Raw genomic sequence first — 49,105 nt, forward strand, 5'->3', positions numbered from 1 at the left:
AACTTCACGGAGCGGCGAGATCATGGTGAACGGACGTGGACGCAGGGCGACCCAGCACATTTCAGGTGAGATGGTGATGATGACCGGCAGGACCGCGCGTGCCGAACGCGTCGAAGTGACCCGAGACCACATCCTGACGGCGGCGGAGCGGCTCTTCGCCGAGCACGGCGTCTTCTCCGTGTCCAACCGGCAGATCAGCGAGGCCGCCGGGCAGGGCAACACCGCCGCGGTCGGCTACCACTTCGGCACCAAGACCCACCTGGTCCAGGCCATCGTGCGCAAGCACAGCAAGTCGATCGAACGGCACCGCACCGAGATGCTGGCCGCCGTCGAAGGCTCCGACGACGTCCGCGACTGGGTGTCCTGCATGGTGCGGCCCGTCACCGAGCACCTCGCCCGGCTCGGCTCCCCCACCTGGTACGCCCGCTTCCTCGCGCAGGTGGGCACCGACCCCGCGCTCAACGCGATCGCCGCCGAGGAGAACCGCGCCTCACCGTCGCTGCAACGCAACATCGAGGGCTTCAACCGCTGCCTGCCCGCGCTGCCGCCCGCCGTGCGCACCGAGCGGGGCGAGATGATGCGCCAGCTCGTCCTGCACGCCTGCGCCGTCCGTGAACGGGCACTCGCGGAGGGCGCCCCCACGCCGCGTGAGAGCTGGCAGGGCACCGCGACCGGGCTGATCGACGCCCTGGTCGGGCTGTGGCTCGCACCCGTCACGAGCGTCGGGACGACCGGCCGCCCCGAGCTCGGTGAGCCCGGGGCGGCCGGCCAGCGGGTGTCCTGACGGCGTCAGTTGCCCACCCCGAGGTCGGCCATGAACACGGCCGGGTAGCGGTCACCGCGCGCCGCCCCCGACGGCACCGCCTTCTCGATCTCGGCCAGGTCGTCCGCCGTGATGACCAGGTCGAGCGCGGGCAGCGCCTCAGCCAGCCGCTCGCGGGTGCGGGCGCCGACCAGCGGCACGATGTGCTCGCCCTGCGCGGCCACCCAGGCGATGGCGAGCTGGGCGACGGTGCAGCCCTTCGCCTCCGCGACCCGGCGCAGCGCGTCCACCAGGGCGAGGTTGTGCTCCACGTTGCCGCTGGAGAAGCGGGGGCTGAGGCCGCGCATGTCGCCGGGGCCCGCGGTGCGGCCGGCGGTCCAGTGACCGGAGATCAGGCCGCGGCCGAGGATGCCGTAGGCGGTCAGGCCGATGCCGAGCTCCTGGAGGGTGGGCAGGACGTCCGCCTCCACCGCCCGCGAGAGCAGCGAGTACTCGATCTGCAGGTCGGCGATGGGGTGCACGGCGTGCGCCCGGCGGATCGTCTCCGCGTCGACCTCCGAGAGCCCGATGTGCCGGACGTGCCCGGCCTCCACCATCTCCTTGATCGCGCCCACCGTCTCCTCGATCGGCACCGACCGGTCCAGCCGGGCGGGCCGGTAGACGTCGATGTGGTCGGTGCCCAGCCTGGTCAGCGAGTAGGCCAGGAAGTTCTTCACCGCTTCCGGACGGCCGTCCTGCCCGCCGAACTCGTGGCCGGGCCCCCGCATCTGGCCGAACTTGACGCTCAGCCGATAGCTGTCGCGGTCCCGGCCGCGCAGCGCCTCGGCCAGCAGCAGCTCGTTGTGGCCCATGGCGTAGAAGTCGCCGGTGTCGATCAGCGTGACGCCGGCGTCCAGGGCCGCGTGCACGGTGGCGATGCTCTCCGCGCGGTCGCTCTCGCCGTACCCGCCCGACATGCCCATCGCGCCCAGGCCCAGCGCGGAGACGGCCGGTCCTGTGCGGCCCAGGGTTCGTGTCTGCATGATGCTCTCCCTATCCGACTATCCGAGGTCGTTTCTCACTCTGGGCCGCGTGCCGGAGGGGACGTAAGCGGAGCGTTCATCATGGGAGAGCCGCTCCCTGGCTCGGCTCGCCGGCCGCGCGGCACTATGAACTCATGGAACGTGAGCAGCTCGCCGACTTCCTGCGCCGCCGCCGCGAGGCGATCCGCCCGGCGGAGGTGGGCCTGACCGGCAGCCCGCGCCGCCGCACCAGCGGCCTGCGCAGGGAGGAGGTGGCGATGCTCGCCGGCATGTCGGTCGACTACGTCGTACGGCTGGAGCAGGGCCGCAGCAGTCAGCCGTCCACGCAGTTGCTCGGCGCGCTGGCGCGGGCGCTGCGCCTGTCCGACGACGAGCGCGACCACCTCTTCCACCTGGCCGGTCACCGCCCGCCGCCCGCCGACGGGGTGGCCCGGCTGGCCCGCGCCGGCCTGATCCGCATGCTCGACCTGCTCGGCGACACGCCGGCCGTGGTGCTGTCCGACCTGGGCGAGGTGCTGGCCCAGAACCGGACGGCGCTGCTGCTGACGGGCGACCCGGCCCAGTTCACCGGCGAGCGGCGCTACATCGCCTACCGGTGGTTCACCGACCCCGCCGCCCGCGCCTTCCACCCGCCGGAGGAGCAGGAGCATCAGGCCCGCCAGATCGTCGCAGACCTGCGGGCGGTCGCCGGCCGCCGGGCCGGTGACCCGACCGTCGCCGGGCTCGTCGAGCGGCTGCTGGCCGAGAGCGCCGACTTCCGGCGGCTGTGGGCGGAGCACGAGGTGGCGGTGCGGCGCGCCAACCGCAAGACGCTGCTGCATCCGCGGGTGGGGCGGCTGGTGATGGACTGCGAGACCCTGTTCACGCCCGATCAGGGGCAGCAACTGCTGGTGTTCACGCCGGCGGACGACGAGACGCGGGAGCGGCTGGAGCTGCTGCGGGTGCTGGGCATCGAGGAGTTCCCCACCGGAGACGCACAAGGGAGCGGCGGCCAGGTGATCGCCACGGGGAGCCGGGAGGAGCCCCGCGAGCGCGAGTGACGAGGCGCGAAAACAGAAGGAGCCCCGCGAGCACGAATGACCCCTTTGTTCCGCCTTTACGCCCTGCGGAGCGTCCCCGATTCGAGCGCCGGGTAGGCCCCTGGCCATACGGGTCGTGCCGGGGCAAAGGGGGAATCGGCTGCGATGTCGCTGGCTGTCCGAGGCGTCTTCTGGACGGGAGCCTACGTGGCCGTGTCCGTGGCCCCGCTGGTGTTCGCGCTGCTCGGCGACAGCCCGCCCGGTCGCGGGTTCCTCGTGGACTTCTCGGTGGCCCTGGGCTTCGTCGGGTTGTCGATGATGGGGCTGCAGTTCGCGCTGGTGGCCCGGTTCCAGGCGGCCAATGCGCCGTTCGGCGAGGACGCGGTGGTGCAGTTCCACCGGCAGATCAGCTTCGTCGCGACCCTGTTCATCCTGGCCCATCCGGTGCTGCTGCTGGTGCGGGACCTCGACCTGATCGCGCTGTTCAACCCGGTGACGGCGCCCTGGCGGGCCCGCTTCGCGGTCGTCTCGACGCTCTGCCTGCTGGCCGTCATGGCCACCTCCATGTGGCGGCGGCGCTTCCGCCTGCGGTACGAGGTGTGGCAGGGCCTGCACGCGGGGCTGTCCGTCGTGGCCGTGCTGTTCGCCCTCGTGCACGTCGAACTGGTCGGCTACTACGTGGACACGCTGTGGAAGCAGGTGCTGTGGGTGGTGATGACGGCCGCCTTCCTCAGCCTGATCGGCTGGGTGCGCCTGGTCCGCCCGCTGCGCAGGCTCCGGCAGCCGTGGAACGTTCCCCGTTCGCCCTCACCCAGCATCCCTTCTCGTTCTCCTCCAGCGCGGAGTCCGACGGCGGGGTGCAGCTCAGCATCAAGGCGCTCGGCGACTTCACCCGTGGCGTGGCGGGCCTGCGCCCCGGCACCCGGGCCTACCTGGACGGCCCGCACGGCGTCTTCACCCCTGACAGGAACGAGGGGCCCGGCTTCGTCCTGATCGCGGGCGGGGTCGGCATCGGGCCGCTGATGAGCATGCTGCGTACCTTCGCCGACCGCGACGACCGGCGGCCCTGCCTGCTGATCTACGCCAGCCGCACGCTCGACGACGCCACGTTCCTGGAGGAGATCGGGCAGCTTCGCGGGCGGCTCGACCTCACCACGGTGCTCGTTCCCGAGGTCCCTCCGGAGGGCTGGACGGAGGAGAGCGGCCGGATCGACCAGGCCCTGATCCGCAGGCACCTGCCGCCGCGCTTCGAGCGGATGCAGTACTTCGTCTGCGGGCCGCCGCCCATGCTCGACGCCGTGGAGGCCACCCTCGCCGAGCTGGGCGTGCCGGCGGCGCGCGTCCACACCGAGCGATTCGTCTTCGTCTGACGGAACTGATCGGAGGTAGGCCGATGCGCCACATCTACACCACGCGGGCTGTCGTCCTCATCGGCATCCTGCTCGCCGTCGCCTCAGCGGCGTTCGCTGTCGCGAAGAACGCCTGACCGCCGTAGGAGGAACCCGGCATGCTCGATCCCGATCCACCGTTCCGCCCGGTCCGCAGGCACGACGGCTACCTGCCGCTGGAGGATCACGGGCTGATCGGTGACGGCGCCACCGCGGCCCTGGTGGGCCTCGACGGCTCGATCCCATGGCTGTGCCTGCCGCGCTTCGACAGCGATCCGCTGCTGTGCGGGCTGCTGGACCACGCGCGGGGCGGGCACTTCACGCTGACGATCGAGGATCTGGCCGAGGCGCGCCACTACTACGAGCCCGACACGGCGGTGCTGGTCACCGAGCTGCGCGGCCCGACCGGCGTGGTCAGGATCACCGACGCGCTGGCCCTGCGGGCCGGCGCCGACCTCAGCGACGACGCGGGCGCGAGCCGGGGCGAGCTGGTGCGGTGCGCGGTGGTGCTGGACGGGACGGTCCGTCTGCGCGCGGAGCTGTCGCCGCGTGGTGGCGGGCATGGCCAGGTCAGGGCCAGCGGTCTGGAGGTGCGGGCGTCCCGGCGGCCGGACCTGCGGCTGCATCTGCGGGCCGGCCGTCCGCTGGACGGACTGGAGACCGTGCACGAGCTGCGGCAGGGTGACCGGCTCGACCTGGTGCTGTCCTGGGGACGCATCCACCGCCACCACCGGTTCGACCCCGAGGCGATGCTGCGGGACACCGCCGAGGCGTGGCGCCGCTGGATGCGGCACTGCGGGTACGACGGCCCCCAGGAGCCGCTGGTCCGGCGCTCCGCGATCACGTTGAAGCTGTGCGACGACTGGGTCAACGGCTCGCTGGTCGCCGCCCCCACCTCGTCCCTGCCCGCGCCGATCGGCGGCGTCCGCAACTGGGACTACCGCTACGCGTGGATCAGGGACGCGGCCTACGCCGTGTTCGCGCTGCGCCGCATCGGCTTCGACGGCGAGGCCGACGCCTTCCTCGGCTGGGTGCTCGACGCGTTCGAGAACAGCCGCGTGCCCCGCATCATGTACACGCTGCACGGCGAGGCCGTACCCGATGAGGTGCGGGACGCCGAGTTGGCGGGCTACCGGGGCTCGGCGCCGGTGCGTTGGGGCAACGGCGCGGCCGACCAGCGCCAGCACGACGTCTACGGCGAGGTGCTGGACTGCGCCGCGCAGTGGCTGCGCTCGGGCCGCGAGATCCAGCCACCGCTGTGGGCGGGCCTCGCGGAGCTGGCGGACAGCGCCGCCACCGCGTGGCGGGAGCCCGACCAGGGCATCTGGGAGGTGCGCAGCGAGGGCAGGGTCTTCACCTACTCGACCGCGATGTGCCAGGTGGCACTGGAGCGGGCCGCCACGATGGGCGAGCGGCTCGGCCTGCCGGGGCCGGTCGAGCGGTGGCGCGCCACCGCCGACGAGCTGCGCCGGCTCATCCTGGAGCAGTCCTGGAACGAGGACGCCCAGTGCCTGAGCGAGCACCTGGACGGTGACGGCGACCTGGACGCCAGCCTGCTCCAGCTGCCGCTGCGGCAGGTCGTCCCCGCCGGCCATCCGCGGATGGTGGCCACCACGAAGGCCGTCGCCGAGCGGCTGTCCGCCGGGGACGGGCTGCTCTACCGCTACCTGCACGACCGCTCCCCGGACGGGCTGCCCGGCGACGAGGGGGCGTTCCTGCTGTGCAGCTTCTGGCTGGTCGACAACCTCGCCTTGCAGGGCCGGGTGGAGCAGGCGGAGGAGCTGTACGAGTCGTTGTGCTCCCGGGCCGGCACGCTCGGGCTGCTCCCCGAGCAGATCGATCCGGCGACGGGGGCGTTCATGGGCAACTTCCCGCAGGCGTTCAGCCACATCGGGGTGATCGCCAGCGGCGTCACCCTGGCGCGGGCCGGGCGCGGAGGCGGCTGATGTCGGGTACGGAACCGCGCAGCCAGGCGTGGGTGTTCGGGCTGCTGTCGTTCGGCGCCATCGCCCCAGCTCATCGCCGGACGCGCGCAGGCGTTCGGCGTGACGCACCACACCTTGGACCGGGCGGCGCTGCGCAGGATGAAGCCGACGGCCGTCCTGGTCAACACCGCCCGCGGGCCGATCGTCGAGGACGCGGCGCTGCACGAGGCGCTCACGGAGGGGTGGATCGCCGGCGCGGCGCTGGACGACCTGGAGGAGGAGCCCGCCAAGCAGCGCGACTGGCGGCCCGGCAACCCGCTCTTCGCGTTGCCGAACGTGATCGTCACCCCGCACGCCGCCTACCACTCCGAGCAGGCCGTCGAGACGGTGCGGCGGGTCGCCGCCGAGGAGGCCGTGCGGGTGCTGACCGGGCAGGGCGCCCGGTACCCGGTCAACGAGGTGGGCAAGCCCGGCTGAACGCGCCGTCGGGCATGTCATACTTACGCACCGAATGAGCGGTCTCGCTGGCAGGAGGTGTCTGTGGAGCTGCGCGACATCGAGATCTTCCTGACCCTCGCCGAGGAGCTGCACTTCGGCCGCGCCGCCGAGCGGCTGCACGTCTCCGTGGCGGCCGTCAGCAAGGCGCTCAAGAAGCAGGAACGGGCCGTCGGCGTCGAGCTGTTCGCCCGCGACAGCCGCAACGTCCGCCTCACCCCGGTGGGCGAGCAGCTCCGCGACGACCTGCGCCAGGTGCACCACGGGCTGACGCAGAGCCTGGAACGGGCCCGGCTGGCGGCCCGGGGCAAGAGCGGCACCCTGCGGGTCAGCCTGTTCCCCGTCAACGTCCAGGAGCAGCGCCGCTACTGGGAGACCTTCCGTTCCCTGTACCCGCAGTGGGAGCTGCGGCTGCGGGTGTCGGCTTTTCCCGACCCGTTCGCCCAGTTGCGCAGCGGGGAGGTGGACGTGCTGGTCACCTGGCCACCCGTGGACGAGCCCGATCTGACCGTGGGCCCCCTGCTCTTCGCCGAGCCGAGAGTGCTGGCGGTGGCCGCGGACAACGCGCTCGCCAAGTGGTCCACGGCCTCCCTGGAGGCGGTCGGCGACTTCCAGCACATCGACGTCGAGGGAGTGCCCGACGAATGGATGGACCGCTACGTTCCGAGACTGACGCCGAAGGGCCGGTCGATCGAGCGCACCCTTACCGTGCAGAGCGCAGAGGACATTCTCATGCACACGGCCATGGGTGAGACGGTCTCCCTCTTCCCGGCCCACATGACCCGCTACTATCCGCGCCCCGGCATCGTGTACCTGCCGGTCACGGACATGGAGCCGCTGCCGTACGGGCTGGTGTGGCGTACCGAGGCGGAGAACGACATGATCCGCGCCCTCGCCCGCGTGGTGCGCGACCTGGGACCGTCAACCACGGGTTGACGACCGTTGCGATAGTCGCCGTTGATCCACGGCCACGCCCGCCACGATGCTTGACCCGTCAGACAAACACGCCTTCTGCGAGGTAGATGGGTTCATGTCTTTTTCTGGTGTCGCGGTGTGAACATCGTCTCCTCCGCGATCTCCCTGACCGTCGCCGACCCGGCCGCCTCCAGCGGGTTCTTCATCAGCCACCTCGGCTTCCGCGAGATCCTGGCCGGCGAGGACTTCACCGTGCTGGGCCGTGACGACGGGGCCGTCGATCTGATCCTGGTCCGGCTCGACCCCGAGCGGTGGCAGCCGGGGCAGGGCCTGGCGGACGCGACCGTCGTCTTCTCGATCACCGGCCTGGCCGCCGAGTACGAGCGGCTGCGCGCCGAGGGCGCCCCCATCACCGTCCCGCTGCGGCGGGAGCCGTGGGGCGAGCTGGTGACGCGGCTCGCCGACCCCAACGGGGTGACGGTCCAGCTCAACGAGTGGATCTCCCCCATCACGAACTGACACGGCGACCGCCGGCCGGCGCACGCCGTGTCAGGAGCACGACGGCCCGGTATCAGCGCGACCCGTTGCAATAGACATCACCAACAAGGTTCTAAGGAGCACCCAGCCATGTCCGTCACCCTTTCCGAGCAGGACCAGCACACCCTGCGGACCGCCGCCTGGGGCGCGGTGTCGCTGATGACCGCCGCCGGTGCGGCCGGCTCGCCGCACAAGGCCGCCACCGAGGGCTCCATCGCCCTGACCTCCGCGACCGGCCTGGTCGGGCATGTGCTGGCCAAGGCGCCCAAGGGGCTGGCCGCCAAGTCCACCGCCGCACTCGCCGACGAGGTGCTGCCCGCGCTGACCGCCTCCGTGAAGCTGCTCAAGGAGCAGGCGCCGGCCGAGGCCGACAACTTCCGCCGCACCGTCCTGGTCGCCGTCGAGGCCGCCACCCGGCCCCAGCAGGGCGCGCCCGGCCCGGCCATGGCGGAGATGGCCCGCAAGATCACCGAGGCTCTCGACGCCGCCGCCGCGGAGCAGGACCGCCCCGGGCTGCGCAAGATCATGCAGGAGATGGTCGACGCCGGCTTCGTCGGCGTGGCGCTGCGCGTGCGCGACGAGCAGGGCGAGTGGGCCGGCAGCGCCGGTCTCGCCGAGCTGGGCGGCACCGAGCAGGCGCCGGTGGACGGGCACGTCCGGATCGGCAGCAACACCAAGACCTTCACCGCGACCGCGGTGCTGCGGCTGGTGGCCGAGGGCAGGATCGCGCTGGACGCCCCGGTGGCCGGCTACCTGCCCGAGTTCGGCCTGGACGAGCGGATCACCGTGCGGATGCTGCTCCAGCACACCAGCGGCATCTTCAACTTCACCGGCGAGTACTACGAGGACGGCACCTTCGCCCCCGGCATCCCCGCCACCCAGGCAGGCAAGGAATGGGTGGACAACCGCTTCCACACCTACCAGCCCGAAGACCTGGTCCGGCTGGCCCTGTCCAAGCCCGCCCGCTTCGAGCCCGGCACCGACTGGAGCTACGCCAACACCAACTACGTCCTGGCCCGGCTCCTCATCGAGAAGGTCACCGGCCGCACCATCGCCCAGGAGATGCAGCGGCTGATCATCGGCCCGCTCGGCCTGACCGGCACCGTCCAGCTCACCACCGAGACCGACATCCCCGCCCCGCACGCCCACGCCTACTACCGTCTTGAGGAGGAGACGGTGGACGTCACCCGCCACAACCCCTCCTGGATCTCCAGCGGCGGCGACATGATCTCCACCACGCGGGACCTGCAGACGTTCATCACCGCGCTGGTGGGCGGCAAGCTGCTGCCGGCCGAGTTGCAGGCCGAGATGTTCACGCCGGAGTCGAAGGCGAGCTACGGCCTGGGAGTGTTCGTGCAGCCGGCGCCCGGCGGCGGCACCCTCATCACTCACAACGGCGGCAACGCCGGGTTCGCGGCGCTGATGTTCAGCCTGCCCGACGGGAGCAAGACCCTGACCGCGGCGCTAAACTACGTGGACGACGCCGCGATGTCCCTGGGTGCGGCGTTCCAGCAGTCCTTGCAGCAGCTCGTGCAGGAGGTGTTCGGGCAGCAGGCGGGCTGACGTGCGGCGGCCACGGCACGTGTCAGGCGGAAAATCGTTTGCCCCGGCGGGCAGGACTCCGGGAACGTGTTCGACATGATCACCACGGCCACGGTCACCGTCTTCGCCTCCCCCGAGAGCTGGATCGAGTCCGACGCCGTGGCGCAGTGCCACCAGGTGGCCGCCCTCGACGGCATGACGCACGTGGCCGGCATGCCGGACCTGCACCCCGGCAAGGGCGCCCCCATCGGCGCCGCCATGACGTCCCGCGTCCTGTACCCGTTCCTGGTCGGCTCCGACATCGGGTGCGGGATCGCCGTGTTCCCCGTCAGGCTCAAGCGGGCCGTGCCCGAGAAGCTCGCCGCCCGCTTCCCCGACCTGGACCGCGCGCTGGACCCCGAGCAGGACGCCGACGACCCGGCCTGGGCGGCGGTTGAGGGGGACATCCCGGCAGGTCACCTCGACGGCCTCGGCACGGTCGGGCGGGGCAACCACTTCGTCGAGCTGGCCCGCGTCGGGACCGTCTTCGAGCCGGGCCACGCCGACCGGCTCGGGCTCGCCGCCGGTGACCTGGTGCTCATCGTCCACAGCGGTTCGCGCGGGCTGGGCGAGCGGATCCTGCGCGCGCACACCGAGGTCCACGGCGCGGGCCCGGCGCCCGATCCCGCCGCCTACCTGGCGGCGCACGACGAGGCCGTGCGCTGGGGGTCGCTCAACCGGCGGCTGCTGGCCGCGCGGGTCGCCCACGCCCTCGGGTTCGAGCCCGCGGAGCCGATCGTCGATCAGTGCCACAACTCCGTCGAGGTGCGCGACGGGAGCTACCTGCACCGCAAGGGGGCCGCGCCGGGCGACGGCGGCGACGTGCTCATCGCCGGGACGCGCGGCACCCCCTCCTACCTCGTGGCCGGTCACGCCGGGCCGGAGGCCGGACACTCCGTGGCGCATGGGGCGGGGCGCAAGATGTCGCGCGCGGACGCCCTTCGGCGCGGGCGGGCCAAGCACACGGTCGAGGAGCTGCGCCGCACGCCGGTGGGGTCGCTGGTGGTGTGCGGCGACCGCCAGTTGCTCTTCGAGGAGGCGCCGACGGCGTACAAGCGCATCGAGCAGGTGATCGACGATCTGGTGCGGCACGAGCTGGCCACGCCGGTGGCCACGACGATCCCGCTGGTCACGTACAAGACGCCCGATCTGGGGTCGGCGCCGCAGCGCGACCGGCGCGACCAGCGCCGCAGGCGGGGGCGCGCGTGAGCGTCCACCTGCTCATGTCGGCCGGGCGCGGCCCGCTCCGCGTCGAACGGCCGACCCGGCCCGCGCGGTAGGCGGCGAACGCCCGGTCCGACCCCCTGGCCTCAACCCGCCGAGGGCCAGCGCGGCGGGCCCGGGGCGGCCTGTTCGAGATCGGCCCAGTCGTCCCGCACCGGGGCGAACACCTCCACCACGACCGCTCCCGACGGCCCCGCCTGAGCCTCGTGGGGGACGTTCGCGAGGATGCGCCACGAGCCGCCCGGCCCCAGCTCCCGCGTCTCCTCCCCCACCCGGAAGGTGAGCGTGCCATGAAGGCACAGGCCGAGCTGCTCGTTGGCGTGCCGGTGCTCGGGGACCAGGCCGCCCGGCGGGAGCTCGACGACGGCCAGCGTGAGCTGCTCGCCGTGGATGACGCGGGCCAGGACGTCCTGCCAGATCCGGGTGGGCGGGATGGCGTTCAGAGTGGTCAGCATGCCGCCAGCATGAACACCGGCGACCGTTAAGGACAATCGACAGCTTCTTAACGAAGGGTTTAGCGTTTGCGCATGCTCGACCTGGCCAGGCTCAGGGTGCTGCGCGAGGTGGCCCGCCACGGGTCGCTGACACGCGCCGCCGCCGCGCTGTCGTACACCACCTCGGCCCTGTCGCAGCAGATCTCCGTGCTGGAGCGGGAGGCCGGGGCCCGGCTGCTCGAACGGCACGCGCGGGGCGTCCGGCTGACCGAGGCGGGGCGGGCGCTGCTGGCCCACACCGAGCGGATCATGACGGAGCTGCGTGCCGCCGAGAGCACGCTGGCCGCGATCGGTTCAGGGGAGGGCGGCAGGCTGCGGTTCGGGTCGTTCACGACGGCCAACGCCACGCTCATGCCCCTGGCCGTGCGCGCCTTCCTGCGCGAGCGGCCCGGCGTCTCGGTGGAGCTGGTCGAGGCCGACCGCGACGAGGCGGTGGCCGCCGTCGCCGCGCACGAGCTGGACCTGGCGCTGGTGTACGAGTTCCCCGCCGTTCCGCTGGTGCTGCCCGCGAACGTCGAGACGCGCCCGCTGCTCGTCGACGCGCTGCACATCGCGCTGCCGACGGGTCACCGCCTGGCCGGAAGCGCCCGCGTCCGGCTCGCCGACCTGGCCGGCGAGCGGTGGATCCAGGGGGTGCGCCGGGGATCGACGCTCGACGTCCTGCCGGGGGCGTGCAGGCAGGCGGGCTTCGAGCCGGTCATCGCGTTCAGGACCGACGACCAGATGACGGTGCGCGGGCTGGTCGCCGCCGGGCTCGGGGTGGCGCTCGCGCCCTTCCTCACGCTTCCCGCGACAGCGCCCGACCTGGTCGTACGCCCGCTGGACGAGCCGTCGCTGACCAGGACCGTGCTGACCGCCACCCCGGCCCAGGAGCACCGGCTGCCCGCGGCGGCCGCGATGATCGAGCACCTGCGGTCGGTGTCCGCGCGGCTCCGATCGGCCTGAGCCATGGCGCCCACTTTCCGGCTCCGGCGGTGTCCATCCCTGTGAGAGGGACACCGGACGGAAGGAGTCACCATGCGAGGCATGCCGCCGGCGGAGGACCTGCTCGCGCTGGCGCGCGGCGGGGACGGTGAGGCGTTCCGCGAGCTGGTCGAGCCGTACCGCCGCGAGCTACAGGTGCACTGCTACCGCATGCTCGGCTCCGTGCAGGACGCCGAGGACCTGCTGCAGGAGACGTTGCTGGCGGCGTGGCGCGGCATCGGCGGCTACCAGGAACGCGCGTCGGTGCGCACCTGGCTCTACCGGATTGCCACCAACCGCTGCCTGAACGCACTGCGGGCGGACGCGCGCCGCCCCCACCCGTCCGCGGCTCACCGACCGGAGGTCGCGTTGCCCGAGCCGTCGCACCGCCGGGCCGAGCCGATCTGGCTGGAGCCCTACCCCGACGTGCTGCTCGACGAGATCGCCGACGACCTGCCAGGCCCTGAAGCCCGGTACGAGGCCAGGGAGTCGGTGTCGCTGGCGTTCCTGGCGGCGTTGCAGCAGTTGCCGCCGCGCCAGCGGGCCGTCCTGGTGTTGCGGGACGTGCTGGGGTTCAGGGCGGCCGAGGTGGCGGACATGCTGGGCGCCACCGAGAGCGCGGTGACCAGCGCGCTGAAACGGGCCCGCGGCGCGCTGACGACCGAGCTGCCGGAGCGTGGCCGGGAGGACGCCCCGCTGCCGGGCTCGCCGCGGGAGCGGCGGCTGGTGGAGGGGTTCGCCCGCGCGTTCGAGGCCGGGGACGTCGAAGCCGTCGTGGCCATGCTGACGAGCGACGTGAAGCTGACCATGCCGCCGCTGCCGCTGGAATATCAGGGGCTGGCGGACGTCCGGCACTTCCTGGCCACGGTCGCGCTGGACGGTTGCCGGGGGCACGTGCTCATCGCGACGCGGGCCAACGGGCAACCGGCTTTCGGCTGTTACCTGCGTGACCGGCGGACGCCGATCCTGCACGCGCACGGAGTTCTCGTACTGACGCTGACCGGCGACCGGATCTCCGCGCTGACCCGGTTCGTGGACAACTCGCTGCTGACCGCGTTCGGGCTGCCGCGTTCGCTGCGCGCCTGAATCGACCTTGGAGGAATCTCATGAGTGACCTGAACTCCGCGGAAAGGCTGCGCCGGCTGCACGTCGCGGGCGACCCGCTGGTGCTGCCCAACGCCTGGGACGCGGCTTCGGCCCGGATGGTCGAGGCGGCCGGGTTCCCCGCCGTGGCCACCAGCAGCGCCGCCGTGTCCGCGGTGCTCGGCTACGACGACGGTGAGGCCGCGCCCGTCGAGGAGATGCTGGCCGCGGCCTCACGGATCGTGCGCGCGGTCAACGTACCGGTGACGGTCGACTTCGAGCGCGGCTACGGCCTCGCACCGGCCGAGCTGGCCGAACGGTTCGCGGCGACCGGGGCCGCCGGGTTGAACCTGGAGGACTCGCACCCGCCGACCGGCGTCATGCTGGACGCCGGCGAGCAGGCGGACTTCCTGGCCGCGGTCCGCGCCTCGGCCCTGTCACTGGGCGTGGACCTGGTCATCAACGCGCGCACGGACGCGTTCCTGCGCCAGGCCGGGTCGCCGGAGGAGCGGCTCGCCACCTCGCTCGACCGTGGCGCGCGCTATCTCCAGGCCGGTGCGGACTGTGTCTATCCCATCGGCGCGAGCGAACCCGATGCGCTCAGGGAACTGGCCAAGGGCATTCCCGGGCCGGTCAACGTGGCCTTCGGTAACGGGCGGTCGTCGATGGCGGAGCTCGCCGCGTTCGACGTCGCGCGGGTGAGCTTCGGGCCGGCGTTGCAGCGGCGCCTGTACGACACCTTCGAGTCCGTTCTGCTGCCCGCCGTGGTTTCCCCCGTCAACCCTTGACGCACGTATGCCTGGCGGTCGCGCGGGTAGACGCCTGCACCTGGGAGTCGGACAGGGAGGGCGGGATGCGCCGGTTGCTGGCGATCGTCAACTCGGCGGCGGGAAGCGCCGACGACGAGGTGGTGTCCGAGGTGCTGGCCGTGCTGGGCGAGCACGCAGACACGGTGGAGGCCCGCATCGCCGACCCGGCGGGCCTGCCCGCGGCGCTGGCGGAGCATCCGGAGCGGGATCCGGTCGTGCTGGGCGGCGACGGGACGCTGCACCGCCTGGTCGAGGTGCTGGCGGAGCGGGGCGAGCTGGGCGTGCGGACGGTCGGGCTGATCCCGCTGGGCACCGGCAACGACCTGGCCCGCGCGCTGGGCGTGCCGCTGGACCCGGCCGAGGCGGCCCGCGCAGCGGCCCTGGGGGTACCCCGGCCGCTCGATCTGCTGCGCGACGACGAGGGCGGGATCGTGGTGAACGCGGTGCATCTCGGTGTCGGCGTGGAGGCGGCCAGGACGGCCACGCCGCTCAAGCCGGTGCTGCGCCGCTTCGCGTACGCGGGGGGCAGCGTGATCGCGGGGGTCAGGACCAAGGGGGTGCCGCTCAGGGTGGAGGTGGACGGCCGGGTGGTCGCGGACGGGCGGCGCAGGGTGCTGATGGCCGGGATCGGCAACGGCAGGTCCATCGGCGGCGGCACGCCGCTCACCCCCGACGCCCGGCTCTCCGACGGCCTCGCCGACGTGGTCGTCTCGTTCGCCACCGGCCCGCTGCAGCGGCTGCTGTACGGGGTGCTGCTCCGGCTGGGCCGGCACACCGGCCGGCCGGAGGTGACGGCCGTGCGCGGCGCACGCATCCGCGTCTCGGGCCCCGCCCTGCATCTGAACGCCGACGGTGAGCTGGCCGGGCCCATCTCCGGGCGTACCTGGACCGTGGAGGCCCGCGCCTGGCGGCTGGCCGTGAACCGCGCTCAGTCGGGGACGGCGTAGCGGCGCTCCAGCTCGCTGTGCTCGTCGAGGCCGATCAGCGTGTTGAACTCGTCGAAGTCCAGCATCTCCGGCCGCATCGCGCTGGTGTCGCCCCGGGTGGCGAGGGTGCGCAGGTAGTCCCGCATGCCCTTGGCGGCGGCGAAGCCCGCTCCGAGCGAGAACAGGGCCAGCGAGTAACCCATGTCCTGGAGGTCGCGCGTGTTCAGCAGCGGCGTGCGTCCGCCCTCGATCTGGTTGCTGAGCACCGGCACCACGCCGCGGAAGGCGTCGCAGACGCGCCGCATCTCCTGCTCGCTCTCGGGTGACTCGACGAACAGCACGTCGGCGCCCGCCTCGTGGTAGGCGGCGCCATGGTCGATGGCCTCGTCGAGGCCCAGGGTGGTGCGGGCGTCGGTGCGGGCGATGACGTGGCGGCCCAGCATGTGGCCGCAGCGTTTGGGGAAGGTCTGGTCCTCCAGGTGCAGGGCCGCCGCGCCCGCGCTCTCGTACGCGCGGACGGTGCGCCGCACGTTGAGGGGGTTGCCGTAGCCGGTGTCGGCGTCGGCGATCAGCGGCAGCTCAGACACCTCGGCGAACATGGCGACCCGCGCCACCATCTGCGTCAGCGTCAGGTACCCCACGTCGGGCTGGCCCAGCACGGCGGCCGAGGTCTGGAACCCGCTCAGGTAGACCGCCTGGAAGCCCAGCTCCCGCACCAGCCGGGCGCCGGTGCCGTCGTACGCGCCGGGAGCCACGAGGATCTCCTGCGCCGCGATCAACTGTCTCAACCGGGTGGTGTGCCGCGTCATCGGTGTGCCTCCTCAACTGGGAAAACGTCCTTCAGAACCGCCATACCCCGCCAGGCGGGTGTCGGAGTAGGCGGCGAACTTCTCGCCCAGCCACGCCGTCAGGCACAATGCCCGGCATGCACAAATCCGATCTTCACTTCTACCTGAGGACCGCCCGCGAGTCCCTCGTGTGGAAGCTCGACGGCCTGTCCGAGTACGACGTCCGCCGCCCGCTCACCCCCACCGGCACCAACCTCCTCGGCCTGGTCAAGCACCTGGCCGGCGTCGAGCTCGGCTACTTCGGCGACTGCTTCGACCGGCCGCACGGCGAGTCGCTGCCGTGGATCGAGAGCGCGGCCGAGGACAACGCGGACATGTGGGCCACGCCCGGCGAGTCCCGCGAGCAGATCGTCGGGCTGTACCGGCGGGCGTGGGCGCACGCGGACGCCACCGTCGAGGAGCTGTCCCTGGACGCGGCCGGCCACGTGCCCTGGTGGCCGGCCGACCGCAACCCCGTGACCCTGCACCGTGTCCTCGTGCACGTGCTGTCCGAGACCAACCGGCACGCCGGTCACGCGGACATCGTCCGGGAGCTCATCGACGGGGCCGTCGGCCGGCGGAGTGGTGACATTCTGCCGAGCGATGATTCGTCCTGGTGGGAGGGGTACCGGGGGCGGGTGGAGCAGGCGGCCCGGCAGGCGCGAGGAGCATGACCGCTCGCTCATGCCTCCGGCATCACCGAATCAGCCCAGGAAGCCGAGGACGGCCCGGCGGGGGTCGAGGTCGGCGGGCAGGACGGATGTGGAGGTGAGGGCGCCGGTGCCGGCGTCGAGGGAGAAGTAGCCGTAGCCGTCCAGGTGGATCAGCGGATGCCGGTCGTCCACCCAGCCGAGCAGCGCGACGTCGGTCTCGCCGCCCGGCGCCCGCGCCTGGTGCTCGGCGACGGCGTCGCCGGTGGCCGCGCCGGTCACCCTGATCACGCCGTCGGTCTCCGTGGCGCGCAGTTTCCCGTCGGGGGACGGAACGCCGCCCGCGGTCGCCCGGTCGGCGGTGGTGCCGTCGAGGCGCACGGTGAAGGGCGGCGACGCGTCCTTCCCTTCGCAGGTGACGCCGTCGCCGGCGACCGAGAGCAGGCTCTCGCAGGCGTGGCTCATGGGCGTGGTCCTGCCGGAGGCCAGCTCGGTGTGGAACGTCTCGCCCTGCCCGGTGAGGCGGACGGCGACGTGGCCCCCGTCCGGGGAGAACATCGCCGTGGACTCCTGGGCGAGCTGCCCGGCGGTGAGCTCGGGGGTGAGGTCCCTGACCTGGTTGCCGTCCAGGTCCGCGACGACCCAGCGGTGCCGGAGCGCGTCCAGGTAGGCGACCTTGTAGCCGTCCCCGCTGATGGCCACGGACGGCGTCCAGGCCAGTCCAGGGCCGCCGTCGCCGTCCGACTCCAGGATCCGCACGGCCGCGTTGGTGATCAGGGACGTGCCGCGGCACCCCTGAGGGGAGGCGCAGCTCACGTTGCCGAGGTTGTCGGACCACTTCTGGGTGGTGTCGAACATCAGGCCCCACCCGGCGCAGAGCACGTCGCCGGGCTCGGTCTCGGTGCCCGTGTCGTTCGGGCAGGCGGTCTCCTCGGCGTACCGGATGCGGGCGGTGGTCAGCGGCGGCGTCCAGGCGGGCCACTCGCCGTGCGGCAGCCCGAAGCGCAGGGTGAAGGCGCTCGGGGAGTCCGGCTCGTGCGCCATCAGGCCCTGCTCGACCTCGGTGCGCAGGGCGCCGTCCTTGGTCAGGGAGAAGGTGCCGGAGGCGATGACCGCCGGGTCCCGGCTCGCCAGCCGGATCCCGGCGTAGCCCGCCGCCACCGCGACGACGGCGGCCAGGGCGATCCAGGCGCGCAGGCGTTTGCGCCGCCGTACGGCGGCGACGGCGGATCGGACGGTGGCGGCGACGTCGAGGTCCGGCGGGTCGGCGGGAACGGCGGCGTGGGACAGTTCGTCGTCGCCGAGCGAGAAGGCGAACCGGAGGTCCTCGGCCGACACGCCGTCGCGACCACGGGCGACCGTCACCACGCGGTCCACCGGCACGCCGTCGGCCATGGCCTTGCGGTAGAGCGTCAGCCTGGCCGCGGTGGCGGACGCGGCGGGCAGCCCGCGCCCGTTGCCGACCTCGACGAGAGCGTGCCGGACCAGGGACAGCGCCTGCTGCTCGTCCCCGGTGAGGAGGAGGGCGGACTTGGCGAGGTCCGGGCCGAGCCGCTTGGCGAACCAGCGGAAATCCGGGGTCATGGAAGGGTGTTTCTCCTGTGATCGGTCCTACAGCATGTGCCGGATCGGCATCGGCATCTCGGGGACGGGCTGCTCCAGCAGCTCGTCCACCTCCGCGCGGGTCAGCAGGCGCGTCTCCAGCAGGGTGGTGAAGCAGGCGTGCCAGTCGCGGCGGGCCTCGGCGTGCCGTCCCAGGGCGTGCAGGGTCTGGCCTGACCACCAGGCGGTCACGGCGTAGCCGATGCGGTACTCGGCTTCGCGCAGGAGCGCCAGCGCCACCTGGTAGGTGTCGGCCGCCTCCGCGAGCCGTCCGGCGTGCATCAGGGCGCGGGCAAGGCTCGCGCGGCTCGAACCCTCGCCGTACAGGCTGCTGTTCCACTCCGCGACGGCGATCCTGCCCTGGGCGATGGCCTCCTCGAACCGCTGCTGCCGGAAGAGCACGTGGACGCGGTTGTTGAGGACGGCGCCGCGCGCGTAGCGCTCGCCGACCTCGTCGGCGAGCTTCAGGGCGCGTGACAGGTTGGCGTGGGCGAGGTCGAGCCGTCCCAGCACGGTGTAGATGATGCCGAGATTGTTGAACGATCCCATCCGCCGGTGCGGCAGGCCCGCCTTCTCCCAGCTCACCACCGCCCGCTCCAGGTGGTGGATCGCCCGCTCGTAGCGTCCCTGGTCGCGGTAGACCCAGCCCAGGTAGCTCTGCGCCTGCGCGTGGCCGGCCAGGTCTCCGCACCGCTCCGCCAGCTCGATCGCGCCGAGGTGCACGTCGGTCAGGTGCGTGACCCAGCCGCGGTAGTTGAACGGCATGTGCAGGCCCAGCGCCAGCCCGATGGCGGTGTCCGGGTCGGCGGACCCGGCCGCCTGACTGGCCGCGGCGAGGAGGTTGTCGCGTTCGGCCTCGGTCCACCGCCTGGCCTCCCGCGCGTCGGCGAGGGCGACGCCGGGCTGGTCGGCGGCGTAGTAGGGCTCCAGGGCCTGGGGGTGCACGAGCAGCGTGGCGGTGTTGGCCGTGGCCAGGTAGTGGTGCAGGCCGCGGCGCAGCGCCGCCGCGCGCTCCCGCTCGGGCAGCTCGTGGCCGGCCTGCTCGCGGGCGTACAGGCGGATGAGGTCGTGGAAGCGGTACCGGCCGCGCCCCACGGACTCCAGGAGGCGGGCGCCGCGGAGCCGTTCGAGCGCCGCCTCCGCCCGCGACTCGGGCCAGCCGGCCAGCGCGGCCGTGGCGGCGGGGGTGTGGGCGGGCGTGTCGAGCAGGCCGAGGAGCGGCAGGACGTGCGCGGCGTCCTGGCCGCTCGGCTCCTCGCGCAGGTGCTCGTGGCTGACCGCGATGCTGGTGCGGACGGCGAGATCGTCGTACTGCAGGGTGTCCAGCCGCCGGGCGGCGTCGGCCAGGCGGTCGGCGAGGTCGGTGAGCCGCCAGTCGGGCCGCGCCCGCAGCCGGGCGCCGGCGACCCGGATGGCGAGCGGGAAGCCGCCGCACAGCCCGGTGATCTCGGCGGCGGCCTCCGGCTCGCGCTGGACGCGGTCGGGGCCGGCGACCCTGGCGAGCAGCGTGACGGCATCGCGGTCGGCGAGGCCCGCCAGGTGCAGGTGGCGGGCGCCGTCGAGACCGGCCAGGTCGTGGCGGCTGGTGACGACGGTCCGGCAGCCGGGGCCGGCGGGGATGAGCGGCCTTACCTGGTCGGCGTCGAGCGCGTTGTCGAGGATGACGAGCAGGTCGCCGGTCGCGGTGAGCGAACGGTAACGGGCGACCGCCTCCTGCGGGTCCGCCGACACGGCGGAGCCGTCCAGGCCGAGCGAGCGCAGCAGGTGGCCGAGGGCGTCGGGCACGGGCAGGGGCTGCCGCCCGGGGGTGGAGCCGTTGAGGTTGACGTAGATGACGCCGTCGCGGAACCGTCCGGCCAGCGCGTGCGCGACGTGGACGGCCAGCGCCGACTTGCCGACGCCGCCGGGCCCGTCCACGACGGCCGTGCCCGGCTGGAGCAGCGCCTCGCGCAACCACTCCACCTCCTCGTGCCGGGCGGTGAACGACCGGGTGTCGGCGGGCAGCTCGGCGGGGACGACCGTGGCGGACTGCGCGGGCGTGCCGAGCTCCAGCGCGGGGTCCCTGGTGAGGATGGCGTGTTGCAGCCGGCGCAGCCGCGCGCCGGGCTCCAGGCCGAGCTCCTCCACCATGGCGATGCGGCCCTCCTGGTAGACCGCGAGCGCGTCGGACGGCCGGGCCGCCCGGTAGAGCGCCAGCATGAGCTGGGCGCGCGGCCCCTCCCGCAGGGGGTGGGCGTGGACGTGCTGCACCAGATCGGTCACCATCGCGTGGTGGTCGCCCGCGGCCAGCCGCAGCTCGACGTGGTCCTCGAAGACGGCCAGGCGCTCCTCCTCCAGGCGCTTGGACTCGATCTGCGCCCACGGGTCGTCCAGCTCGGCCAGCGCCCGCCCCCGCCACAGGGCCAGCGCCCGCCGGAACAGCTCGTCGGCCGTGCCGGGCTCGCGCCGGTCGCGGGCCATCCGCGCCTGGCCGGCCAGCAGCGTGAAGCTGTGCGCGTCGACCTGGTCGCGGGGCAGGTCCAGCAGGTAGCCGCCGGGCACGGTCGCGATGAGGCCGGGGGTGAGCGTGTCGCGCAGCTTGGACACCACGATGTGCAGTTGTTTGGCCGCCGTGACCGTCGAGGTCTGCCCCCAGACGTCGGTGACGAGCTGGCGGGCGCTGACGGGCCGGCCGGTGTCCAGCGCCAGGCGCGCCAGCACGGCGATGCGGCGGCGGCCCGCGATCCGCACCGCTTGGCCGTCCACCGTGGTCTGCCACGACCCGAGGAACCCGATCTCCACTGTCATCAGGGGAGAAAGCCTAGAAAGAGGCGGTATATCGGCGGTATGTCCGCGCGCCTTCACGGCCGGATCATGTTGACAGCCATTTCGGCGGCTGGCGGAATGGGCGTCCTCACTTGTGGAAGGAAACCCGTGCGTCCAGCTCGTATCGCGACCGCCGCCGTCCTGGCGGCCGCCGTCCTCTGCGTCCCGCAGCCCGCGCAGGCGGCCGTGTTCAAGCATCCCGGCGTGCTGGTCAGCCGCGCGCAACTCGACTTCGTCAGGGCCAACCTCGGCAACGAGCCGTGGAAGTCCGCGTGGAGCTCCCTGCAGAAGAGCGCCCAGGCCTCGCTGTCCTACACGGCCAAGCCGCGCGCGGTCGTGGACTGCGGCCCCAGCTCGACCCCTGACAACGGTTGCTCGGACGAGCGCAACGACTCCATGGCGGCCTATACGCACGCCCTGCAGTGGTACCTCACCAAGGACTCCCGCTACGCCAGGAAGGCGATCCAGATCATGGACGCCTGGTCGGCCGTGATCAGCAAGCACACCGGGAGCAACGCGCCGCTGCAGACCGGCTGGGCGGGCGCCAACTTCTCCCGCGCCGCCGAGCTCGTCAAGCACACCTACACCGGCTGGACCCAGGCCGCCCGTTTCGCCGGCAAGCTGCGCACCGTCTACCTGCCGGCCGTGCTCGCCGGCGCGCCGAACAAGAACGGCAACTGGGAACTGATCATGACGGATGCCGCCATCGGCATCGCCGTGCACCTGGACGACCGGGCCTCGTTCGACAAGGCAGTGGCCACGTGGCGCGGCAGGCTGCCCGCCTACGTCTATCTGAAGACGGACGGCTCGCTGCCCAAGGCGCCGCCGAAGAGCACGTACGACACCAAGGCCGAGATCATCGACTACTGGCACGGGCAGACGACGTTCGTGGACGGCCTGACCCAGGAGACGTGCCGCGACTTCTGGCACACCGGCTGGGGCCTGGCGGCCATCGCCCACGTCGCGGAGACGGCCGGCCACCAGGGCGTGGACCTGTACTCCACGGCCAAGCACCGGCTGCGCCGCGCCATGGACCTGCACGCCCAGGTGCAGCAGAGCGGCACGGTGCCGTCGTGGCTGTGCGGCGGCAAGGCCAAGCTCGACCTCGGCGCGCACTACGAGGTCGGCTACAACGCGCTGCACGAACGTCTCGGCTACGACGACATGCCGAGCGCCGCGCAGTGGGTGGAGCGCAAGCGCCCGGTCGGGATGTCGCACTTCCTGGCCTGGGAGACGCTCACCCACGCGCGGAACCCGCAGTACGCCGGGATGGGCATGTCGGCCACGCCGGACTTCGACGCCGACGGCGTCGGCGACCTCTTCTCCACCGCCACCGGGACGCTGACCGTCTGGAACGGCGAAGGCGCCAACAAGTTCGGCCCCGCCACCACGCTCGGGAGCTGGAGCGGCTTCGCCCGGCCTGTCGCCGGTGACTTCAGCGGCGACGGGCTCACCGACCTGGTCGCCGTGAACAAGGACACCGGCAAGCTGACCGTCTGGAACGGCATGGGCGGCAACGAGCTGGGAGCCGCCGTCGAGCTGGGGCCCGGCTGGGAGCCGTACGCGGACTCGCTGGTGTCGGCGGGCGACATAAACCAGGACGGCCGTACGGATCTGGCCGCCGTGCACGCCGAGACCGGCACCCTCTACTACTGGAACGGCGAGGGGGCCAACGAGTTCGGGCCGGGCACGAAGATCGGCGGCGGGTGGCTGCCCTTCTCCCGGCCGATCGCCGGCGACTTCAACGGTGACGGCATCGGCGACCTGATGGCCGTGCAGAAGGACACCGACGTCCTGTACGTCTGGAACGGCAGGGGTGCCAACAACTTCACCGCCGCGGTCGAGGTCGGGGGCGGGTGGGAGCCGTACGTGACCTCGCTGACGTCGCCGGGCGACGTGAACGGGGACGGCCGCGCGGACCTCGCCGCCGTGAACGCCGAGACCGGAACCCTGTACGTGTGGAACGGCAGGGGCGGCAACAAGTTCGGCTCCGGGCTCGCCGTCGGCACCGGCTGGAAGACCTCCTTCTGACAGCCGGGAACCCCCGGACGTCCGGGGGTTCCCGCAGGCCCGTCAGAAGTGCTGAGCCCCCATGGGGGCCGAGGGCGGTGCCGGTCATCGCGGCGTAGTGCGGGCGGAATGCCGCCGGTATGTCGTCCCGGCCCGCTCGATCGACGGGGCCCGGCGCCACTCAGTACAGTGGCGGGGTGGCAGGTGAGCAGACGAGCGCGCGGGTGGACGTGTGGATCTGGTCGGTGCGGCTCACCAGGACCCGCTCCATCGCCTCCGACGCCTGCCGGGGCGGCCACGTGCGCGTCAACGGGGTGCGGGTCAAGCCCGCGCATGCGATCAGGGCCGGTGACGAGGTCAGGCTCCGGCACGAGGGCAGCGAACGCGTCGTGGTCGTCTCCCGGATCATCACCAAGCGCGTCGGCGCCCCCGTGGCCGCCGAGTGCTACGTGGACAACAGCCCGCCGCCTCCGCCTCGCGAGGAGAGGGCGCCCGTCGCCGTACGCGATCGTGGCGCGGGCCGTCCCACCAAGCGGGAGCGCCGCAGCATCGAGAAGCTGCTCGGGCGGCGGGCACGACCGGAATCAGAAAACTAGGAAATTTCCGGAAGGCCGGGCTTCCAGCGGGCAAGTAGGGATGTCCATCTCATCCGGGAGCCCCTGAGTGATCCTTGTCCCTGACACGTTCGAAGCGGTCTTCGACGCCCACTACGAGGAGATCCGCCGCTACCTCGGCCGCCGCGTCGGCCTCGACGTGGCGGAGGACCTCGCGGCCGAGACCTTCCTGATCGCCTTCGGCCGGCGCGCGGCGTACGACCCGGCGTACGGCGCGGTCCGGCCCTGGCTGTACGGCATCGCCACCAACCTGCTCGGCCGGCACCGGCGCGCGGAGCTGCGCCGCTACCGGGCGCTGGCGCGCAGCGGGCCGCCGCCCGACGACGACGGCCCGCACGAGCGGGTGGTCGACCGGCTGACCGCCGAGGTCACGGTCGGGCGGCTGGCCGGGGCGCTGGCCGGGCTGTCCGCCGGTGAGCGGGACGTGGTGCTGCTGGTCGCGTACGGCGGGCTGAACTACGCGGAGGTGGCCGCCGCCCTGCGGATCGCCGAGGGGACGGTCGCGTCGCGGCTGAACCGGGCCAGGACCAAGCTGCGGGCGACGCTGGGAGTGGAGGCGTGATGAGGGAGTTCGAGTTCATCGACCGGGTGATGCCGGACGTCCCGCCGGCCACGCCCGAGCAGCGGGCGGCGCTCCGCGCCCGCCTCTTCGAGCAAGGTCACGGCTCGGTGGGCGGCAGGAGGGTCATGAGGCCGACCGGGCGGCGCGGCAGGAGGGGCGTGACGTCAGGCGGACGGCGCGGCTCACTGCGCGGCCGGCCGGGTGTGATGTCAGGCGGGTCGCTGGGCGGGTGGCGGAGTGTGGCGCTGGTGGCGGCAGCCGTGATCCTCGTGATCGGCGCCGTCGCCGTGCTGCTGCCCAGGTCCACGCCCGCTCCGGCCGCCCTCACGCCACGCCAGCGGCTCGACGCGGCGGCCGGCAGGCTGGCCGCGCAGCCGCACGCCGTCCTGCGCTACTGGCGGCAGGAGACCGAGGTCATCACCAGGACGAAGGGCGCCGGCGGCTATCTCGTCGAGGAGCGCGGCAGGGACGTGGTGGCCATCGGGCGGGACGGCGACTGGTACACCTGGTACGAGGCCGTCTCGGCCGAGCCGTACGGCGCCGAGGCCACCGAGAGATGGCGGCGTTCAGGCTCCCCCCGGCTCTGCCCGGCCCGTGGCTGCGACCCGAACCTGCCCTACTACCCCGCCCGTTCGATGGACCGCCTCCTGGCGGTGGCGCCGGGCTGGACGGCCACCTTGCCCGAGGTCCTCGCGCTGCCACGGGAGGCGTCCGCGCTCAAGGCCGAGTTGCTGAAGCACTACTCGGACACCTCGAAGGCGAACCGCGACGAGTGGCTGGCGCAGGCCGTCCGCCGGCTCGTCGTGGAGTTCCCGACCACGCCGGGCACCCAGGCGGCGGCCTACCGCGTGCTGGCCGGGCTGCCAGGGGCGAGCGTGCGCGACGACGTCCGCGATCCGGCCGGCCGGCGGGCGGTCACCATTCAGGCGCCGGTGCGCGGCGTGGTCAGCAGTCAGCTCGTCATCGATCCGGACAGCGGCGCGCTGTGGGCGGCCCAGCAGGTGGCGCCTGTGCCCGGCCTCGCTCCGGGCGCCCCGGACGTCATCAGGAGCATCGTGCGCAGAGCCTGGACCGACGCCCGGCCGACGCCGCCGCCTGGCTGCCGGAATTGCTCCGGCCGGTACTGAGTGACGTGTTTCACCTTCAGCGGCGTCACAGAACCGGTGCCGGACGCGTCTTGTGTGTAGGCAACATAAAGGGAGCCTCGGATGCGTACTTTGTCGGTCAAACGCCGTTCTTTCCAGTTCTCCCACTGGTCGTTCATGTTCGCCGAGATCGCCGTCTGGTCGTTCGTCGTCCTGCTGGTGACCGGCGCGCTGCTGATGCTGGTCTACGTGCCCAGCATGGCGCAGGTGACCTACGACGGCTCGTACGGGCCGCTGCGCGGGCTCTTCGTCAGCGCGGCGTTCGACTCGACCATGCACCTCAGCCTGGAGGTGCGCGGCGGCCTGCTGATCCGCCAGATGCACCACTGGGCGGCGCTGGTCTTCGTGGCGGCCGTCGTGCTGCAGCTCCTGCGCATGTTCCTGACCGGCGCGTTCCGCCGGCCGCGCACCGGGCAGTGGCTGATCTGGGTGTCGCTGCTCGCGCTGGCGATGGCCGCGGGCGAGACCGGTAACGCCCTGCCCGACGACATGCTGTCGGGCGGGAGCCTGTGGCTGATGATGTCGGTGGTGCAGTCGATCCCGGTGGTCGGGAGCTGGGTGATGTCGCTGCTGTTCGGCTCGGGCTTCCCCGGCGACACGATCATCCCCGTGCTGTACGGCGCGCACCTGGTCATCCCGCTCGTCATGGGCGCGCTGCTGGTCGGCCGCGAGCTGCTGGTGCGGCGCAACGGCCACTCGCGGTTCGTCGCCTCGCTGCCGGGACGGCGCAACGCCCGCCCGCTGATGGCGGTCGCGACGTTCGGCATGCTGATCATCCTCGGCTTCGGCTTCCAGATCGCGCCGATCTGGCTGTACGGCCCCGCCAAGCCGACGCACATCTCGGCGGGTTCGGTGCCCGACTGGTACATGGGCTTCCTCGACGGCGCCCTGCGGATCATGCCCGGGTGGGAGCTGACGCTCGGCGACTACACGCTCAGCCTGGCGGTGCTGGTGCCGACGCTGGTCGTGCCCGGGGCGTTCTTCACGGCGCTGGCCGCGTACCCGATCGCCGAGCGCCTGCTCGCGGCGAGACGCGAGCGCCGCGACCCGCTGGGACGGCCGAAGAGCGCCGGCCGCATGGCCGGCGAGAAGCGCGGGCGTGACGTGCTCGACCGGCCGCGCGACACGCCGGTGAAGACGGCCATCGCGGCCGCCGGGATCGCGTTCTACGGCCTGCTGTGGGCGGCCGCGGCCAACGACCAGCTCGCCCACCAGTTCCAGCTCAACGTCAACACGGTGACGGTCTTCTTCAGGTGGGCCGTGGTCATCGGCCCCGTCGTCGCCTTCGTGGTCACCCGCTGGATCTGCCTGGCGCTCCAGCAGTCGGAGCGGCACGAGGCCGAGCACGGCGTGGAGACCGGGATCATCACGCGGTCGCCGGACGGCGGCTTCCACGAGCGGCTGGAGCCGGCGGTCCCCGTGGGCGCGGCGGTCGCGGGAGGCGTCAGCGGGCCGGAGATCGAGGCCGGTTCCACCAGAGGCTGAGCGACAGGGCCCCGGCGATCAGGACGGCACCGCCCGCGGCGAAAAGCGCGGCGGTGTCGACCTGCTCCCGGATGACGGTGAAGCTGCCGGGCAGGGTGCCGAGCGCGGTGTCCAGTTCGTCGGCGTTCTCGGCGCGGTGGTAGGCGCCGCCGGTGGTCTTCGCGATCTGCTGGAGCGCGGGCTCGTCGATGACGCGGTAGCCGCGGCCCCTGTCGAAGCCGCCGCGACCGCCGAAGCCGCCGCCGCCCCAGGTGCCGAAACCGCTGTCGACCTGGGAGCTGTCGCAGACCATCGGCGACGGGGTGGTGGTGCCGAAGCCGATGGTGAAGACGCGGACCCGGCGCAGCGCCGCCTCCTGCGCGGCGGTCTGCGGATCGACGCCCTGGGTGTTGGCGCCGTCGGTGAGCACCACGATCGCGGCGCCGGCGTAGCCCTCCCCGCCCTCGCCCGGGTCCGCTCCCGTGGGCGCGACCGAGGAGTCGGCCTGCGCGATCGCGTCGATCGAGGCGAGCATCGCCTGCCCGATCGCGGTGCCGCGGTAGGTGGTGAGGTTCTCCAGCGCCTCGATCAGCTCGTCGGTGTCGTCGGTCGGCGGCACGACCAGCCCCGCGGTGCCCGCGAACGTGACCAGCCCGATCTTCGGCCCGTTCCGCTGCGACTCGATGAACTTCGCCGCCGCCTTCCGCGCGGCGGTGAGCCGGTTGGGATCGACGTCCGTTGAGCACATGGAGCCGGAGATGTCGAGCGCGAGCAGGATCGTCGCCGACGTCTGCGGCACCGGCACCGTCGCCTGCGGCCTGGCCGCCCCCACCGCCAGCAGCGCGAGCCCCGCCACGAACAGCGCCGCCGGGATCCTCCTCGTCCAGCGGGTGCGGCCGGGCAGCGCGGTGCGTACCAGCGCGATCGACGTCACGCGTACGGCGGCCCGCCTGCGGCGGCGCAGCGCCCACCACCGGATGGCGAAGATGAGCGGGATGAGCAGCGCGGTCAGCAGCGCCCACGGCCAGGAGAACGTCATTCAGATCACCCGTCCAGATCGGAGCACGGTGAACGCCGCTCCTGCGGTGAGCAGCGCGAGGGCGAGCCAGATCAGCCCGCCGGCGAGGGGCAGCGGCTCGTCGGAGACGGTGAGCCGCAGGTCGATCGAGTCGGCGATCCCGTCGAGCCGCGCCGCGTCGAGTGCGGGATGGTAGGCGCCGCCGGTGGTCTGCGCGATCGTGGCGAGGGCGTCCTCGTCGAGCGAGGTCTGACGGTGGAAGCCGTCCACCACCACCGTCGCGCCGGCCACCGTGCCGATCCCGACGGTGTGGATCTGCACGCCCGCCTTCTGCGCCACCTCGGCGGCCTGTACGACGTCCGCGCCGCCCTGGTTCTGCCCGTCGGAGAACATCACGATCGTCGCCGACGGCCAGTAGCCGATGTCCGGCGCGGCGCCGTCGCGGCCGATCGCCACCTGCTTGCCGGTGATCGCCGTCAGCGAGCCCAGGATGGCCGTCCCCAGCGAGGTGCTGCCGGTGATCCGCAGCCGGTCGATGGCCTTGAGCGCGATCGAGTGGTCGGCGTCCGGCCTGGCGGCGGTGAGCGCGCCCTGCTCGAACGCGATGACCCCGACGTCGACGCTGGTGGGCTGCGCCTCCACGAACGCGCGCGCCGCCCGCTGCGCCGCCGCCAGCCGCGTCGGCGCGACGTCGTCGGCGCTCATGCTGCTGGAGACGTCCATGGCGAGGATGACGGTGCCCGAGGCGCGCGGGACCGGCACCATGGCCGTCGGCCCCGACACGGCCACCGCGAGCACCCCGACGCCGGCGACCGTCAGGCCGACGCCGAGCGACGCCCGCCGGCCACCCGTCAGGGTCACGCCCGCGGCGGCCAGCGCGGCCCGCCGCCTGCGCGCCGCCACGACGGCCGCCCACGCCAGCGCCACCGTGACCAGCAGTCCGACGACCAGCAGCAGCGGGGAGGACAGGGTCACGAGGCTCCCCTCATCGAGCCCGTCGGTCATGGCGACCGATCCCTGGTCCTGGAGACGACCTCGACGAGCGCCTCGGCCAGGTCGCGGTCGGTGTCCACGCGGTGGACGGGCACCCCGGCCCTGCGCATGCCCGCCGTCAGCTTGGCGTCGCGGGCGTCCACGGCCTCGCGGAAACGGACCCGGAGCAGGGGGTCGGCGGAGTCCACGACGAGTTGCTCGCCGGTCTCGGCGTCCTCGACCACGATCAGCCCCGCCTCGGGCAGCACGTCGTCGGCGGTGTCCACGATTCGCAGGGCGACCACCTCGTGCCGCCTGGCCAGGCGGCGCAGCGAGCGTTCCCAGTCACCCTCGCCGATGAAGTCCGACAGCACCACGACGAGCGCCCGGCGGCGCGCGAGCCGCCCGGCCGCCTCCAGCATCTCCGCCAGGTCGGTCGTGGCGCCGCCGCTCGCCCGCGCCGTGCGTTCCAGCTCGGCGCCGATCCGCAGCGCGTGCCGCCGCGAGGTGCCGGGCGGCACGACCCGCACCATCCCGGTGTCGTACAGCAGCGCCCCCACCCGGTTCCCGCCGCGCCCGAACAGCCGGGCCAGGATCAGCGCCAGCTCGGCGAGCACGTCGTGCTTGCCGCGCCCCGGCCGCCCGGCCGCCATCGACGCCGACCGGTCCAGCACCAGCCACACCGTCAGCTCGCGGTCCTCGGTGAACACCCGCACGTGCGGCTCGTCCAGCCGGGCCGTGACGTTCCAGTCGATGTGCCTGGCGTCGTCGCCGCCGGTGTAGGGGCGCAGCCCGGTGAAGTCGATCCCGGCGCCTCGGTACGTCGTGCGGTGGTCGCCCTGAAGCCGGCCGTCGAGCCGGCGGACGACCTTCCACTCCAGGCGGAGCAGCAGTTTCTCGGGGGCGGTGACCATGGCGGGCTCAGCGGTTCTGCAGGACGACGTCGGGCGCCCTGACGGCCCCCAGCACCCTGGTGATGATCGTGTCGGCGTCCACGTCGTCCGCGAGCGCCTCGTACGACAGCACGAGGCGGTGCCGCAGCACGTCCAGCGCCAGCTCGGACAGGTCGTGCGGCAGGACGTAGTCGCGTCCGCGCAGGAACGCCAGCGCCTGGGCGCCCGTGACGAGCGCGATGGACGCCCGCGGGCTCGCCCCGTACGTGACGTACCGCTCCAGCTCGCCGAGCCCGGCCGTCGCCGGCGAGCGCGTCACGGACACCAGCCGGACGGCGTAGTTCACGATCGCCGGATCGACGTACACCTCCCGCGCGCGGGCCCGCATCGCCATCAGCTCCTCCGCCGTCACCATCGGCTGCGGCGGCTCCGGCGGGCGCAGCGCCCTGCCGACGATCGCCTGCTCCTCGGCCTGCGTCGGGTAGTCGACGACCACCTTCATCATGAAACGGTCGACCTGCGCCTCCGGCAGCGGGTACGTGCCCTCCGACTCGATCGGGTTCTCCGTCGCCATGACCAGGAACGGCTCAGGGACCCGGAACGTCTCACGTCCGATCGTCACCTGGTGCTCCTGCATCACCTCCAGCAGGGCGCTCTGCACCTTGGCGGGCGCGCGGTTGATCTCGTCCGCCAGCAGCAGGTTCGCGAACACCGGGCCCAGCTCCGTCTTGAACTCCCCGGAATGCTGGTGGTAGACCCGCGTGCCCACCAGGTCGGCCGGCACCAGGTCGGGGGTGAACTGCACGCGCTGGAAGCTCCCGGCGATCGCGGCGGCCAGCGACCGCACCGCGAGCGTCTTGGCCAGGCCAGGCACCCCTTCCACGAGCAGGTGCCCGTCGGCGATCAGCGCGACGGCCATGCGCTCCAGCAGCACGTCCTGGCCGACGATCGTGCGTTTCACCTCGAACAGCACCTGTTCGAGCGGATGAGCGGAGTCCAGGGGGTTCGTCGAGGTCATACCGTTCCTTCGCTCAAGACTGCGGCTGTCGAGTTCCTCGTCATATGCGCCCCGTCTGCTCGCCGTCGCCTTCGTCCCCCAGCGCCACGCCGATCGGCACCGCGAACGCGATCCCGGCGAACGCCTCGTCCCCGCCCGGGTCCGCGATCGAGACGACGATGCCGATGACCAGGCCGCGAGCGTCCAGCAGGGGGCCGCCGGAGCTGCCCGGGTTCACGGAGGCGTCGAACTGGATGAGCCCGCTCAGATCGCCCTTCTCGGCCGACCGGTTCAGCCCCGACACCACGCCCGTGGAGACGCTGTACGCCAGCCCCAGCGGGTTGCCGATCGCCACCACGGGCGCCCCGACGGACACGCCGCCGCCGAGCGTCGCCGGCACGACGATCTCCGGCAGCTTCGCCGGTTTGAGCGTCGCCACGTCCCGCTTCGGGTTCGCCGACGTGACGACGGCCTTCGCCTTCGTGCCGTCGGCGAAGGTCAGGTTGACGTCCTTGGCGCCCTTGACGACGTGGTGCGCCGTCAGGATCGTCCCGTCGTCGGCCGCGATCACCCCGGTGCCGAGCGACTTCCCGGCCTGGATGACCACCACCGACGGGCCGACCCTCTTGTACACGTCCGGCACCGTGAGCGACGCGCTGGGCGTCGGCGTCGGGCTCGGCTTCGGCGCCGCCTCACCGCCGCCGGTGGCGCTGCCCAGCCAGTACGCCAGCACGGCCACGACGACGAGCGCCCCGGCACCGGCACCGGCCCACCGGCGAGCTTTTCCGGCCCCGGCCTGGTGAGCCTCGGCCTGGTGAGCCCCGGCCTGGTGAGCCCCGGCTTGGTGAGCCTCGGCCTGTTGAGCCTCGGCCGCACCCGCCTGCTGCGGCACGTGCTCCATCGCTCCATAGTCGTAAATCTCTGCTCAAAGTGCCACAAACTCCACCTGAGAACTCCATGAGAACCGGTCGAGCGTCAGCCGTCCTTCAGCTCCGCGAGCAGATCCTGCGAGTACGCGATGCGCCCCGTCAGCTCAGCGGCCGGCCGCCGGCACAGGGCCAGAGCGGCGTCGGCCATCACCGCCGGCGGCTCGTTGTCGGGGGCGTCCTCGGTCGTGAGGTGATGGAAGAGGGTGCCGGGGGTGGGCACGACCTGGTTCGGGGAGAGCGCGTTCACCGCGATGTTGTCGGCGTACAGCTCGGCGGCCAGGCCGGTGGTGAAGCGTTCGAGGGCCGCCTTGCACATGCCGTACACCGTCAGGCCGATCCCGGCGTACGCGCCGGGCGGGAAGGCCGGGTGGCGGGCGGCGATCGAGGAGATGTTGAGTATCCAGCCCGCGCCCCGCTCCCGCATCCCGGGGATGACCAGCTGGGCGAGGTGGAAGGGCGCGTTCACCTGCACCTCGAACATCAGCTGGTAGCGGCGGTCGGTGAAGTCGCCGACCTGCGCGAAGTAGGTGACGGCGGCGTTGTTGACCAGGATGTCGACGGGGCCGTACCGCTCCTCGGCGGCCTGGATCAACGCCAGCCTGTCCTGCTCGCGCGACAGGTCGGTGGCCTGGGCGAAGGCGGTGCCGCCCGCCGCCTCGATCTCCGCGACCGTGTCGCCGAGCGTGCCTTCGAGCCGGCTCTGCGCCGCCTCGACGGTACGGGCGGCGGCGACGACCTTCGCGCCCTCGGCGGCCAGCCGTACGGCTATGGCGGCGCCGATGCCTCTGCTCGCTCCGGTGACGACCGCGACCTTGCCCTTCAGTGCGCCCATGGCTGCCCTCTCGCCGTCTCGGGGATTGCTCCTTGTGGCGATACTAGAACGATATTCGGCGAGTGGCGGGGCGCTTCTTCGTGGCAGGATTCGTCCTCATGGGTGCCAAGATCGTGGCGTTCGTCGCTCTGGTTCTGATCGGCGCCGGCGTTCTGACCGGTTTCCTTCCTCTCACGGCGGGCGGGCACGCGTGCGGGTCGGCGTTCGTCGAGGTCATGCCCGACGAGAGCCTCGGGCTCCTGTCCATCGACGAATGCGGGGACGTGCGGAGTCTCGTACGGATTCCGGCGATCGTGCTCATGGCGGCCGGGGGCGCCACGCTGGGCGGCGCGGTGCTGATGCGCTGGCGTATCAGCCTGGCGAGAGGCTGACACGCCGGCCCGCCGCACACGACCAGGCCCGCGCGCCAGTCCGTCACTGGGGACCGAACCCGCGCGCGCCGCACGTCGGGCAGCCAGTCCGCTGGGGCACGGCTCTGGAGCGGATCTCCAGCGGCCAGAAGTCCACCTCGCTCCACCGGCCCCCCAGCGCCGCCGGCAACCCCGCCAGGATGCGGATCGCCTCCCACGCCAGGATGTTCCCGACGAGACCCGACAGCGCCCCCATCGCGCCCGCCTTGTCCCGCTTGCCGACAAGGGTCTCCATGCCGTCCCGCCCGTGGTCGGCGAACGTCTCGGCGCGTACGCAGGACCAGCAGGCGGTACGGCCGGGGATGATCGAGGTGCCCAGCACGCCGATGTGGTAGGCGTAGCCCGTGCCCATGATGTGCGGGATGTCCGGCCAGCAGGCCTCGCTGACCCAGCCCGCCACGTCGTTGGGGGTGGGCAGGTCGGCCGCGTTGATGACGATGTCGGCGCCCTTGACGACGCCGGCGAGGTCGGCGGCGCCGCCGATGCGCAACTCCACGGCCTCGACCTCGATGAACGGGTTGACCTCGCGCAGCCGGGCGGCGGCCGCGCCCGCCTTGGGCGCGCCCACGTCGTCCATCCTGAACAGCACCTGGCGGGGCAGGTTCGAGACCTCGACCCGGTCGAAGTCGCAGACGCGGATGCGGCCGACGCCCGCGCCGGCCAGGGCGAGCGCCACCCAGCCGCCCAGGCCGCCGACGCCGCAGACGACGGCGGTCGCCTCGCCGAGGCGGCGCTGGAGGGCGGCGCCGCTCGTCTCGCGGGACCAGCCCACGTCGCAGAAGTCCTGGAAGAGCCGTAGCTGGCGGTCGTAGAATTCGGCGCGCGCCGCACCTAAAAGGCGAAATTCCCGCTCCGGGGCGGCGACGCCGCTCAACAGCCGCTCATGCTCCAGTATTCGCACCACTTCGGCCACCCGGCGGCCCGCGTCGGCGGCGCCCGCGCAGGCGAGCGCGCCGATCTCGTCGATGGTGCGGGTGCCGTCGAGAAGGACCACCACGTCTTTCACGAATTCGTCGCAGGCGAATCTCTTCACGGTCCGGTCGGCCAGGCACAGGAACAGCAGCGTGCCGCCGTCCGCCTGCACGATGACGCTGTCACGCAGGCGTGGGCGCGATGCGGTGTCGGCCACGGACATGCCTCCTACCCGGCTGTGGGTGAAGCCGGCAATGCTTCACCCACAGGACGCTACCCGAGCCGGCGTTTCAGTTTCCGTGCGAGTTCGACGCGGTCACGGCACCGACGCGCAGCGGAACTTCTTCGACCTTCACCATCGCGGGTCGTCGCTCCATCGCTTCCCTTTCTCCTGCTGATATCGTCCCGCCGCACATCATGCCGAGTTCGGGGTTGTTCGACATAGAGTCTTACTGAGCATTTTTCATCGGGAAAACTCGTTGAGTTCGCGCACCCCCGCGTCGAGCTCCTCGGCCACCCCGCACCGCAGCAGCCGCCCGTACAGGCCCTCGCCCGTGTGACCCAGGCGGCGGATCCGGGCGGCCCGCTCGGCCATTTGCACCTGCACGTTCCTGACGAGCGTCTCCGGACGGCCCCGCCACCCGTACGCGTCCAGGAACCGGCGCAGCCTGGCGGGCCGGGTCTCGAACGCGGTGAACCCCTTCAAGGCGTCCACGTGACGGGCGTGCAGCGGCACCCAGCAGTGCGCCACCAGCGCCACCTCGGCGTCGACCGTGGTCGGCCCGGCGAAGTCCCAGTCGAAGAAGCCGGTCAGCCGCCCGCCCCGATGGGCGGCGTTGAACGGGCCCGCGTCGTTGTGGCCGATGACCAGGCCCGGCGACCAGCGCGCGCCCGAGCGCCAGCGCGCGTCAGGAGGCGGCACGAAGCCGGCCACGGCCCGGTGGTAGGCGCGCAGCCAGTGCGCGACCTGGACCAGCGTGTCCTCGCTCCGGGTCCACGAGGGCCACACCTGCGCGTCGCCCGTGGTGTCGCCCTCCAGGTACGTGAGCACCTCGTGCCCGTCGTCGGCCCCGCCCAGCACGCGGGGCGCTCCGGCGAACCCCTCGCGCTCCAGGTGGCGCAGCAAGGCGTGGACCGAGGCCGTCCACTCCCGCACCGGCCGCCGGACGGTGGCGCCGACGCGGACCGCGCCCGCGTCGTTCCCCCCGCCGAGCCGCTCCCCGGTCATGAGGGCATGGTGCCTGGCGACCGCACCCCCATCAAGGTCAGGACATAGTTTCTTACCATGTGGTAGAAAATGTGGATGCATGTCGTTCCGCTCCCCCGCCTCCTGCACTCAACGGGGCCCGGCGTCCTCACGCTGCCGGCCTCACCGCGGGTGGCGGTGCCCTCCGAAGACCTGCTCGGCCTCGGCCGGATCCTCGACGGCGAGGCGCGGGTCGGGGGCGATGCCGAGCTTGTCCTCGCGTTCGGCGCGGGTCAGGGCGAGGAGTACGAGCTGGTGGTGACCGAGGAGGGCGCCACGGTCACGGCGGGAACGGCGGAGGGCCTGTTCCGGGGCGCGACGACCTTCGCGCAGCTCGTCACCCCCGGCCGCACGGTGCCGTGCGTGCGGGTGAGCGACGGCCCGGCCCTGGCCTGGCGCGGCCTGTCACTGGACGTGGCCCGCCACTTCTTCACCGTCGAGCAGGTCAAGAAGGTCATCGACCTGCTGGCGCTGTACAAGTTCAACGTCCTGCACCTGCACCTGACCGACAGCCAGGCATGGCGGCTGGAGATCGCCGCGTGGCCCCGGCTCATCGGCCGGGAGCACTACACGCGGGACGACTACCGCGAGATCGTCGCGTACGCGGCCGACCGGTTCGTCACGGTCGTGCCGGAGATCGACATGCCGGGGCACGTGCTGGCCGCCGTCCAGGCCTATCCCGAGCTGGGCGGCCAGGACGAGCCGGCGCATCCGCTCATCCCGTTCCTCGACCCGCGGGCGGAGGTGGTCTGGAGGTTCGTGGCAGACGTGCTCGGCGAGGTCGCGGCCCTCACCCCGGGGCCGTACCTGCACATCGGTGGCGACGAGGCGTTCGGAATGCCGGAGGAGCTGTACGCGGCGTTCGTGAGCAGGGCGCTCGCCCTGGCCAGGAAGACGGGCAAGCGGGTCGTGGGCTGGCAGGAGGTGAGCCGCTCGGGGGCGCTCACCGCCGCCGACCTCGCGCAGTGCTGGGTGGGCGACGGGGACGCGTTCGACGCGGAGGCAGCGCGGAAGACCGCGCCGCCGCGCTACCACGCGCTCGTCGACATCGCGGCGCGCGCGTTCGAGCAGGCGCCGCACGACGTGCCCGCCGCAGTGGCGGCGGGGGCCGCCGTGCTGGCGTCGCCGAGCCGGGTGCTCTACCTGGACCGTCGGTACGCGGAGCCGTCCGTGCTGGCGGAGCAGAACGAGCGGCGGGAGCGGGTCGGGTTCGCCTCCTACCGGCCGATGACCAGCAGGGAGTACTTCGCATGGCAGCCGGGGGAGCTGGTGGAGATCCCTGACGGCGCGCGGCTGGCCGGGGTGGAGGCCGCCGTGTGGTGCGAGACGGTGAAGAGCTTCGACGACCTGGCGTTCCTGCTGCTGCCCCGGCTGGCCGGGGTGGCAGAGAAGGCGTGGACGGAGCGTGCCACGGCGTGGGAGGACTTCCGCGAGCGGGTCGCCGGGCACGTCTCCTGGTGGGAACGGCTGGGATGGGACGGCTACTACCGCTCCGCCGAGCTCTTCGCGTAGGCCTCGAACGCCTCGCGGCGCGCCCGCTGGGCGGCGACGTCGGCGACCGGGGCGGCCAGCAGCAGGCCGCGCGTGTACGGATGGCGCGGCTCGCCGGTCACCTCCGCCGCGGAGCCGGTCTCCACGATCTCGCCCCGATGGATCACGGCCACCCGGTGCGCCATGAACCGCACCACCGCGAGGTCGTGCGAGACGAACAGGTACGAGACCCCCGACTGCTCCTGCACCTCCAGCAGCAGGTCGAGCACCGTCCGCTGGGTGGTGAGGTCGAGCGCGGAGACCGGCTCGTCGCACACGATCAGCTTGGGATCGATCGCCAGCGCGCGGGCGATCGCCACCCGCTGCCGCTGCCCTCCTGAGAACTCCCTGGGCAGCCTCCGCGCGGCGTCGGCGGGCAGGTGGACGCGGTCGAGCAGCCTGGCCACCCGCTCGCGCGCGACGCGGGCGCCGAGCCCGAGCAGGGGTTCGGCGAGCGTGTCACCGATCGTCCTGGACGGGTTCAGCGAGGTGTACGGGTCCTGGAAGATCACCTGTAGGTCGCGGGCCAGCTCCCGGCGCCGCCGCCCCGTGAGGTCGTCGATGCGCCGCCCACCGAACGTGATCGTCCCGGACGCGACCGGCACCAGGCCGAGGACGGCCCTGCCGATCGTCGTCTTGCCGGAGCCCGACTCCCCCACCAGCCCCAGCGTCTCGCCGGGCGCGACGTCGAGCGACACCCCGCGCAGCACCCGCGTACGCGGTGCCCGCCGGCCCTTGCCGGGAAAGGAGACGTGCAGGTCGTCAACCGTGAGCAGGGCGTTCAAGAAACCTCCAGCACTGCGTCGAGCAGCTTGCGGGTGTAGGGGTCCTCAGGGGCGCTCAGCACCTGCCCGGCCGTGCCGGTCTCGACGATGCGGCCCTCGCGCATGACGGCGACCCGGTCGCACAGGTCGGCGACGACGCCCAGGTTGTGGGTGACGAGCAGGACGCCCAGCTCGCGCTCGCGTTGCAGCCTGCGCAGCAGGCCGAGCACCTCGGCCTGCACCCTGACGTCGAGCGCCGTGGTGGGCTCGTCGGCGATGAGCAGCTTCGGGTCGCACGACATGGCGCCCGCGATGAGCACGCGCTGCGCCATGCCGCCGGAGATCTCGTGCGGGTAGGAGCGGAAGGCCCGCTCCGGGTCGGCGATCTCCACCTGCGCCAGCAGCTCCAGGACGCGCGCGCGGGCCTCGGCCCTGCTCAGGCCCAGCTTGTGCCGGATCGGCCCGGCGAGCTGGCCGCCGATCGTGAAGGCTGGGTCGAGGTTGCTCATGGGCTCCTGGGGGACGTAGGCGACGACGTTCCCGCGCAGTGCCCGGTGGCGGCGTTCTGGCAGGCCGACGATCTCCGTGCCCTCGATCGTGATGCTGCCGCGCGCGACCCTGCCGGTCTCGGGCAGGATGCCGAGGATGGCGAAGGCGGTCTGGGTCTTGCCCGATCCTGACTCGCCGACCAGGCCGACGATCTCGCCGGCCCGCACGTCCAGGTCCACCCCGTCGACGACCTCGCGTCCCGGGTAGGCGACGGCCAGGTCGCGCACGGACAGCAGGCCCTCACGCGGCTCATCCGGAATCGCGGCCACCACCGCCGGCACGGGCGGGGGCGCAGCCGGGGCGGGCCGTCTGTCCTCCAGCGCGTCGCGCAGCGCGGCGGCGAGCAGCACCAGCGCGCCGCTGGTCAGCCCCAGCGCGAGCCCCGGCCACAGCAGCAGCAGCGGCGCCCGCTGGATGTTCTTGAATGCCTCGTTCAGCATCGCCCCCCACGTGGGCACGTCCCCGCTGCCGATGCCGAGGAACTCCAGCCCCGCCTGCAGCCCGATGGCGATCCCGGAGACGAGCGCGATCTGGATGATGATGGGCGCGCGCACCACGACGAGGATGTGCCGGGCCACGATCCGGGTGTCGCTGAGCCCCGAAACCCGGGCGGCGTCCACGTACAGCTCGTTGCGCACCCCCGCGACGATGCCGCGTACCAGGCGGAAGAAGGCGGGCGCGACGAGGAAGCCGAGCACCACCATGAGCACCCACACGGTGGAGCCGAGGATCGCCCGTGAGGCGAGCAGCACCACCATGGCGGGCAGCGCCATGATCAGGTTGACGGTCCAGCTCGCCGCCGAGTCGAACCAGCCGCCGTAGTATCCGGCGAGCAGCCCCGCCGGCACGCCGAGCGCGAGCGCGACGGCCAGGGCCAGCGCCGCGCCGCCGAGCGTGTTGCGGCCGCCGTGCAGCAGGCGGGCCAGGATGTCCCGGCCGGCCGAGTCGAAGCCGAGGGGATGGCCGGCCGACGGTCCGGCGAAGGCGTCCCGCAGGCTGGAGGCGTCGGGGGGCTGCGGGCTGAGCGCCGGCGCGAACAGCACCGCGAGCAGGATCGCGGCCAGGACCAGCGCGGAGGCCAGCCCGAGCGGATGCCGCAACGTCCGCACGAAGGTGCTCATGCGAGCCCCGGAGTACGGGAGAAGGTGCTCATGCGAGCCTCGCCTTCGGGTTGAGCCAGCCGATGAGGACGTCGACGACGAGGTTGACGGCGATCACGCCGATCACGGTGAGCATGACCAGCGCCATGATGACCGGAATGTCGCCACGCGTGGTGTAGGTGACGGTCATGCTGCCGATGCCCGGCAGCCCGAAGATCTGCTCGACCAGGACGGCCCCGCCGAGCAGCCCGACGAACTGCATGCCGAGCACGGCCAGCGCCGGAGCCGAGGCGTTGCGCAGCACGTGCTTGCCGACGACGCGCGACGGCGGCAGCCCCCTGGCGCGCAGGGTCCGTACGTAGTCCTGGCGCAGCACCTCGATCACCGAGCTTCTGACCTGCTGGGCGACCCCCGCGACGGACCCGGCCGACAGCGAGAGCACGGGCAGCAGCACCGTGGACAGCCACCCGGTGAAGGACTCGCCGATCCCGACGTACCCGATGGCGGGGAACCACCGCAGACGCACCGCGAAGACGAGCACGATGACCAGCGTGACCAGGAAGTTCGGCAGCGCGTAGCCGAGGACGGAGAAGACCTGGACGAACCGGTCCACCGCGCCGCGCCGCACCCCCGCCCAGACGCCCAGCAGGAACGCGGCCACCGCCGTGACGAGCGTGACCCCGGCCATCAGGCTGATCGTGACGGGCAGCCGGTTGGCGACGGCGCGGACCACGTTCTCGCTGGTGAACCAGGACGTGCCGAGGTCGCCGCGCACGGCGTGCGCGAGCCAGTCCAGGTACTGGACGAGGACGGGCCGGTCCAGGCCGAGCGCGGCGTTCTTGGCGTCCACGAGCTCCTGGGACGCGCTCTGCCCCAGCAGTTGCCTGCCCACGTCGAGGCCGGGGATCGACAGCAGCGTGTAGGAGAGGAAGGAGATCACCAGCACGAGGAGGAGCCCGGCGGCGATCCTGCGCAGGACGAAGCCGAGCATCACTGTGCGGGCGCGTAGTTGTAGATGGCGGGCACGGCCATGCCGTCCTGCGGCTTGATCGTCACGCTTCCGCCGGAGACGTGCAGGTACGTCATCCGGTAGAAGGGCATGAACCAGCCGTCGGCGACGAGGTGCTCGTTGAGCGCCTGGAGGTCGGCCTCGGCGTCCTGCGCGGCGCTGCCCTGGATCTTGGGCAGCAGCTTCTTCACGGTGTCGTCGGTGTAGCCGAACATGTTGAACGCGCCGGGCAGCACGACCTCGCCGACCGCGACCCAGTCGGCCGGCGACTGGCCCATGTTCATGACCATCCCGGAGTAGGCGCGGTCCTTGAAGATGCGCTGGACGGCGGAGCCGGGGTCGAGGTCGTCCCAGACCAGCTTGACGCCGACGGCGCCGAGGTCCGACTGGAGCGAGGCGGCCAGCGCGTCGGAGACGATGGCGGGGATGCGCGGCAGCTTCAGCGTGAAGCCGCTCTCGTGGCCGGCCTCCTTGAGCAGCGCGCGGGCCTTGGCCTGGTCGAAGGTGTAGTACGTGTCCAGCTCCGGCTTGTAGGCGGCCGTGGCGGGGCCGAAGACCTGGCTGGTGACGGCGCCGCGCCCCTGGCGGATCTTGGCCAGCATGGTCGGGCGGTCGATCGCGTAGTTCAGCGCCTGCCGTACGCGGGGGTCGCGCAGCTCGGGCGTGACCGCCCCGGCCCGGTCGAACAGGAACACGCCCTGGAAGTCGAACTCCTGCTTGACGGTCTTCACCTTGGGGTCGCTCTCGACGCTGATCTGCTGGTCGGCGTCCTGGATGAGAGCGGCATCGATCTGGCCGGTCTTGATGCCGTTGACGATGGCGGTCTCGTTGTCGAAGTAGCTGATCGTGATCGTGTCGTAGGGCAGCTTGGCGCCCCAGTAGCGGGCGGTGCGGGTGAAGACCCACTTGGTGCCGATCACGGTCTGGCCCGGGTCCAGCTCGTACGGCCCGGTGCCGCCCGGCTTGGTCTTCAGGGTGTCGTCCTGGGCGAAGTCCTTCGGGTTGGCCATGAGGCCGGCGGCGTCGCTCAGGTAATAGATCATGGCCGGGTTCGGCTTGCTCAGCACGAGCGTGACGTGGGTGGCATCGGCGACGTCGATGCTCTTGACGTCGTCGAGCGTCTTGGCCTGGGCGCCGCCGCCCTCACGGAAGCGCTCCATGTTCGCCTTGACGGCCTCGGCGTCGAACGGCGTGCCGTCGTCGAACTTCACGTCGCCGCGCAGGGTGAGGCTCAGCTTCGTGAGCGCGTCGTCGTAGGACCACTCGGTGGCGAGCATCGGGCTGTACGTGCCGTCGGGCTCGCGTTTGATGAGCGTGTCGTAAACCGCCTGGAAGAACGGCAGCGCGCTGCCGTTGGCGTCCTTGGGGTCGAGGCTCTGCGGCAGGGTCATCGTCGCGATGTCCAGTGTCGTGCGCGCGCCGCCCGCCGTACCGCCGCCTCCGGGGCCGGAACAGCCGGCGATCAGGCTCGCGGTGACGAGGAGGGCTGCGGTGGCGGATCTCTTCATGGCGCTCACTCCGTCTCGTTTGCCGGGGAGCATACACCGCAAAACTAACCACGTGGTAGGTTTAATTCTCGCGGGCTACTCTCGCCCTACACGGCACGTAACCGCAGAAGGGCAGGCCGGTGACCGAACCGACGCCACGTCGAGGCAGCAAGGGCGAGCGCACCCGCGCGCGCATCCTCGACTCCGCCACAGAGCTGTTCTCGCGCTCCGGCTTCCACGCCGTGTCGCTGCGCGACATCGCCGCGCACGCCGGGCTGACCCACGCCGGCCTGCTGCACCACTTCCCCGGCAAGGAGAGCCTGCTCATCGACGTGCTCAGCCGCCGCGACGAGGTGGACGGCGAGCTGATGCACGGGCGCGACGTCGATCTGTCACCGGAGGAGCTGCTCGACCGCATCGTCGACCAGGTGGCCAGGAACATGGGCACCCCCGGCCTCGTCGGCCTCTACGTCAAGATCTCCGGCGAGGCGGCCGACCCCGGCCATCCCGCCCACGACTACTTCGTCAAGCGTTACCGCAGGCTGCGGCGGCAGGCGGCGTGGCTGCTCGGCATCCTGTTCGCGCGGTCCACGCCGTCGCTGCCGCACGATCCCGGCGCGGTCGCCGCGCAGCTCATCGCGCTCATCGACGGGCTGCAGACGCAGTGGCTGCTCGATCCCGACCAGGTGGACATGCGCGCCGCGGTGATCACGTTCCTGCGGCAGCTCGGACTGGACCCCAAACCCTGAAGGATGCTCGGATGAAACTCACCCTGGTGGAGAAGGCGTCGCTGACGTCCGGGAGCGGCACCTGGCACACCACGGCGGTGCGTGACGTGGTGCCCGCCCTCACACTCTCCGACGGCCCGCACGGCATCCGCCGCCAGGGCGGCTCCCCCGGCGACGGCGACGCGCTGGGGCTGCGCGGGAGCGTGCCCGCCACCTGCTTCCCGCCCGCCGTCGCACTCGGCTCCTCCTGGGACCCCGCGCTCGCCCGGCGCGTGGGCGCCGCCCTGGCCGGGGAGGCCGCCGCGCTCGGGGTGGACGTGGTGCTCGGGCCCGGCGTGAACATCAAGCGCTCCCCGCTGTGCGGGCGCAATTTCGAGTACTTCTCCGAGGACCCGCACCTGACCGGCGTGATGGGGGCGGCCGTGGTGAACGGCATCCAGTCGCTCGGCGTCGGGGCGTGCGTGAAGCACTTCGCGGTCAACAACCAGGAGACCGACCGCATGCGGGTCAGCGCCGACGTGGACGAGCGGACGCTGCGCGAGATCTACCTGCCCGCCTTCGAGCACATCGTGCGGGAGGCGGGGCCGTACGCGGTGATGTGCGCCTACAACCGGATCAACGGCGTCCACGCCAGCCAGCACCGGTGGCTGCTGACCGACCTTCTGCGCGGGGAGTGGGGGTTCGACGGGCTGGTGATGTCGGACTGGGGGGCGGTCAACGATCGGGTGGCCGCTCTGGAGGCGGGGCTCGACCTGGAGATGCCGCCCACGGGCACCGACGAGGAGATCGTGGCGGCGGTGCGGGACGGGCGCCTGGCCGAGTCCGTCCTGGACGTGGCGGCCGGGCGGGTGATCCGGCTGGCCGAACGGGTGCGCGCCCGGCCACGCCCGGACCTTCAGAACCGCGACGCCGAAAGCCGGGGCGGCGGCGGCTGGGACGCCGACGCGCACCACGAGCTGGCCCGTGAGGCCGCCCGTGCCTCGGCCGTGCTGCTGAAGAACGACGGCGTCCTGCCCCTCGCCCCCGGCCTGCGCGTCGCGGTGCTGGGCGAGCAGGCCCGCAGCCCGCGCTACCAGGGCCACGGCAGCTCCCACGTGGTCCCCACCAGGCTGGACAACGCCCTGGACGCGCTGCGCACGGCGATGGACGTGACGTTCGCCCCCGGCTACCGGCCCGACGGAACACCGGACCCCGGCCTGGAGCACGAGGCGGTGCGCACGGCCGCCGACGCCGACGTGGCCGTGGTGTTCCTCGGCCTGGCGGACGTCGAGGAGTCGGAGGGCTTCGACCGCACGAGCCTCGACCTGCCCGCCGGCCAGGTGGCGTTGCTGCGCCGGGTGGCCGGGGCCTGCCCGAAGGTCGTCGTCGTGCTCTCCAACGGTGGCGTCGTCTCGGTCGCCGGCTGGCAGGAACACGCCTCCGCCGTACTGGAGGGGTGGCTGCTCGGCCAGGCGGGCGGGGCGGCGCTCGCCGACCTGCTGCTGGGCACGCACAGCCCGTCGGGACGGCTCACCGAGACGATCCCGCTGCGTCTGGCCGACGTGCCCTGCCACCTGCACTTCCCCGGCTCCGACGGGCACGTCCTGTACGGCGAGGGCCGCTACGTCGGCTACCGGCACCACGACACGCTCGGCACCGAGGTGGCCTACCCCTTCGGCCACGGGCTCACCTACTCCAGCTTCGCCTACTCCGGCCTGGAGGTGCGCGAGACCGGTACCAACGAGTGGCAGGTGGAGTTCACCGTCACCAACACCGGGGAGCGGCACGCGCAGGAGGTCGCGCAGCTCTACGTGGCCTTCGAGGAGGAGCGGCCCACCCGTCCCCGCCACACGCTGCGCGGCTTCGCCAAGGTCGGGCCCGCGCCGGGGGCGAGCGAGCGGGTGCGGCTGCCGCTCACCGGGCGGGACCTGGCCCAGTGGTCGGTGGAGCGCGGCGGCTGGCGGATCGAGCCCGGCTCCTTCCTCGTCGAGGTCGGCGCGTCCTCCAGGGACATCCGGCTGCGGGCCGAGGTGCGCACGCCGGGCGACGGCCAGGTGAGCGAGCTGACCGCGATGTCCACGCTGGGCGAGTGGCTGGCGCACCCGGTGGGCGGGCGGGTGCTGAAGGAGCGGCTGAGCGGGGCGCCGGGCCTGGCCGAGGCCGACCCGGCGCTGCTGGGGCTGGCGCTCGGCATCCCGCTGATCAAGTTCCGCACGTTCGGGCTGGGGCTGACGGCACAGGTCGTGGACGACCTGGTCGCCGCCGTCCACGCCGGGTCCTGAACGCCTTTCCAACCGCCGGCCTCCACCAGAAACCTTCAACCAGCGGCCTTCAACCAGGGCGGCGGAGGGTGCGGCGCACGGCCAGGCCGCAGAAGGCCGTCGAGGCGAGCACCAGGATCCCCGCCTCGGTCCACTGGAAGCGCCAGAACCGGGACGCCGGGTGGTAGTACACCGCGTACCGATACCCCTTCTCGAACAGGCACGCCTGCCAAGCCTCCGCGTTCCTGCTGCTCTGTCCCGCGTCCACCCGGCGCGGGCAGCCGGTGCCGACCGGCTCGGCGACCTCCTTCCCTGACGGCTCCACCCAGGCGGAGCTCACCAGCCGGGCATCGGGATCGTCGAGCAGCACGGTGCCGGACAGCTCGATCCGCGCCGGCTCGGCGTAGTGGTCGCTCACCTGGAACAGCGCGAACATGGTCACCGCCACCCCGGCCACGACCAGCGCCATCGCGGGCAGCGTCCGCCGGAAGAGGGTGCCGGCCAGCGTGCCCAGCGCGAACGCGTACAGCCACCACGCCGCCGGCTCCACCCCGACCATGTTGAACACGCCGATGTTGCCGAACGCGGAGTCGACTCCCGCCCTGAACACGGGCCGCCACAGGCTCACCATGAGCGACAGGAGCAGCCCCCCGGCCACGACCGCCGCGCCGAGGACCGACAGCTTGACCGCCAGCCACCGCCACACGGGCACGGACTGCGTCCAGGCCAGGCGATGGGTGCCGCGCTCGTACTCGCGGCCGAGCAGCGGCGCTCCCCAGAACGCCCCGATCAGCGCGGGGGCCACCAGCGGCATCCAGCCGAACACCGAGTAGACCGCGTCGTAGCGCTGCCCGAGCGCCACGGCCACGTCGCCGCACGCCACGGCGGGTCCCGGGCAGCCGGGCGGGGCGTGCTCGGCCACGTACCGGCTCGCCTCGATCGCCGAGCCCAGCAGCAGCACGCCCAGCAGCGCCAGGAAGCCCGCCGTCACCAGGATCTGCGCCCGGTGCTGGCGCCAGGTCACCCAGATCACGCGTCCACCCCCGTCGGAGCGGGCAGGGCCGCCGCCTCAGGGCTGCGCAGATAGCCCATGACGAGCTCCTCCAGCCCAGGGCGCCGTGCCTGCCAGCGCGGATCGGGCGGGCAGGCGCCCCTGACCAGCATGCTGACCTGCCTGCCGGTACGGCTCGCGCTCACCACCCGTGCCCCCGCCGCCGACGCCCCGTCCGGGCCGGTCAGCACGAGATGCCCGTCGAGCAGCTCCTCGATGTCGCCGCTGACCTGCGACCGGCCGCCGTTCAGCACCACCAGCCAGTCGCACGTCTCCTCCAGATCTGAGACGACGTGCGAGGACAGCAGCACGGTCAGCTCCCGATCGGCCACCTCCGCCATGATCGAGCGCATCACGTCGTGGCGGGCGAGGGGGTCGAGGTTGGCCAGCGGCTCGTCCAGCACGAGCAGGTCCGGCCGGACGGCGAGCGCCAGCGTGACCGCCACCTGCGCCTGCTGCCCACCCGACAGCGCGCTCACCTTCCGCTCCAGCGGGATGCCCAGCCGGGCGAGCCGGTCAGCGGCTGCATCGCCGTCCCAGCGGCCGTTCATGCGGCCGTCCCATCGGCGGTTCACACGGTGGTTCATGCGGCGGCCGAAGGTGAGCATCTCGGCGACGGTGAAGCCCTCGTACAGCGGCTTGTCCTGCGCCACGAACGCCACCTCGCCAGCCGCGCGGACGCTGCCCCGCGCGGGACGCAGCAGGCCGACGGCCGCGTGCATGAGCGTGGTCTTGCCCGCTCCGTTCGGCCCGACGAGCGCCGCCACCCGTCCGGCGGGTACCGACAGCGAGCAGTCGCGCAACGCCCACGTGTTGCGGTATTGCACCCCCAGCCCGGTCGCCTCCAGCGCGGGCGTCCCCCCGCGCCCTCCTCCGCTGGACACCACGCCGCGCCGTCCCCTGCCCGACGCCACCTCGCGCCCTCCTCTGCCGAACCTCACGCCGCGCCCTCCTTCGCGGCATCGGCCGTCACCACGCTGAACAGCGCCCGCAGATCCTCCTGATCGAGCCCGGCCGCGCGGGCCTCACGCACCCAGACCTCCAGACTGCGCCGCAGCCGCGTGTGCTCGGCGAGCGTCGCGCCCGCGATGCCCTGCCGGACGAACGTCCCCATCCCCGGCCGCCCCTCGACCAGCCCTTCGCGCTCCAGTTCCCGATACGCCTTGAGCACCGTGTTGGGGTTGATGGCCAGCCTCTCGACCACCTCGCGAGCGGTCGGCAACTGGTCGCCTGGCCGCAACGTGCCCAGCCGCAACGCCTGTTTCACCTGGTGAACGAGCTGAAGGTAGGTCGCCACCCCCGAACCCTTGTCCAGGTTGAACTCGATCAACCGAAACACCCTTTCACTAATCGAATAGTGAAAGGGTGTTGGACGCGCCCGCTCCGTGTCAACCGGCGGCTCGGAGGCCGTTCGAACGAGCGACCTCACCCAGCCACCGCGCACTGGGCTTGGCCTCGCGCGCGAACGTCTCCCGATGCACCGAGACCAGCCCGAAGGTCGGCGCCCACGAGCCCCACTCGTAGTTGTCCAGCAGCGACCAGTGCAGGTATCCGCGCACGTCGGCCCCCTCCGCCAGGGCCGCGTGCAGCCCGGCCAGCGCCGCGCTCGTGTACTCCACGCGCTCGGCGTCGTCGGCGGTGGCAATGCCGTTCTCCGTCACCAGGATCGGCACGCCGGGCAGCTTCCCCGCGGTGTGCCGGACGGCGTCGCCGAGCGCGCCGGGGTAGAACTCCCACCCGGTGAGCGTGCGGCGGGCGCCGTCGGGCACGGGCAGCGCGCCCTGCCTGCCGATCCGCACCCGCGTGTACGCCTGCACGCCGACGAAGTCGTCCCCCTTGGCCGCCTCCAGGAACTGGTCCTCGCGGGGCCACGCCCACGCGTCCCGCTCGGCCTCGGCGCCGTCCTCGGCCTGGAAGTTCTGGTTGGCGATCGTCCAGCCCGCCCTCAGCCCCGCCGCGCCCAGTTCCTCGCGGGCGGCCCGGTGCGCGGCGGCCAGCGTGTCGGCCATCGCCTGGTCGGGGGCCGCCATGGCGCCGGCCGTGCCTGTCTCGCGGTGCCCGTCCCTGATCGCCTCGGCCATCATCGCGAGCATGTTGGGCTCGTTGATCGTGCACACCCAGGGGACGCCGTCGAGGATCGGCAGCACGGCCCGCACGTACGCGCGGAACCGCTCGACCGCCGCACCGGACCGCCACCCGCCCTCCCGCTGGAACCACATCGGGCTGGTGAAGTGGTGCAGCGTCACGATCGGGGTGATGCCCCGCTCCAGGCAGCCCTCCACCATGCGGCGGTAGTGCGCGAGGTGGGCCCGCGACACCTGCCCTTCGACCGGTTCGACGCGCGCCCATTCGACGCCGAACCGGTAGGCGGTCAGGCCGAGGTCCCGCACCAGGTCGAGGTCCTCCGGCCAGCGGTGGTAGCTGTCGCACGCGTCGCCGCTGCGCTCGGGCAGCCGGCCCTCCAGCCCCCACAGGTCGCTGGCGACGTTGTTGCCCTCGATCTGGTGCGCGCTGCTCGCCGCACCCCAGAGGAAGCCCTCGGGAAACTCGATCCCCATGCCGCCGTCCCTTCACATCATCGGTAGACGCAAAACCTACCAGGTGGTTAGTAAACGCGCCCACCCACGGAAACCGTCCCGCGACGGAGATCGGTTCGCGAAAATGGAGCCCGGAATGGCAAGCCGACCCAGCACCGCGACCCGAGTAAGGTGCCATGATCGATCAAGCCGACATGCTTCCCCTCGCCCCCGAGGACCCGCGCCAGATCTCCCGCTACGCCGTCCAGGCCCGTCTCGGCGCCGGCGGGCAGGGCGTCGTCTACCTCGGGCGCGACCCAAGCGGGCGGCCGGTCGCCGTCAAGGTGCTCAGAGCGGACGGCCTGCCCGGCCCGCAGGCGCGCGCCCGCTTCGCGCGAGAGGTGGAGGCCGCGCGCAGCGTCCCGCAGGCGCACACCGCCGCGATCCTGGACGCCGACGTGCTGGGCGAGCGGCCGTACATCGTCAGCGAGTACGTGCCCGGCCTGTCGCTGCAGGCCACCGTGGAGCGCAACGGCGTCTTCACGGGCAACGCGCTGGAGCGGCTGGCCACCCACACGATCACCGCGCTGGCGGCCATCCACGGCGCACGGGTGGTCCACCGGGACTTCAAGCCGGCCAACGTGCTGATCGGGCCGGACGGGCCGCGCGTGGTGGACTTCGGCATCGCCCGCGCGCCGGAGTCCGACGGGCACACGACGAGCTCCATGCTGGGGACGCCGCCGTACATGGCGCCCGAGCAGCTCAGCGAGCAGCCCGCCGGGCCCCACACGGACGTGTTCGCGTGGGCGGCCACGGTGGTCTTCGCCGCGACCGGCGGCCCGCCCTTCGGCCAGGGGCCCTTCCCTGCGGTGGCGCACCGCATCCTGCACGCCGCCCCGAACCTGGACGGCGTGCCCGCGCCGCTGCGTGACGTGCTCGCGCGCTGCCTGGCCAAGAACCCCGGCGAGCGGCCGACCTCCCTCCAGGTGCTGCAGTCGCTGATCGGCCACGGCACCGTGGTGGAGCCGGAGGTCCAGCGCCTCGCCCTCCAGCGAGCGCCCCTGCCCGGCGGGCTCACGCAGCGACCGATCGGCGGGCC

The 49,105-nt window shown here is 72.7% G+C and carries 46 protein-coding genes; 25 read left to right on the top strand and 21 right to left on the bottom strand.

Going from position 1 to position 49,105, the window contains the following annotated elements; all coding sequences use genetic code 11:
* Nucleotides 1–70 precede the first annotated feature (70 nt).
* On the top strand, nt 71–784 hold the full coding sequence (locus tag FXF51_RS49430) for a TetR/AcrR family transcriptional regulator (RefSeq protein ID WP_148441823.1): 714 nt from the start codon (nt 71–73) through the stop codon (nt 782–784).
* A 5-nt stretch (nt 785–789) separates the two neighbouring features.
* Here FXF51_RS49430 and FXF51_RS49435 read toward each other — a convergent pair whose 3' ends face one another.
* On the bottom strand, nt 790–1,785 hold the full coding sequence (locus FXF51_RS49435) for an aldo/keto reductase (protein WP_148441779.1): 996 nt from the start codon (nt 1,783–1,785) through the stop codon (nt 790–792).
* Nucleotides 1,786–1,919: 134 nt separating this feature from the next.
* On the opposite strand from FXF51_RS49435, the gene FXF51_RS49440 reads away from it, so the two are divergent.
* The 9 genes from FXF51_RS49440 to FXF51_RS49480 all read left to right on the top strand — a co-directional run bounded on the left by FXF51_RS49440 (nt 1,920) and on the right by FXF51_RS49480 (nt 10,854).
* Complete coding sequence (locus tag FXF51_RS49440) at nt 1,920–2,825, top strand: helix-turn-helix transcriptional regulator (RefSeq protein ID WP_148441780.1); 906 nt, start codon at nt 1,920–1,922, stop codon at nt 2,823–2,825.
* Between the two features lie 144 nt (nt 2,826–2,969).
* On the top strand, nt 2,970–3,797 hold the full coding sequence (locus tag FXF51_RS49445; protein WP_148441781.1) for a ferric reductase-like transmembrane domain-containing protein: 828 nt from the start codon (nt 2,970–2,972) through the stop codon (nt 3,795–3,797).
* Nucleotides 3,704–4,174, top strand: a complete 471-nt coding sequence (locus FXF51_RS49450) for a hypothetical protein (RefSeq protein ID WP_148441782.1) — start codon at nt 3,704–3,706, stop codon at nt 4,172–4,174. Before FXF51_RS49445 ends, FXF51_RS49450 begins: the two co-directional genes overlap by 94 nt.
* 137 nt (nt 4,175–4,311) lie before the next feature.
* Entirely contained in the window at nt 4,312–6,138 is a 1,827-nt protein-coding gene (locus FXF51_RS49455) for a glycoside hydrolase family 15 protein (protein WP_148441783.1), read from the top strand.
* A gap of 99 nt (nt 6,139–6,237) precedes the next feature.
* On the top strand, nt 6,238–6,594 hold the full coding sequence (locus tag FXF51_RS49460) for an NAD(P)-dependent oxidoreductase (RefSeq protein WP_262380391.1): 357 nt from the start codon (nt 6,238–6,240) through the stop codon (nt 6,592–6,594).
* A gap of 63 nt (nt 6,595–6,657) precedes the next feature.
* The gene (locus FXF51_RS49465; protein ID WP_148441784.1) at nt 6,658–7,548 is read left to right on the top strand and encodes a LysR family transcriptional regulator; all 891 of its coding nucleotides are present in this window, start codon (nt 6,658–6,660) and stop codon (nt 7,546–7,548) included.
* A gap of 117 nt (nt 7,549–7,665) precedes the next feature.
* On the top strand, nt 7,666–8,046 hold the full coding sequence (locus FXF51_RS49470; protein WP_148441785.1) for a VOC family protein: 381 nt from the start codon (nt 7,666–7,668) through the stop codon (nt 8,044–8,046).
* A gap of 108 nt (nt 8,047–8,154) precedes the next feature.
* Entirely contained in the window at nt 8,155–9,627 is a 1,473-nt protein-coding gene (locus tag FXF51_RS49475; protein WP_262380392.1) for a serine hydrolase domain-containing protein, read from the top strand.
* A 75-nt stretch (nt 9,628–9,702) separates the two neighbouring features.
* Nucleotides 9,703–10,854, top strand: a complete 1,152-nt coding sequence (locus FXF51_RS49480) for an RNA ligase RtcB family protein (protein ID WP_148441786.1) — start codon at nt 9,703–9,705, stop codon at nt 10,852–10,854.
* Between the two features lie 101 nt (nt 10,855–10,955).
* Here FXF51_RS49480 and FXF51_RS49485 read toward each other — a convergent pair whose 3' ends face one another.
* Nucleotides 10,956–11,324, bottom strand: a complete 369-nt coding sequence (locus FXF51_RS49485; RefSeq protein ID WP_148441787.1) for a cupin domain-containing protein — start codon at nt 11,322–11,324, stop codon at nt 10,956–10,958.
* 72 nt (nt 11,325–11,396) lie between these two features.
* Here FXF51_RS49485 and FXF51_RS49490 point away from each other — a divergent pair, with 72 nt between their 5' ends.
* The 4 genes from FXF51_RS49490 to FXF51_RS49505 all read left to right on the top strand — a co-directional run bounded on the left by FXF51_RS49490 (nt 11,397) and on the right by FXF51_RS49505 (nt 15,165).
* The gene (locus FXF51_RS49490; protein ID WP_148441788.1) at nt 11,397–12,308 is read left to right on the top strand and encodes a LysR family transcriptional regulator; all 912 of its coding nucleotides are present in this window, start codon (nt 11,397–11,399) and stop codon (nt 12,306–12,308) included.
* A 72-nt stretch (nt 12,309–12,380) separates the two neighbouring features.
* Entirely contained in the window at nt 12,381–13,412 is a 1,032-nt protein-coding gene (locus FXF51_RS49495; RefSeq protein WP_262380393.1) for a sigma-70 family RNA polymerase sigma factor, read from the top strand.
* A gap of 20 nt (nt 13,413–13,432) precedes the next feature.
* The gene (locus FXF51_RS49500) at nt 13,433–14,197 is read left to right on the top strand and encodes an isocitrate lyase/phosphoenolpyruvate mutase family protein (protein ID WP_148441789.1); all 765 of its coding nucleotides are present in this window, start codon (nt 13,433–13,435) and stop codon (nt 14,195–14,197) included.
* A gap of 65 nt (nt 14,198–14,262) precedes the next feature.
* Complete coding sequence (locus FXF51_RS49505; protein WP_148441790.1) at nt 14,263–15,165, top strand: diacylglycerol/lipid kinase family protein; 903 nt, start codon at nt 14,263–14,265, stop codon at nt 15,163–15,165.
* On the opposite strand, the gene FXF51_RS49510 is transcribed toward FXF51_RS49505, so the two are convergent.
* On the bottom strand, nt 15,147–15,953 hold the full coding sequence (locus FXF51_RS49510; RefSeq protein ID WP_148441791.1) for an oxaloacetate decarboxylase: 807 nt from the start codon (nt 15,951–15,953) through the stop codon (nt 15,147–15,149). The genes FXF51_RS49505 and FXF51_RS49510 overlap by 19 nt on opposite strands.
* Nucleotides 15,954–16,069: 116 nt before the next feature.
* On the opposite strand from FXF51_RS49510, the gene FXF51_RS49515 reads away from it, so the two are divergent.
* Nucleotides 16,070–16,645, top strand: a complete 576-nt coding sequence (locus FXF51_RS49515; RefSeq protein WP_262380394.1) for a DinB family protein — start codon at nt 16,070–16,072, stop codon at nt 16,643–16,645.
* 30 nt (nt 16,646–16,675) lie between these two features.
* Here the strand turns inward: FXF51_RS49515 and FXF51_RS49520 are convergent, their stop codons facing one another.
* Both FXF51_RS49520 and FXF51_RS49525 read right to left on the bottom strand, forming a co-directional pair.
* Nucleotides 16,676–18,205, bottom strand: a complete 1,530-nt coding sequence (locus tag FXF51_RS49520) for a hypothetical protein (protein WP_148441793.1) — start codon at nt 18,203–18,205, stop codon at nt 16,676–16,678.
* Nucleotides 18,206–18,232: 27 nt separating this feature from the next.
* A complete protein-coding gene (locus tag FXF51_RS49525) occupies nt 18,233–21,010 on the bottom strand; it encodes an AfsR/SARP family transcriptional regulator (RefSeq protein WP_187415003.1) in 2,778 nt (925 codons plus the stop codon).
* Nucleotides 21,011–21,136: 126 nt separating this feature from the next.
* Between FXF51_RS49525 and FXF51_RS61390 the strand changes: the two genes are divergently transcribed.
* The 5 genes from FXF51_RS61390 (at nt 21,137) to FXF51_RS49550 (ending at nt 26,844) form a co-directional block, all read left to right on the top strand.
* Nucleotides 21,137–23,059, top strand: a complete 1,923-nt coding sequence (locus FXF51_RS61390; RefSeq protein ID WP_222871817.1) for an FG-GAP-like repeat-containing protein — start codon at nt 21,137–21,139, stop codon at nt 23,057–23,059.
* Nucleotides 23,060–23,262: 203 nt separating this feature from the next.
* On the top strand, nt 23,263–23,634 hold the full coding sequence (locus FXF51_RS49535) for an RNA-binding S4 domain-containing protein (protein WP_262380398.1): 372 nt from the start codon (nt 23,263–23,265) through the stop codon (nt 23,632–23,634).
* Between the two features lie 67 nt (nt 23,635–23,701).
* Complete coding sequence (locus FXF51_RS49540) at nt 23,702–24,214, top strand: RNA polymerase sigma factor (protein ID WP_148441796.1); 513 nt, start codon at nt 23,702–23,704, stop codon at nt 24,212–24,214.
* Nucleotides 24,214–25,341: a hypothetical protein gene (locus FXF51_RS49545; protein WP_148441797.1), complete on the top strand. Its 1,128-nt coding sequence runs from the start codon at nt 24,214–24,216 to the stop codon at nt 25,339–25,341. Before FXF51_RS49540 ends, FXF51_RS49545 begins: the two co-directional genes overlap by 1 nt.
* Before the next feature lie 81 nt (nt 25,342–25,422).
* Complete coding sequence (locus tag FXF51_RS49550; RefSeq protein ID WP_148441798.1) at nt 25,423–26,844, top strand: cytochrome b; 1,422 nt, start codon at nt 25,423–25,425, stop codon at nt 26,842–26,844.
* Here the strand turns inward: FXF51_RS49550 and FXF51_RS49555 are convergent.
* The 6 genes from FXF51_RS49555 to FXF51_RS49580 all read right to left on the bottom strand — a co-directional run bounded on the left by FXF51_RS49555 (nt 26,804) and on the right by FXF51_RS49580 (nt 32,464).
* Complete coding sequence (locus FXF51_RS49555) at nt 26,804–27,862, bottom strand: VWA domain-containing protein (RefSeq protein WP_148441799.1); 1,059 nt, start codon at nt 27,860–27,862, stop codon at nt 26,804–26,806. The genes FXF51_RS49550 and FXF51_RS49555 overlap by 41 nt on opposite strands.
* Nucleotides 27,863–28,846 (bottom strand): VWA domain-containing protein, encoded by a 984-nt coding sequence (locus FXF51_RS49560; RefSeq protein ID WP_262380395.1) that lies wholly within the window; start codon nt 28,844–28,846, stop codon nt 27,863–27,865. It abuts the gene before it with no gap.
* Entirely contained in the window at nt 28,843–29,727 is an 885-nt protein-coding gene (locus FXF51_RS49565) for a DUF58 domain-containing protein (RefSeq protein ID WP_148441800.1), read from the bottom strand. Before FXF51_RS49565 ends, FXF51_RS49560 begins: the two co-directional genes overlap by 4 nt.
* 7 nt (nt 29,728–29,734) lie before the next feature.
* The gene (locus FXF51_RS49570; RefSeq protein ID WP_148441801.1) at nt 29,735–30,724 is read right to left on the bottom strand and encodes an AAA family ATPase; all 990 of its coding nucleotides are present in this window, start codon (nt 30,722–30,724) and stop codon (nt 29,735–29,737) included.
* Between the two features lie 40 nt (nt 30,725–30,764).
* Nucleotides 30,765–31,604: a S1C family serine protease gene (locus FXF51_RS49575; protein WP_148441802.1), complete on the bottom strand. Its 840-nt coding sequence runs from the start codon at nt 31,602–31,604 to the stop codon at nt 30,765–30,767.
* 74 nt (nt 31,605–31,678) lie between these two features.
* Nucleotides 31,679–32,464 carry an SDR family NAD(P)-dependent oxidoreductase gene (locus FXF51_RS49580; protein ID WP_148441803.1) on the bottom strand — a complete coding sequence of 262 codons (786 nt, stop codon included), beginning with the start codon at nt 32,462–32,464 and terminating at the stop codon, nt 31,679–31,681.
* Nucleotides 32,465–32,562: 98 nt separating this feature from the next.
* Between FXF51_RS49580 and FXF51_RS49585 the strand changes: the two genes are divergently transcribed.
* The gene (locus FXF51_RS49585) at nt 32,563–32,835 is read left to right on the top strand and encodes a hypothetical protein (RefSeq protein WP_148441804.1); all 273 of its coding nucleotides are present in this window, start codon (nt 32,563–32,565) and stop codon (nt 32,833–32,835) included.
* A 43-nt stretch (nt 32,836–32,878) separates the two neighbouring features.
* Here the strand turns inward: FXF51_RS49585 and FXF51_RS49590 are convergent, their stop codons facing one another.
* Together FXF51_RS49590 and FXF51_RS49595 are read right to left on the bottom strand one after the other, a co-directional pair.
* Nucleotides 32,879–34,003 carry a HesA/MoeB/ThiF family protein gene (locus FXF51_RS49590; protein ID WP_148441805.1) on the bottom strand — a complete coding sequence of 375 codons (1,125 nt, stop codon included), beginning with the start codon at nt 34,001–34,003 and terminating at the stop codon, nt 32,879–32,881.
* Nucleotides 34,004–34,249: 246 nt separating this feature from the next.
* Nucleotides 34,250–35,014, bottom strand: coding sequence for an aminoglycoside phosphotransferase family protein (locus FXF51_RS49595; RefSeq protein ID WP_148441806.1), 765 nt, complete (start codon nt 35,012–35,014; stop codon nt 34,250–34,252).
* A 75-nt stretch (nt 35,015–35,089) separates the two neighbouring features.
* On the opposite strand from FXF51_RS49595, the gene FXF51_RS49600 reads away from it, so the two are divergent.
* The gene (locus FXF51_RS49600; RefSeq protein WP_187415005.1) at nt 35,090–36,544 is read left to right on the top strand and encodes a family 20 glycosylhydrolase; all 1,455 of its coding nucleotides are present in this window, start codon (nt 35,090–35,092) and stop codon (nt 36,542–36,544) included.
* Here FXF51_RS49600 and FXF51_RS49605 read toward each other — a convergent pair.
* Genes FXF51_RS49605 through FXF51_RS49620 form a run of 4 tightly spaced genes read right to left on the bottom strand, consistent with a single transcriptional unit; the run spans nt 36,517 to nt 41,492 of the window.
* Complete coding sequence (locus FXF51_RS49605) at nt 36,517–37,347, bottom strand: ABC transporter ATP-binding protein (RefSeq protein ID WP_148441808.1); 831 nt, start codon at nt 37,345–37,347, stop codon at nt 36,517–36,519. The genes FXF51_RS49600 and FXF51_RS49605 overlap by 28 nt on opposite strands.
* A complete protein-coding gene (locus FXF51_RS49610; RefSeq protein ID WP_148441809.1) occupies nt 37,344–38,996 on the bottom strand; it encodes a dipeptide/oligopeptide/nickel ABC transporter permease/ATP-binding protein in 1,653 nt (550 codons plus the stop codon). The genes FXF51_RS49605 and FXF51_RS49610 overlap by 4 nt, the downstream gene beginning before the upstream one ends.
* Before the next feature lie 28 nt (nt 38,997–39,024).
* On the bottom strand, nt 39,025–39,966 hold the full coding sequence (locus FXF51_RS49615; protein ID WP_148441810.1) for an ABC transporter permease: 942 nt from the start codon (nt 39,964–39,966) through the stop codon (nt 39,025–39,027).
* The gene (locus tag FXF51_RS49620) at nt 39,966–41,492 is read right to left on the bottom strand and encodes an ABC transporter substrate-binding protein (RefSeq protein WP_148441811.1); all 1,527 of its coding nucleotides are present in this window, start codon (nt 41,490–41,492) and stop codon (nt 39,966–39,968) included. The genes FXF51_RS49615 and FXF51_RS49620 overlap by 1 nt, the downstream gene beginning before the upstream one ends.
* Before the next feature lie 119 nt (nt 41,493–41,611).
* On the opposite strand from FXF51_RS49620, the gene FXF51_RS49625 reads away from it, so the two are divergent.
* Both FXF51_RS49625 and FXF51_RS49630 read left to right on the top strand, forming a co-directional pair.
* Nucleotides 41,612–42,220 carry a TetR/AcrR family transcriptional regulator gene (locus tag FXF51_RS49625; RefSeq protein ID WP_148441812.1) on the top strand — a complete coding sequence of 203 codons (609 nt, stop codon included), beginning with the start codon at nt 41,612–41,614 and terminating at the stop codon, nt 42,218–42,220.
* An 11-nt stretch (nt 42,221–42,231) separates the two neighbouring features.
* Nucleotides 42,232–44,460, top strand: a complete 2,229-nt coding sequence (locus FXF51_RS49630) for a glycoside hydrolase family 3 C-terminal domain-containing protein (RefSeq protein ID WP_148441813.1) — start codon at nt 42,232–42,234, stop codon at nt 44,458–44,460.
* A gap of 49 nt (nt 44,461–44,509) precedes the next feature.
* On the opposite strand, the gene FXF51_RS49635 is transcribed toward FXF51_RS49630, so the two are convergent.
* From FXF51_RS49635 to FXF51_RS49650, 4 genes are read right to left on the bottom strand one after another with little or no spacing between them, the layout of a single operon-like run.
* On the bottom strand, nt 44,510–45,472 hold the full coding sequence (locus tag FXF51_RS49635; protein WP_148441814.1) for an ABC transporter permease: 963 nt from the start codon (nt 45,470–45,472) through the stop codon (nt 44,510–44,512).
* Complete coding sequence (locus FXF51_RS49640) at nt 45,469–46,431, bottom strand: ABC transporter ATP-binding protein (RefSeq protein ID WP_262380396.1); 963 nt, start codon at nt 46,429–46,431, stop codon at nt 45,469–45,471. Before FXF51_RS49640 ends, FXF51_RS49635 begins: the two co-directional genes overlap by 4 nt.
* Entirely contained in the window at nt 46,428–46,820 is a 393-nt protein-coding gene (locus FXF51_RS49645; RefSeq protein WP_148441815.1) for a GntR family transcriptional regulator, read from the bottom strand. Before FXF51_RS49645 ends, FXF51_RS49640 begins: the two co-directional genes overlap by 4 nt.
* 58 nt (nt 46,821–46,878) lie before the next feature.
* Complete coding sequence (locus tag FXF51_RS49650; RefSeq protein ID WP_148441816.1) at nt 46,879–48,048, bottom strand: family 1 glycosylhydrolase; 1,170 nt, start codon at nt 48,046–48,048, stop codon at nt 46,879–46,881.
* Between the two features lie 155 nt (nt 48,049–48,203).
* Between FXF51_RS49650 and FXF51_RS49655 the strand changes: the two genes are divergently transcribed.
* The coding region (locus FXF51_RS49655) for a serine/threonine-protein kinase (RefSeq protein WP_148441817.1) at nt 48,204–49,105 on the top strand (902 nt) is incomplete at its 3' end.

It is taken from the genome of Nonomuraea sp. PA05, assembly GCF_008086045.1.
Taxonomy (GTDB): domain Bacteria; phylum Actinomycetota; class Actinomycetes; order Streptosporangiales; family Streptosporangiaceae; genus Nonomuraea; species Nonomuraea monospora.

What these genes read in the sequence shown, in the direction of transcription:
- FXF51_RS49430 (WP_148441823.1), top strand. Translation starts at nt 71, where the DNA reads ATGGTGATGATGACCGGCAGGACCGCGCGTGCCGAACGCGTCGAAGTG.
- FXF51_RS49435 (WP_148441779.1), bottom strand. Translation starts at nt 1,785, where the DNA reads ATGCAGACACGAACCCTGGGCCGCACAGGACCGGCCGTCTCCGCGCTG.
- FXF51_RS49440 (WP_148441780.1), top strand. Translation starts at nt 1,920, where the DNA reads ATGGAACGTGAGCAGCTCGCCGACTTCCTGCGCCGCCGCCGCGAGGCG.
- FXF51_RS49445 (WP_148441781.1), top strand. Translation starts at nt 2,970, where the DNA reads ATGTCGCTGGCTGTCCGAGGCGTCTTCTGGACGGGAGCCTACGTGGCC.
- FXF51_RS49455 (WP_148441783.1), top strand. Translation starts at nt 4,312, where the DNA reads ATGCTCGATCCCGATCCACCGTTCCGCCCGGTCCGCAGGCACGACGGC.
- FXF51_RS49475 (WP_262380392.1), top strand. Translation starts at nt 8,155, where the DNA reads ATGTCCGTCACCCTTTCCGAGCAGGACCAGCACACCCTGCGGACCGCC.
- FXF51_RS49480 (WP_148441786.1), top strand. Translation starts at nt 9,703, where the DNA reads ATGATCACCACGGCCACGGTCACCGTCTTCGCCTCCCCCGAGAGCTGG.
- FXF51_RS49485 (WP_148441787.1), bottom strand. Translation starts at nt 11,324, where the DNA reads ATGCTGACCACTCTGAACGCCATCCCGCCCACCCGGATCTGGCAGGAC.
- FXF51_RS49490 (WP_148441788.1), top strand. Translation starts at nt 11,397, where the DNA reads ATGCTCGACCTGGCCAGGCTCAGGGTGCTGCGCGAGGTGGCCCGCCAC.
- FXF51_RS49495 (WP_262380393.1), top strand. Translation starts at nt 12,381, where the DNA reads ATGCGAGGCATGCCGCCGGCGGAGGACCTGCTCGCGCTGGCGCGCGGC.
- FXF51_RS49500 (WP_148441789.1), top strand. Translation starts at nt 13,433, where the DNA reads ATGAGTGACCTGAACTCCGCGGAAAGGCTGCGCCGGCTGCACGTCGCG.
- FXF51_RS49505 (WP_148441790.1), top strand. Translation starts at nt 14,263, where the DNA reads ATGCGCCGGTTGCTGGCGATCGTCAACTCGGCGGCGGGAAGCGCCGAC.
- FXF51_RS49510 (WP_148441791.1), bottom strand. Translation starts at nt 15,953, where the DNA reads ATGACGCGGCACACCACCCGGTTGAGACAGTTGATCGCGGCGCAGGAG.
- FXF51_RS49515 (WP_262380394.1), top strand. Translation starts at nt 16,070, where the DNA reads ATGCACAAATCCGATCTTCACTTCTACCTGAGGACCGCCCGCGAGTCC.
- FXF51_RS49520 (WP_148441793.1), bottom strand. Translation starts at nt 18,205, where the DNA reads ATGACCCCGGATTTCCGCTGGTTCGCCAAGCGGCTCGGCCCGGACCTC.
- FXF51_RS49525 (WP_187415003.1), bottom strand. Translation starts at nt 21,010, where the DNA reads ATGACAGTGGAGATCGGGTTCCTCGGGTCGTGGCAGACCACGGTGGAC.
- FXF51_RS49545 (WP_148441797.1), top strand. Translation starts at nt 24,214, where the DNA reads ATGAGGGAGTTCGAGTTCATCGACCGGGTGATGCCGGACGTCCCGCCG.
- FXF51_RS49550 (WP_148441798.1), top strand. Translation starts at nt 25,423, where the DNA reads ATGCGTACTTTGTCGGTCAAACGCCGTTCTTTCCAGTTCTCCCACTGG.
- FXF51_RS49555 (WP_148441799.1), bottom strand. Translation starts at nt 27,862, where the DNA reads ATGACGTTCTCCTGGCCGTGGGCGCTGCTGACCGCGCTGCTCATCCCG.
- FXF51_RS49560 (WP_262380395.1), bottom strand. Translation starts at nt 28,846, where the DNA reads ATGACCGACGGGCTCGATGAGGGGAGCCTCGTGACCCTGTCCTCCCCG.
- FXF51_RS49565 (WP_148441800.1), bottom strand. Translation starts at nt 29,727, where the DNA reads ATGGTCACCGCCCCCGAGAAACTGCTGCTCCGCCTGGAGTGGAAGGTC.
- FXF51_RS49570 (WP_148441801.1), bottom strand. Translation starts at nt 30,724, where the DNA reads ATGACCTCGACGAACCCCCTGGACTCCGCTCATCCGCTCGAACAGGTG.
- FXF51_RS49575 (WP_148441802.1), bottom strand. Translation starts at nt 31,604, where the DNA reads ATGGAGCACGTGCCGCAGCAGGCGGGTGCGGCCGAGGCTCAACAGGCC.
- FXF51_RS49580 (WP_148441803.1), bottom strand. Translation starts at nt 32,464, where the DNA reads ATGGGCGCACTGAAGGGCAAGGTCGCGGTCGTCACCGGAGCGAGCAGA.
- FXF51_RS49585 (WP_148441804.1), top strand. Translation starts at nt 32,563, where the DNA reads ATGGGTGCCAAGATCGTGGCGTTCGTCGCTCTGGTTCTGATCGGCGCC.
- FXF51_RS49595 (WP_148441806.1), bottom strand. Translation starts at nt 35,014, where the DNA reads ATGACCGGGGAGCGGCTCGGCGGGGGGAACGACGCGGGCGCGGTCCGC.
- FXF51_RS49600 (WP_187415005.1), top strand. Translation starts at nt 35,090, where the DNA reads ATGCATGTCGTTCCGCTCCCCCGCCTCCTGCACTCAACGGGGCCCGGC.
- FXF51_RS49610 (WP_148441809.1), bottom strand. Translation starts at nt 38,996, where the DNA reads ATGAGCACCTTCGTGCGGACGTTGCGGCATCCGCTCGGGCTGGCCTCC.
- FXF51_RS49615 (WP_148441810.1), bottom strand. Translation starts at nt 39,966, where the DNA reads ATGCTCGGCTTCGTCCTGCGCAGGATCGCCGCCGGGCTCCTCCTCGTG.
- FXF51_RS49620 (WP_148441811.1), bottom strand. Translation starts at nt 41,492, where the DNA reads ATGAAGAGATCCGCCACCGCAGCCCTCCTCGTCACCGCGAGCCTGATC.
- FXF51_RS49630 (WP_148441813.1), top strand. Translation starts at nt 42,232, where the DNA reads ATGAAACTCACCCTGGTGGAGAAGGCGTCGCTGACGTCCGGGAGCGGC.
- FXF51_RS49650 (WP_148441816.1), bottom strand. Translation starts at nt 48,048, where the DNA reads ATGGGGATCGAGTTTCCCGAGGGCTTCCTCTGGGGTGCGGCGAGCAGC.